The following is a 42,519-nucleotide window of genomic DNA, read 5'->3' as shown; positions in this document are numbered from 1 at the left end:
TGTCGGGGGGCCGTTATCCCCTCCCCCCCCCGGGGAGAGGGTTAGGGTGAGGGGGGAGCGTGGCGGCTCTTCAGCAAGAATCCACCACGTGCATCCCCCTCACCCCGACCCTCTCCCCGGGGGGGAGAGGGGGGATAGGGAGACCCTCTTGACTGCCCCTCAGTCCCGGACGCTGACGATCTGCTTCTTCTGGACCTGCACCAGATGGATCGACTGGCTCGCCTGCCCCTTGTCGGAGAAGCGCAGGTCGCCCATCACGGTCGGGACCGTCTGCGACTTCAGGGCTGCGGCGATCTTGTCGTAGGCGCGCGGATCGCCGCCGGCGGCGTCGATGCCGAAGGCCAGAACCTGAACCGCCTGGGCGCCGAGCGCGGCGATGAAGGACGGATCGTTCTTGTAGTCCTTGCTGTATTCCGTCAGCCACGGCTTCAGCGACGGGGCGCTGCCGTCCGCGGTGAAGGGAGAGGCCGAATAGACCTGTTCCAGCGAATTGCCGGACAGCTCGACCAGCTTCGGGTTCATGTTGCCGGCCGACGCGATGACCTTGCCGCGATAGCCGGTCTGCTTGATCTGCCGGTAGATCGTCGCACCCTGCGAGGTGTTGATCGCCGCGACATAGATCGCGTCGGCGTTCAGCGACTTCAGCTTGGTCAGCGCGGTGGTGAAGTCGGTGTCGGTGCGGTTATAGAACTCGTGCCCCTTCACCTCGATCCCGCAGGCGGTCAGCAGCTTGGTGTAGTTCTCCAGCTCCAGCCGGCCCCAGTCGTCGTTGACGTTCATGAAGGCGATGGATTTGGGCTTGATGCGGTCGCAGATCGCCTTCGAATAGAACTCCGACATCATCGCCGAGGTGGCGTTCAGGCGGAACAGGTACTTGTGCCCCTCCTCCGTCACCTTCGGGTGCTGGGAGCTGGTCATGACGGTGATGATCTTGTCGCGCGTCACTTCCTTCATCGACAGGGCGACGGCGCTGAACCAGCCGCCGATGATCATGTCGACGTTGTCCTGCTCCATCGCACGCTTGGCGGCGCTGACGCCGTCCTCGGGGGACCCCTTGTCGTCGTAGGTCAGCAGCTCGATCTTGCGGCCGCCGGCGACGCCGCCCTTGGCGTTGATGACCGCCGCCATCGCCTGCGCGCCTTCCAGGCCGAGCTGGCCTTCGAAGGCGCCGGTGCCGCTCATCGGGCCGATGAGGGCAATGCGGACCGGGGGCTGCTGCGCCTGAGCGCCGGTGGTGCCGGCGACGGGAATGGCGAGGGCCAGGGCCGCCGCGGCGGCAAGGAGAGTGCGCCTACCGAACATGGGGTTCCTCCGTGGGTTGGTCGTCTTTTGGTTGGCCGTCTTTTGCCCGGCCGGCTTTTGATTTCCCCTTGGTCCCGGCGGGTGGTGCGCGCCGGCAAAGGATCGTCAGGCGGTTTTCAGGTAGCGCTTCTGCAGTTCCTCGATCTGCGGGAAGCCGATGAAGTCGATGAAGCTGTTGTGGTCGGTCACCGGCCGCGGCAAATCGCGGGTGGAACGGCGTTCGGCCAGCGCCGCCAGATTCTCCTTCAGCGCCGAGGCGACGGTCATCAGCGGCACCAGCGCGTAGGTCGCCATGCCCGCAACCTCCTCGACCTCGTCGGCCGACAGCTTTTCCAGCCAGCCGAGAAGCTGCAGCGACAGCGGCACGCCGACGGCCTCGCGCATGGCGCGCAAGCCCTCGATGTCCTTGAAGCACTTGCTGATCGGCTGGATCATGTCGGCGCCGGCGGCGACATAGGCGCGGCCGCGCTCCATGGCGGCTGCCGGATCGACCACGTCGGTGCGGGCGATGATCAGCATGTTGGGATCGCGCCGGGCCTCCACCGCCGCCTGGATCTTGGCGACGCCCTCGTCCATCGGGATCACCTCGACCCCGCCGACGCAGATCGGGCAGCGCTTGGGCGCCACCTGATCCTCCATGATGACGGCGGAGACGCCCGACGCCTCGAACTCGCGGATCGTGCGCATCACGTTGATGGCGTTGCCGTATCCGGTGTCGATGTCGGCGATGACCGGGACATTGACCGCCGACACCACGTTGCGGACCACCGTCAGGTTTTCCGACATGGTGTAGAGTTCGGCGTCCGGCTGGCCGAGGAAGGAGGCCGAGACGCCGAAGCCGGAGGTCATCAGCGCGTCGAAACCGGCCGCCTCGATGAAGCGGGCGGACAGGGCGTCATAGGCGCCGGCCGACCAGACGGTCTTCTGGGCCAGGATGCGGTTGCGGAACTCAGGTCCCCGAGACATGCGCATGATCCTTTTGTTCGCGTTGCTGGGCCGCCTGCCGCTTCAGGAAGGGGACAAGGCCACCGGCCTCGATCATCTCGGCATCCGCCTGCGGCAGCGGCTCGAAGGGAATTTCGGTGCCTTGGGTGTGGTTGCGGACCACGCCCGCCGCCCAGTCGACCTCGATCTCGTCCCAGCGCCGGACGAAGCCGAGGATTCCGGGGCAGCTGACCTGCGGGAAGCCCATGCTGACCTCGCCGCGCCAATAGCCGGGGGAGAAGGACTCCGCGATCACCCCGGTGATGCCGAGGTGGCGCATCGCCTTCATCGGCGGGTAGTGCGGGTGGCCGTAGCCGAAATTGTCCGCGCCGACCAGCAGGTCGCCCGGCCGCACCGACTTGGCGAAATCCGGGTCGTAGGCCTGCATGGCAAGCTGCGCCAGCTCGGCCACGTCGGTGATCTTGATGTTCTTGACGCCGACGATCTGGTCGACGTCGAAATTCACCTCGTCGAAGATGAAGGCGACGCGGCCCTTCATCACCGGCATTTGAAGTGTGGCTTCGCTCATCGCCGGCCTCACAGGTAGGGGCGCGGATCGGCGATCCGGCCTTCGATGGCGGAGGCGGCGACCACCGCCGCGTTGCACAGGTAAATCTCCGAATCCGGGCTGCCCATGCGGCCGCGGACGTTCAGCGTGCCGGTCGACACCGCGCGCTGGCCCGCCGTCATCGTCGCGATGCGGCCGAAGCAGTAATCGCAGCTGGGCGAGGAGACGAAGGCCCCGGCCTCCACCAGCTTGGACACCAGCCCCTCGCGCGCCGCCGCCGCCATCAGTTCCTGGCTGGTCGGCACGATGTGGAGCGACACGCCGGTCTTCACCCGCCGGCCTTCCAGCACCTTGGCCGCTGCCCGCAGATCCTCCAGCCGGCCGGACGCGCAGGACCCGAGATAGCCGGCATTGATCTCCAGCCCGAGGAACTCGGTCAGGTTGCGGGTGTCCGCCGGGGTCGGCGGGGCGACGACGATCGGTTCCAGGTCCGACAGATCGATGTCGTGAACAGCGGAATAATGGGCATCCGGATCGCTCGACACCGGCTCCAGCTTCTTCCGCGCGCGGGGCAGGGCATAGTCGAGCCGCACCGGGTCGGGATTGACGATGGCGGTCAGCGCGCCGGTGAACATGGCGAGCCCGGTGATGGTCTGCAGCCCCTCCGTCGACATCGCCGCCACCGACGGCCCGCCAAGCTCCAGAACCTGGAAGCGGCAGGAACTCGGCCCCAGCCGGCGCACCAGATGGTGGAAGACATCGCGCGCCATCACGCCGGGCCGCAAAGACCCGCGCAGGTTCACCCGCACGGTGTCCGGCACGCGGATCGACACGGTGTCGCTGACGAAGGCCTCCATCACATTGCGGCGCAGGCCGATGGCGAGCGTGCCGAAGGTGCCGAGCTGGCTGACATGGCCGTCGAAATGGACCACGAAGGCGCCCGGCGTCGCATAGCCGACCTCGGCCGCCACCTGATGGCCGATGCCGTGCCGTTCGAACAGCGGCACATTGTTCTCCGCGCACCAGGTGCGCGTGTTGATGTGCAGCTCTTCCTCCTTGGCGGTGGCGGTCGGCACCATGTGGTCGATGAAGATGCCGAAGCGTTCCGGCTCGGCCACCCGCTCGATGCCGAAATCCTCCTTCATCGTCTTGAAATAGACGTCGGTGTAGCCGGGGAAGTCGTAGGCCAGCACGAAGTCCGGCTTCGCCTTGATGTCCTGTCCGGCGCGGACGGCGGGCAGCCCCGCCGCGCGTGCCAGGATCTTCTCGGTGATGGTGTAGCCCATGGCGTGGATGTCTCCGCTCCCGGTCCTCAGCGGCCGAGGCCGAGGGAGCCGGGATTCATCAGCCCCTGCGGATCGACGGCGCGCTTGACGCCCTCCAGCAGCGACCAGGTTTCGGGGGTCATGATCTCGCGGAACGGATAGTCGCGGGCGACCTGCCAGCTGACGCCGCCCAGGCTGCAGTACAGCTCCTGCGTCGCGCGGCGCAGTTCCGCAACCGCGTTGCGCGCCGCCGGGTTGGCCGGACGGTCGCGCCAGGGCTTGACCACCTCGTCGCCCAGGCTGGCGGCGTGCAGCGGCGTGATCTCGTCGGTCCAGTAGAAGGCCGGTTCCAGGAAGAAGTCGTTGCCGACCGTCATGGTCATCACCGAATAGATGATGCCGTGCTGCTCCATGAAGCCGCGCTTCTCCGCGAAGAAGGCGTCGTTGGCGGCGACCACCTTGTCGGCGTCGCCCAGCGGGAAGATGGCGTGGATCGGGACCCAGCGCTGGCCCTCGCGTCCCAGCATGCCGCGCACCGGCCCGAAGGGCTTGGAGCGCATGACCTTCGGCACGCTGTTCTCGATCTCCTTGCCGTGGCGGGTGCCGATGGCGCGCACCGTCTGCATCGCCTCGCGCAGCTGGGTTTCGCTGCGTCCCTCCACCACCAGATGGAGGGTGAAGTTGTGGTCCTTGAGGAAGGCGGTGCCGGCGGTGGCGACGCTCAGCGCTTCCTTGGCGCCTTGGAACAGCGACTTGCCGGCCTTCGCCACGTTGCCCAGAGTCTTCAGCCCGTCCGACAGCTTGTTGACGCTGGCCGAATGCTCGACCTTGGTGCGGTCGATGCCGAAGCCTTCCGAGACGCAGCGCGCCCGCGCCATCTCCACCTGCGCGGCGGCCATCGCCTGCATGGTGGTGAAGCCGAAGGACAGGAAATCGGTGTGCTCCGGCCGGCGGTGGAGCCGCAGAGTCGCCGCCACCTTGAAGCCCATGGCGCCGTTGTCGCCGAGGAACAGGCCGGTCAGGTCGGGGCCGCCCGACCGGGTGAAGGGCTTGGTGCCGACGCGCCCGCCCGACCCGGTGGTGACGACGCGCCCGTCGGCCAGCACCACGGTGACGCCCAGCACGCTCTCCGCCACGGTGCCGTGCAGGGCGGAGCCGAAGAAGGCGCTGTTCTGCGACAGGGCGCCGCCGATGGTGGCGTTGATGCCCGACAGCGGTCCCCAATAGCCGGTGCGCAGGCCGGTTCCCTCCAGCGCCTCGTTCAGCGCGGCCCAGGTGCAGCCGGTCTCCACCGTGACGTAAAGGCTGTCGGTGTTCAGGTCGAGGATGCGGTTCAGCCGGCGGCTGTCGATGACGACCGAGTTCGGGCCTTCGGGCAGATAGCCCTTGGTGTAGGACATGCCGCCGCCGCGCGGCACCACCGCCACACCGGCGTCATGGGCGGCGCGCACGGTGGCGGCGACCGCGTCGCGGTCGCGCGGCAGGGCGATGGCAAGCGGCGGGATGCCCGGCTGCCAGAACACGTCGTTGGCGTAGAAGTTGCGGCTCTTCTCGTCATCCAGCAGGCCGTCGGGCCCAAGCGCCGTGCGCAGGGTGTCGATCAGTGTGGCCGGGCCGTCGAGGGCGGCAATGCTCATGGGATGTCCCTTTCGGGTAGGGTCGGGCTGAATGTGATCAGGCCGCGAGCGGCTCGAACCGGAAATTCTCGGCCGTCCGGCGCACATAGCCGGTGTGGGGGGCGCCGAAATGGGCGGGGAAGACCAGGGCGCCGCGGTCGGCGGCATGGTCCAGCAGCCGGCGGCGGGTTGCCACCGCCTGCGCCTGATCCTCGCAGAAACGGCTGTTCCAGTCGGGGCGCGCAACCTGCATCGGCTGGTGCAGACAGTCGCCGGTGAAGTAGGCGGCGTGCCGGTCGGACTCCAGCCGGACGAACATCTGGCCGGCGGTGTGGCCGGGCGCCAGTTCCACCGACAGGCCGTCGAGAATGCTGTCGCCGTCCTCGATCAACTCCACCTGTCCGGCTTCCCAGACCGGCAGCACGCTGTCCTCCATCACTGGGCCGTTGCCCGGCATGCCGACCAGCCCGCCCTCTGGGCTGCGCCAGTGCTTGAACTCCTGCGCGCCGTAGATGTAGCGGGCATTGGGGAAGGTCGGGACCCAGCGCCCGTCGACCAGCTGGGTGTTCCAGCCGACATGGTCGATGTGCAGATGGGTGTTGATGACCAGAGTCACGTCCTCCGGCTGAACGCCCGCTGCCGCGAGGTTGCGCAGATAGGGCTTGTCCAGCATGTGGAAGCGCTCGAAGCCCGGCGTGTGGCGCTCCTTGTGGTTGCCGCAGCCGGTATCGACCAGGATCACATGACGGTCGGTGCGGATCAGCCAGCTGTGCATGCTCGACATCAGGCGCCGCGACGCCGGATCGAGGAAATTCGGTTCAGCCAGTTCGGGGTTCCGGGTCAGGATCGCCTCGTCATAGGCCGGAAACAGGAAGCCTGGGTCGAAACCCGGCGTCAGCATTTCCTCGATCCGCGTGACCGTGAACGCCCCCAGGGCGATGGTGTGCATTGTCCTCCCCTCGTGCAGGAAGCCGGCGGCCGGTCCGGAAAAGCGAGGGACGACGGCGGGCCGGAGCATGGGGCGCCTGCCATTCGCGACGGCGATGGGGCGCGCTTGTTCTGTTTGTTTGGCAAGGAAACCATTTGCACCTGATCGTGTCAACAGGCAAAAATGGTGTCACTGTTTGACACGGACGGCGGACTGCGTCAGGGATGGTGGAAAGGGGTTGCGCAAGTCGGCGCAGGCCTTCAATGCTAGCCAGCGCGCTGCTACCGCGACGGGATGAGGGCGGTTCAGCCACCCTCCGTCGGCTGTGCCGGGCAGCAGGGCTTCCGCCTGGACTCGAGATGCGGGACATCCATAAGGGACTTGGACGTATGGACACCGAACAGGACGACAACCAGGGCACGGAAAAGAATGGTCTCAGCGTCCGCGCGGTATCGCGGGCCTTGGCCGTGCTGCGCAGCTTCTATCAGGAAGGCCCGACCCTGACCCTGACGGAGGTCGCGAGCGCCGCGAAGCTCGACAAGGGGACGGCGCGGCGCATCCTTCTGACGCTGGTGCAGGACGGCTTCGTTGCCTTCGAACCGCAGAGCCAGAAATACAGCCTGGGTCTGGAGATCCTGAAGCTGGCGGGGGCGGTGCCGGAACGCCGCGACCTGCGCCAGATCGCCTCCACCATCCTGTCGCGGCTGGCGAAATCCACCGGCAGCACAGTGTTCCTGTCGGTCTATCATGACGGATCGGCGGTCTGCCTCGACCAGTTCCACAGCGACCGCTCGGTGGAGGTGCGCTGGTGGATCGTCGGCGGGCAACTGCCGATGAATTGCGGGGCGGCGCCGCGCGTGCTGCTGGCCTATCTGCCGGAGGCGGAGGTCGCCCGCGTGCTGGCGCGCGGAACCACGCGCCTCACCCCCCACACCACCACCGACCCGCGCCAGCTGGCGAAGGAGTTGGAGGAGGTGCGCGAGCGCGGCTGGTCGGTGGCGGTCGACGACGTGATCGAGGGACTGGCCGCCATCGCCATGCCGCTGTTCGATCCCGACGGCCGGCTGGTGGCCGCGGTCAGCCTGACCGGCCTGACCCCCCACATCATCCGCAACGGCCAGCCCAATTTCCTGGACGAGACGCGCGAGGCCGTGCGGGAGATCTCGGCCAACCTCTATTCCCTGTCGGCCCCGCCGCTGCACCGCGCCGCCCGCGCCCAGTCCGCCATCGGCGGATAAGCCAGAGCCCGCGACAGGCGGCTGAGGCGGGGCGGCCACGGTGTCGTTCTATGACACCGGGTGTGGATTCGCGGTTGTCAGCTCTCCGGTGAGGAAGGCGGCGTAGCAGCCGATGGTCTCCCGCACCGCCTCGTCACCTTGGCCGGGATACCAGACGGTGGCAGGGGTCGGCATGACCTCCGTGCCGGCCGGGGCGAGTGTCCGCGCCTCCGCCAGCCCCTCGACCAGCATGTCGGCCGGGCCGGCGCAGATCAGGGCCGGACGGGTCAGCCGCACCAGTGCGGCCCGCGTGTCGTAGCGGAAGGCGGCGCGGTAGGAGCGGTCGTAATGGCCGCCGCTCGCCAGCAGGCCCATGGTCCAGTCATGCAGCACCGCCGAGGCGGGGACGCCGATGGCGCGGGCGGCGGCGCGCTCCTGCCGGTACCACGGCCAGAACAGGAACATGTCGCGCCGCATGTTCCAGGCCTGGAGCAGATGCAGCCCCCAGCGGTCGGCGGCCAGCGGCGGGAAATAATGGTCGAGGATGTCGGCGCTGAAGTCGGCGGGGATCAGCACCGGCGCTTCCAGCACGGCACGGCCGACCCGGTCGGGATGGCGCACGGTCAGGTCCAGCGCCACCAAGGCACCGGTGTGGGTTCCCCACAGGTCGAAGCTTTCCAGACCAAGCGCGTCGGCCAGCGCCAGCATGTCGTCGGCCAGCACGCCGATGTCCACCGCGCGCTCCGGCTTGTCGGAGTCGCCATTGCCGAGATAGTCGGGGGCGATGACCTCGCGTTCCGGCGCCAGCCCATGCAGCAGCGGCAGCAGCGGCGCGGACGATCCCGGCGCCGACTGGAAGGCCAGCAGCGGCCGGCCACGCCCGGCGCGGCGCAGATGGACCCGGCCGGCGGGCGTGTCGGCGTAGTCGTGCCAGACCCGCAGCGGGTCGGTGAAGGGCCGCGTCGGCGGCGGCGGCCCGGCGGGCTTTCGGCCGGCGCCCATCGGCGCGAGATGAGCGGCGACCTCTTCCAGACCGTCGACCCGAACCGCCCCGCCGGCGGAGTCGGACTTGCTCCGCATGGCGTCCAGACAGATGGACCACAGCGCCTCATAGCGCGCCGGTGCTCCTGCGGCGCTGCGCAGCATCGCGTCCAGTTCGGCGGGGGTGGGCAGGGGGGAGCCGGCTTTGGCCGGATGGCTGGCGTCGCGCGGTTCCAGCACATGGGCGTCACGCAGATGCGCCCACAGCACCGCCAGATGGGTTCCATCGGCGCGGGGCGCCAGCGGGGCGGGACGCAGCCCGCGCTCGCTCCATCCCTCCGCCCCGGCGGCATTGACCAGAAGCAGCCCGTCCTGCCGCCACCCGGCCTCGGGCAACGCACGCGCCAGCGGCGCCGCAAGGTCGAAGGCGAGCAGCGGACAGGCGGGCAGCCCGAGCCGGCCGGCGGCCTCGGCGATCAGGCGGGCCAGCCCGGCGATGTCCTCCGCCCAGCAGGTGACGGACCCGCCTGTTCCCGGAAGATCGAGCGCGGTGATCGTCCAACCGGGCAGGGCGCTTGCCAGCCTGTCGGCGCACACCGACGCCGCTTCGATCAGGCCGGGCAGGACCAGCAGATCCGGCCCCGAGCCGCTGCGCCAGACGCGCATCTGTCCATCGGCAAGGGTCACGTAATGGGGTGTCGACATCGGTTTCCTCCCGATCGGCCGGCGTCTTGCGCCTGCTCTTTGGTGAAGTGCGGAATTGGGGATGAGTGCGCAAAGCGTCTGTTCCGCGCGTGGCGGGCACAATGTTCGCTGCGCTGATGGTGCCACTGTTTGACACTCAGTTCATAGAATGACATAGTTCCTGCGACACCGACAAGGGCGGTGCGACAAGGGCGGTGCCCGCGGACATGCGACGAACCGCGACCGCGACACCTGAACCCGCCATACATTCCAATAAGATCGTCAGGGAGGAAGGGCATGGCCTGGCCGGACGGAATCGGCGTTCCCAAACGGCGCGAACTGCTTTTCGGCACGCGCCTCGTACCATGCTACAGCGAGCGTCCAGCCACCATCGACGCCATGCTCCGCGCCGCCGTCGCCCGCCGGCCGGATGGCGAGGCGCTGGTGGATGGGGAGCGGCGCTACAGCTATGGGCAACTGGATGCGCTGGTGACGCGCGCCGCCGCGGCCCTGCTGGCGCAAGGCGCCCGGCCGGGCGACCGCATGGCGCTGGTGCTCAGCAACCGCGCGGAGTTCCTGATCGCCCTGCTGGCGGCGGCGCGCGCCGGCATCGTCGCGGTGCCGGTCAGCGCGCGGGAACAGCGGCCGGGCATCGCCGGCATCCTGAACGACTGCGGCGCCTCGATTCTGATCCATGACGCAGCGCTTGCCGACCGCATGCCCGACGCCGCAGAGGTGCCGTCGCTCGTCTCGCGCTTCTCGGCCGGCGGGGCGGCGGACGGCTGCCGCCTCTTCGAAGAGTTGCTGGAAACGGACGCCCCGCTTCCGGACTCCGCGGCCTCACAGCGGGAGGAGGACACCGCCGTCATCCTCTACACCTCCGGCACCACCGGCAAGCCGAAGGGTGCGCTGCTGGCCCATGTGAACATCATCCACTCCGCCATGCATTTCGAGGAATGCTGGGACTATCGCGAGGGCGAGCGGGCGGTGCTGGCGGTTCCGGCCTCGCATGTCACCGGGCTGGTCGCCGTCGTCATGGCGATGATCCGCGTCGCCGGCTGCACCGTGATGATGCCGGCCTTCGACGTCGCCGGTTTCCTGGATCTGGCGAGCCGGGAGCGCATGACCACCACCGTGCTGGTGCCGGCCATGTACAATCTCTGCCTGCTTCGCGCCGATTTCAGCCGGTACGACCTGTCATCCTGGCGGATCGGCGGTTTCGGCGGCGCGCCGATGCCGGAAGCGACGGTGGAGGCGATGGCGGAACGTCTGCCCGACCTGCATCTGCTGAACGCCTACGGCTCCACCGAATGCGCCACCATCATCAGCGTGGTCCCCATCGGCCACACCCGCGCCTGCCTGGACTCCGTCGGCATGTGCGTGCCCTGCGGCGACCTGCGCATCATCGACGAACAGGGCCGCGAATGTCCGCCGGGGGTGAGCGGCGAGGTCTGGATCCGTGGACCGATGACGATCCGCGGCTATTGGAACCGCGAGGATGCCACCCGCGACAGCTTCGTCGACGGCTATTGGCGCTCCGGCGACATCGGCGCGCTGGACGAGCAGGGCTATCTGCGGCTCTACGACCGCAAGAACGACGTCATCAACCGCGGCGGCCACAAGATCTACAGCGTTGAGGTCGAGAACCTGCTGGTCCGCCATGCCGACGTGGTCGAGGCGGCGGTGGTCGCCCATCCCGACCCGGTGCTGGGCGAGAAGATCCATGTCTTCGTGATTTCCAAGTCCGGCAGCCTGACCGCCGACGACGTGCGCGACTTCTGCCGCGCCAATCTCGCCGAATACAAGGTGCCCGATTACGTTACCCTGCTGGGCGACGCGCTGCCGCGCAACGCCAACGGCAAGGTGACCAAGCGGGTGCTGCGCGATCAGGTGACGACCGCTTAAGTCCGCCTCAGCCCCACCGCCGCCTCGACGAAGGCGATCAACTGCTCGGCATAGAGGTCGGGCGTGATGCCGCGGCGGCGGTGCTTGGCGCGTTTGACGTACCAGTCCTGCAGCATCGGCTTGATGAGCGCGGCGGCCATCGTCACGTCCGGCACCGCGAAGAGGCCGCGGGCGACGCCGTCGGCCAGCGCGTCGGCGATCATGCCCTCCGTCATCATCTCGCTGGTGACGGCAAGGTCGCGGCCCTCCTTGGGGAAGGCCTTCGCCTCCATATAGGCGAAGACGAACCAGGGATGCATGGTCTCGGTCAGGAACAGGTGGGTGCGCAGCAGCCAGCGCAGCCGGCCGGCGGGGTCGTTCGCCAGCCCGTCGGGCGGGCGGCCCAGCACCTCCTCCACCACGCCGACGACCTGGCCCAGGATCATCATCAGCAGCGTGTCCTTGCTGTCGAAATAGGCGTAGAGCGCGCCCATGCTCAGCCCCGACTGTTCGGTCAGGTCGCGCAGGCTGGTGGAGTGGAAGCCCTTGCGGTTCGCCAGGGTCAGGGTGGTTTCGACGATGCGCGCGAGGTTTGCGATGGCGACCGCCGGCTTCTTCACCCGGATGGTCGCGGCATGCCGCTCCAGGATGCGCGCGCACAGCGCCTCCATCGACAGATCGTGCCGTGCCTGGAAATCCCGCAAGCTGCTCATACCGGCTGTCCTATCGTTTGCGACGCTGATCGTTCTTGCACAAGATCGGCGGCAGGGATATAAAGCGAGCGCTCGCTCGATTTTTCAAGAGTGCTGAACGGGGCCGTGCCTCGCCGCCTCGCCAAACGATCCCGACCAAGGGAGGATGCATGAGCGTCACCATCGATTTGACCGGCAAGACTGCGCTGGTCACCGGCGCCTCCAGCGGTCTCGGCCGCCATTTCGCCGGTGTTCTGGCCAAGGCGGGCGCCCGCGTGGCGCTGGCCGCGCGGCGGACCGACGCGCTGGCCGAAACCCGCGCCGCCATCGAAGCCGCCGGGGGCAGCGCCGTCGTCGTTGCCATGGACGTGACCGACCCGGCCTCCGTCACCGCCGCGGTGGGGGAGGCATGGGGGGCGCTGGGCCGCATCGACATCCTCGTCAACAATGCCGGCGTCACCGCCACGCGCCCCTTCCTCGACATGAGCGAGGAGGAGTGGGACCGGGTGGTCGACACCAACCTGACCGGCTGCGCCCGCGTGGCGCGCGCGGTGGCGCAGCGCATGCGCGATGACAAGCAGGGCGGGGCCATCGTCAACATCGCTTCCATCCTCGGCATGCGGGTGGCGGGGCAGGTCTCGTCCTACATCGCCGCCAAGGGCGGGCTGGTGCATCTGACCAAGGCGATGGCGCTGGAACTGGCGCGCCACAACATCCGAGTCAATGCGCTCTGCCCCGGCTATGTCGAAACCGAACTGAACGCCGACTTCTTCGCCAGCGATGCCGGCAAGGCGCTGGTCAAGCGCATCCCGCAGCGCCGGCTCGGCCGGCTGGCCGATCTGGACGGGCCGCTGCTTCTGCTGGCGTCCGATGCCGGCGCCTACATGACCGGATCGGTGCTGGCCGTCGACGGCGGCCATCTGGTCTCCTCGCTTTAAAAGAAAAGGAGCGGTTCCATGGACTTCACCCTTCCACCGGAGCTGGAAGACTATCGCCGCCGCGTCCGCGCCTTCGTCGAGCAGGAGATCCTTCCCGTCGAGGCCGACCGCGCCAATTGGGACGAGCACGAGAACATCGCCGACGCTCCATTGGCGGCCCTGCGCGCCAAGGTGAAGGCGGCCGGGCTGTGGACCCTGCAACTGCCGAAGGAGGTCGGCGGCCACGGATTGCCGATGGTCGGCGTCGCCGCCTGCTACGAGGAGATGAACCGCTCCATCTTCGGGCCGGTCTGCTTCAACGCCGCCGCCCCCGACGACGGCAACATGCGGCTCCTGAGCATGGTCGGCACCGCGGCCCAGAAGGAGCGCTGGCTCGCCCCCATCGTCGAGGGGCGGGTGCGCAGCGCCTTCGCCATGACCGAACCGCATCCGGGTGGCGGCTCCGACCCGTCGATGATGAAGACGCGGGCGGAGCGCAAGGGCGACCGCTGGGTGGTGACGGGGCGCAAATGGTTCATCACCGGGGCCGACGCGGCGCAGCACTTCATCCTGATGGCGCGCACGTCCGACGACCCGCGCAAGGGGCTGACCGCCTTCCTGTTCGACAAGGACCAGCCCGGCTGGCGCATCGAGCGCCGCATCCCGATCATGGGACCGGAGGAACATGGCGGCCACTGCGAACTGATCTTCGACGGGCTGGAGATTCCGGACGAAAACGTGCTGATGAAGGTCGGCGACGGGCTGAAGGCCACGCAGATCCGGCTGGGTCCGGCGCGGCTGACCCATTGCATGCGCTGGACCGGCCTTGCCAAGCGCTGCCTGGAGATCGCCGGCGCCTACGTGAAGGAGCGCGAAAGCTTCGGGATTCCGCTGGCCGAGCATGAAGGCGTGCAGTGGATGCTGGGCGAGACTGCGATGCAGATCGAGATCGGCCGGCTGCTGACCATGAAGGCGGCGCATGCGCTGGACAGCGGCAGCTTCGCCCGCAAGGAGGTGTCGATGGCCAAGGTCCAGGTCGCCGACACGCTGTTCAAGGCGGCGGACACGGCGATCCAGCTTTGCGGCGCGCGCGGATATTCCAAGGACACGGTGCTGGAGTGGATCTACCGCTACGCCCGGCAGGCCAAGCTGGTCGACGGCGCGTCGGAGGTCCACAAGATGGTGCTGAGCCGCAGCTACCTCGCCGAGGGCGACGATTTCTGGGGCTGGCGGTGAGCGGCGCTCCAGAGTCCACCGGCGGATTGGAGCCCGCCCGGAAAGCGGCGCTGGAGTCCTGGCTGGCGGGTCAGGCGGAAGCGCGGGCGGTCTCCGTCATTGACGAGGGGCGGCTCAGCGGTGGCGCCATCTCGCTCAACCTCGCGGTCACGCTGGAGATCGACGGCGGGCCGTTGTCCGGCCGCCACCCTTGCGTGCTGCGCACCGGGTCTGCCTCCGGTGTTTCGGCCAGCCTGGGCAAGGCGGAGGAGGCTGCGGTCCTGCGCGCCGTCTTCGCCGCCGGCGCCATGGTGCCGGAACCGCTGTTCGTCGGCGCCGATCCGGCGATGCTGGGCGCGCCCTTCTACATCATGCGCCGCGCGGCCGGCATCGCCGCCGGCTTCCGCATGGTCAAGAGCGAGGAGCCGCGGCGCGATCTGGCCCGTGAACTTGGCCGGCAGCTCGGCCTGATCCACCGGGTGCGGCCGGGAACTGCGGGGCTGGAGTTCCTGGTGCTGCCCGAACCGACGGCTGGCCTGCAGGCGGCGGCCGATTTCCGCCGCTGGGCCGGGCGCTATGCCGCCAGCGATCCGGTTCTGGCCTATGGTCTGCGCTGGCTGGAACGGAACGCGCCGCCGGCCGGCGATCTGGTGCTGTGCCATCGCGACTACCGCACCGGCAACTACATGGTCGATGGGGACAGGCTGACCGCGATCATCGACTGGGAGTTCGCGGGCTGGTCCGATCCGATGGAGGATCTCGGCTGGTTCTGCGCCGCGTGCTGGCGCTTCGGCCGCAACGACCGCGAGGCCGGCGGCATCGCCGACCGTGCCGATTTCTATGCCGGCTACGAGGAGACCGCCGGGCGGCGGGTGGATGCGGACGCCGTCGCCTATTGGGAAGCCGCGGCCTGCATGCGCTGGGCGGTCATCGCCATCCAGCAGGCGCAGCGCCACATCTCCGGTACCGAACCGTCGCTGGAACTGGCGCTGACCGGCCGGATGTTGCCGGAGATCGAAATGGATCTGCTGCGCCACCTCGACCGTGTCGGCGGCTTCCCCATGAACGGAGGTGGAGCATGATCAACGACGATCCCGACGCCCGCGATCTGGTCGCCATCGCGCTCCGCAGCTTCCGCGATGCGATCCTGCCGGTGGTGCCGGCCGACCAGCGCTTCACCGCGCTGATGATCGCCAACGCGCTGGGGGTGGCCGAGCGGGAGCTGGCGGCCGGCAGCGTGGCCGAACCAGCCCTGGCCGCCGCCGTCGGCGGCCTGCTGGGCGAGAACGGCGACCTTCCGGATTTGCTGCCGAGGCTCTGCGCCGCCATCGACGCCGGACGCTTCGACGCGCCCGACCGGCAGACGGCCTTGCGGGCGGTGCTGAAGGACATCACGCGGGCAAGGCTGGCGCTGAGCAATCCCAAGCGTTTGGCCGCCGAAGGACGGGACGCCGGCCGATGAGCCTGTTTCAACCGCTGTCCGGCACGGTCGCGCGCCGCCGCCTCTACCTGCTTCGCCACGGCCATGTCGCCTACTATGACGCCGCCGGCCAGCCGCTGAACCCGAAACTGGCCGCCCTGACCGACCGGGGGCGGGCGGAGGCGCAGGCGGCCGGCGCCCTGCTGGCCGGGGTGCCGCTCGACCGCGTGCTGTGTTCCGGGCTTGCCCGCACGCGGCAGACGGCCGAACCGGTCGCCGCGCCGCATGGTCTGCCGGTGGAGGATCATCCCGATTTCCTGGAAATCCGCGCCGGCCGACTGTCGGGTGTGCCGAAGGAGCAGCGTGAGGCGGCTTACGTCTATGGCTTCGAGGCGGCGACCGAGGACGGGCGCTTCGCCGGCGGCGACGGCTTCGCCGCCGTGCGCGACCGGGTGGTGTCGGCCGTCGAGGCGCTGGTGCGGCAACCGGGCTGGACCCATCTGGCGCTGGTCGCCCATGACGGCGTCAACCGCATGCTGCTGTCCTGGGCCTGCGGCGCCGGCCTGTCGGCCCTGTCGGCGTTCGAGCAGGATTATGGCTGCATCAACATCATCGACGTCGACGTGACGGCCGGCCGGGTGGTCCGCCGCCTGATCCGCGCGGTGAACGTGACGCCCGGCAACCCGGCGAAGATCGGCCTGCACCGCAGCAGCCTGGAGGAGGCGTTCGGGCCGCTGCTGAATCTGGATTGATGGGCTATTTTCCGGCGCCGTCGATGCGCCGCCGCCAGACCGGTTCCGACAATCGCTCGATCAGGAAATCGGCAAGCACGCCGACTTTGGCCGGTCGTGTTCGGGCCGACGGCGTGATGAAGTAGAGGCCGCCCTTCGGCAGCGACCAGTCGGTCAGGATGGCGGTCAGCCGTCCCGTTGCCAGATGCTCGGCCGCCATGAATTCCGGCAGTTCGGCGATGGCCAGCCCCTCCAGCAGCATCGGCACCAGCGCGTCGGCGTTGGTGACTCGCAGCGGGCCGGATGGGGTGACGCTTTCCTCCTCGCCGGCGCTGTTGGTGAAGTGCCAGATGTCCTGCCGCCGGCGGTAGGGATAGCCCAGGCAATGGTGGCCATTCAGCTCGCGGGGATGCCGCGGCTCGCCATGGCGGGCGAGATAGCCGGGGGCGGCGAGCACCACCGGCGACACCCCGCACAGCCGCCGCGCCACCAGCGAGCTGTCCGGCAGCACCGCGATGCGCAGCGCGGCGTCGAAGCCGTCCCCCACCAGATCGACGGTGGCGTCGCTCAGGTGCAGGTCGATGGAGATCTCCGGATAGAGGCGGAAAAAGTCCGGCAGCAGCGGCGCCACCCAGCGCAGCCCGAACGACATCGGGACCGCGAAACGGATCAGGCCGCGCGGGCGGCTGGACATCTCGCGCACCGCATTCTCCGCCGCTTCCGCCTCGTCATAGAGGCGGGTCGCGCGCTCGGCCAGGGAGTGGCCGAAATCGGTCAGGGCCAGCCGGCGCGAGGTGCGGTTGAACAGCCGGGCTCCCAACCGTTCCTCCAGTCGGCTGACCGCGCGCGACACGGTGGCGACCGACACCCCCATCGCGCGGGCGGCACCGGCGAAGGAGCGCTCCTCCACCACCTTGGCGAACATCGCCAGCCCTTCGAAATCCGGCAGCTTCGACATCGCCAATCCCGCCCAATTCTGCAACGATGGTTTTCAACCGTTTCTATTTCGATATGGGTCTGCCGTCGATAGCTTTGTCTCCAGAAGATGACCCATTCCCAAGGAGACTTCAGATGTCACGCAAGCTTGACGGCAAGATCGCCCTCGTCACCGGCGCCAACAGCGGCATCGGCCTCGCCGCGGCCAAGCGCTTTGCCGCCGAAGGCGCCACCGTCTATCTCACCGGCCGCCGCAAGGGCGAACTGGAGGCCGCGGTCGCGGCGATCGTTGCGGCCGGCGGCAAAGCGACGGGGGTGCAGGCGGACTCCTCCAATCTCGCCGATCTCGACCGGCTCTATGCGCAAATCAAGAGCGAGGCGGGCCGGCTCGACGTGCTGTACGCCAATGCCGGCGGCGGCGGCATGCTGCCGCTGGGCGACATCACGGAGGAACAGTTTGACGACACCTTCAACCGCAATGTGAAGGGCGTGCTGTTCACCGTGCAGAAGGCGCTGCCGCTGCTCGGCCGCGGCGCGTCGGTGATCCTCGCCGGCTCCACCGCCGGCAGCATGGGCACGGCGGCCTTCAGCGTCTACAGCGCCAGCAAGGCGGCGGTGCGCAACTTCGCCCGCAGCTGGATCCTCGACCTGAAGGACCGCGGCATCCGCATCAACACGCTCAGCCCCGGTCCGGTCCGCACGCCGGGTCTGGTCGAACTGGCCGGTCCGGATGCGGCGCAGCAGCAGGGGCTGGTGGACTATCTGGCCGCCCAGGTGCCGCTGGGCCGTGTCGGCGACCCGGACGAAATCGCCAAGGCCGCCGTCTTCCTGGCGTCGGACGACAGCAGCTTCATCAACGGCGTCGAGCTGTTCGCCGACGGCGGCATGGCCCAGGTCTGACGGGCTTTTCCGGCCGGCAGCCTCTGCATCCGAGTATCGGTTGGCCCCCTTTGCGGCTGCGTTGTGAAACGCCGCTGCAAGGGGGGCCGCGTCATGTCCGCCGGTCATTCATATAGTTCTATATAGAACTAGTTGACCAACGCATCCATATGCGACAGGATGGCTGTGGGAGGATCTCGATGCCACAGCATAATTCCGCGTCAATGACCGACCGGCGCCTGCCGGCCTATCTGCAGCTGCGCGACGCGCTGGCCACCCGGGTGGCGCGCGGCGAATGGGGGCCCGATACTGCGCTGCCGTCGGAAAACCAGCTGACGGCCGAGACCGGGCTGTCGGTCGGCACGGTACGTAAGGCGATCCAGACTCTGGTCGACGAAGGGCTGCTCGAACGGCGCCAGGGGTCCGGCACCTATCTGCGCAAGCGCGCCTTCAACGCCTCGCTGTTCCGTTTCTTCGCGGTCCAGTCCGCCGATGGCGAAGCGACGATCCCGTCAAGCCGCATCATCGCGCGCACGGCCGCCACTGCCCCGGCCGCCGTCGCCAAAATTCTCGGCACGGCAGACTGCATCCGCCTCGACCGCCTGCGCGGCCAGTCCGACGCCCTGCTGCTGTCGGAGGAGATCTGGCTGCCGCGCGCCCGCTTCGACGGCATCGTGAAACTGGACGAGTCCCAGTTCGGGCCGCTGCTCTATCCACTCTATCACGAGCGCTTCAACGTCTTCATCGCCAGCGCCGTCGATGACGTGAGTTTCGCGGCGGCCTCCGCCAAGGTCGCGGCCCGGCTGGGCCTTGCCGAGGGGGCGCCCACGGCGGTTATCGAACGCACCGCCTACACCGTGGACGGCACCGCGGTCGAATGGCGCATCGCCCAGGGCCCCGCCGAGCGCTTCCGCTACCGCAGCCGCCTGAGCTGACCCGCGGCGCCGGACCCGGTTTCCGGCGCGCTCCTTCCTTGCGGCCTTCCCAAACCCTCCCCTTCGCGGCGGAGGCCGCCCCCCTATTGCCTGTACGGATCGACCGATGACCGCACTCCCCCCGATCAGGGGCATCGACACGCATGCCCATATTTTCCGCCCCGACCTGCCGATGGCCGCCGGCCGGCGCTACAGCCCGGACTATGCGGCGGAGTTGTCGGACTGGTTCGCGCTGCAGGATCGGGCCGGGTTCAGCCATGGCGTGCTGATCCAGCCCAGCTTCCTCGGCACCGACAACAGCCTGATCGAAGCCGCTCTGCGCGCCCATCCCGAACGGCTGCGCGCGGTCGCCGTTGTCGATCCCGGCGTGACGGAGGAGGAACTGGACCGGCTCGGCGCCCTCGGCTTCGTCGGTGCGCGCCTGAATCTCGTCGGGCGCGAACTGGAGGATTACGCGGCGGCACCCTGGCAGGAGTTCTTCCGCCGTTTGGCATCCCGCCGCTGGCAAATCGAGATCCAGCGCCGCTTCGACGACCTCGCGGAGGTGGTGCCGGCCATCGCCGATTCCGGCGTCACCGTGGTGATCGACCATTTCGGCCTGCCGCAGGGCGGCGTCGATCCGGCGAACCGCAGCCATGCCGAATTCCTCGATGTGCTGCGCCGGACGCCGGCCGTCTGGGTCAAGCTCTCCGCCCCCTACCGCGCCGGGCTGACGCCCGACCTCGCGGCACGCAGCCTCGACCTGCTGCGCGAGGCCTGCGGCGGCTCCGACCGCTTCGTCTGGGGCAGCGACTGGCCCCACACCCAGCATGAGGCCGAGACCGGCTATGCCGCGGAAGTGACCCGGCTGCATGCGCTGATCCCCGATCCGGCGGAGCAGGCGCAAATCCTGGTCCGGAATCCGGCAACGCTTTTTCAATTCGCCTGAAATACAGAAACTGGGAGGAAATCGATGACCCTCGTCATCGTGCTGGCCATCGCCCTGGCCGTCGTTCTGGGCTATGTCACCAAGATCAACATCGGCCTGTTCGCCATCGCCTTCGCCTATATCCTCGGCTGTTTCGGGCTTGGGCTGAAGCCGGGCGCCGTCATCGACATGTGGCCGTTGAAGATCTTCTTCGTCATCTTCTCGGTCTGCCTGTTCTACAGCTTCGCCCTGGTCAACGGCACGCTGGAAAAGCTGGCCGAGCATATGCTGTACCGCTGCCGCAACGTGCCGTGGGTGCTGCCCTACGCCATCCTGGTGACGGCGACGCTGATCGCGGCGATGGGCGCCGGCTATTACACCGTGCTGGCCTTCATGGCGCCGATCACGCTGCTGATGTGCCGGCGGACCGGGCTGGACATGGTGCTGGGGGCGATGGGCGCCAATTACGGCGCGCTGGCCGGCGCCAATTTCATGTCGAGCCAGAGCGGCATCATCTTCCGCGGCCTGATGACGGCGAACGGCACCAGCGACGCCGATGCCTTCCTCTACAGCGGGGTCATCTTCGCGGCGACGCTGATCATCCCGTTCTTCGTCATCACGGCGATGCTGTTCCTGTTCGGCAACCACCGCAGCCTGAACGCCTCGCTCGCCGACACCGGCCGGCCGGAGCCGCTCGACGGGCGCCAGCGCGTGACGCTGACCTTGACGCTGACGATGATGGCGCTGGTCCTGCTCGGCCCGGTGCTGCATCTGGCGATGCCCGGCAACGCCACGGTGGCCTATCTCAATTCGAAGATCGACATCGGCCTGATCGCCGGCGTCTTCTCCGTCATCGCGCTGCTGCTGAAGCTCGGCGACGAGCGCAAGGCCATCGCGTCGGTGCCGTGGTCGACGCTGATCATGATTTCCGGCATGGGGATGCTGATCTCCGTCGCCATCAAGGCCGGCACCATCGCGGTGTTGGCGGCTTGGCTCGGCAGCAGCATCCCGGCCCTGCTCCTGCCGGTGGTGTTCGGCATCGTCGCCGCCGTGATGTCGCTGTTCTCCAGCACGCTGGGCGTGGTGACGCCGACGCTGTTCCCGCTGGTGCCGGCACTGGCGACCAGCCTGTCGGTCAGCCCTGTGCTGCTGTTCACCGCAATCGTCGTCGGCTCGCAGGCGACTTCGATCTCGCCCTTCTCGTCGGGCGGCAGCCTGATCCTCGGCTCGGCGCTGGAGGAAAAGTCGCGCAACACGCTGTTCACCCGGCTGCTGTTCCGCGCCGCGCCCTTCGGTGTCGTCGCGGCGGTGCTGGCGAACATCGTGCTGACCTTCGCGCTTTGACCGGCAGTTCGGCGGTCAGAGTGAACGCATGAACTTCTTTGGCGGTCATTCCCGCGAAGGCGGGAATCCAGCCGGTTCAGCGGCTTATCCGCGGAGTTTCCTGGTTCCCCGCCTTCGCGGGGATGACGGCCGATGATCGTCTCAAGAACTCACGGACTTTCAGAAGTCGGCCTGCTCCGCCTCCAGATAGGCGAGGCTGATGTATTTGCCGATGTTGCTGTCCCAGCCCTTGGTCTCCGCCGCGCGGGAGGCGACGCGGGGATCGGCCAGCACGGCGGCCTTCGCCTGCTCGACCGACTGGCCGGCCTTCACGGCGGCGAGGCAGGGTTCGAAGATGCCTTCGAACAGGCTGCGCTGCCAGTCCGGCACGCCGGGGCCGGGGACGCCGTGGGCAGGCAGCCAGATGCGGGTGTCGCTGTCGGCCCGCAGCCTGTCCATCGTCTCGAAGGTGCCGAGGTACGAGCCGTCGTCCATGTTGGCGATGCGGCGGTCCATCATCACGTCGCCGACGCACATGACGCCGTCCTCCACCACCGAAACCGACAGGTCGGAGGGCGTGTGGGCGGTGCCGTAATGGTGCAGACGCAGCCGGACGTCACCCAGCGACAACTCGTCGCCATGGGCGGCGTCACGGTTGGGGGCGACGATCCGCGTCCCGGCCGACGCCTGCGCCGTCCATTTGACCATGGAGCTTTGCCAGAAGCTGCCCTGCACGCCCAGGATCGCTTCGCGCGTGTGGGGCAGGGCGTAGCGGGGCAGATCCTCGCCGAACGCCTCGGCGAAGGCATGGTTTCCCAGCCAGTGATCGCCGTGATAATGCGTGTTGACGATGCCGACGACCGGCTTCGGCGTCAGCGTCCGCAGCATGCGGATCGCCATCTCGCCGATCTGCAGCGAGGCGCCGCTGTCGACGACGATCACGCCGTCGCGGCCGATGACGAAGGTGATGTTCGCCATCATCCCCTGGTTCTGCGGCGTCGGGAAGCCGTCGGGCGCCTGGATGATCCAGACATGGGGACTGATCTGGACCGGTGGCCGGTCGGGCACCGGCGGTCCCTTGACGAAGGACTCCACCCCGGCGGCGAAGGCGCGGACCGCATCCAGTCCCGGCATGGCGGCCAGGAGTGCCGCACCGGCGGTCAGCAGGCGGCGGCGGGGCAGGCGAAGCATGCGGGATCTCCTGTGAACATCACTGTACAGCGACGGGAGGAATTCCGGCGATGGCGGCGTCGCGCACCCGTGCCGGCCGGTCGATGGCGAGGTCGGTCAGCACGGCGCCGATCCACATCGACCACAGCACAAGCCACGCCGTCGCCGTGAAGATGGAGGCGCCGGACACGCCGGCCCCGACCGCGCAGCCGCCGGCCAGCACGCTGCCAAAGCCCATCATGCAGCCGCCGATGATGTAGCGCCGCATGGAGGAACCGTCGTTGAACCCCTCCAGCTTCAGGTCGCGCCCGGCCAGCCCGGCGACGAAGGCGCCCAGCGCCACGCCGGGGATCAGCCCGGTGTCGAAGCTCCAGCGGGTGCCCGGCGGCGACAGCACCAGCATCAGGAAATCGGCCGAGGGCGCGGTGAAGCTCAGGGAATGGACGGTCACCGGATCGAAGGCGGCGGATGCGGCCCGCCAGGTGAACCACCAGGCGGCGGCGACCGTCGCACCGACGCCGGCCGCGCCCAGCCAGGACCAGCCCGACAGGGCGTTGCGCCGCGCGATCACCGCGCCCGCCGCGAACCAGCCCATGCCGAACAGCAGCGCCCCGCCATGCCCGATGCCGGCCAGCGCCAGCAGGTCGCGCTGCTGGCCGCTGATGACCCACCAGCCGTTGACCGCCTCGCGCAGCGGCGACAGGACGCCGCGCATCGCCGCCTGGGCGACCACCGCGAACACCAGCCCGGACAGCAGCGCCCGCAGGTTGCCGGTCGCCGACAGCACCAGCATGCGGCTGGCGCAGGCTCGGGTCAGCGTCATGCCGCAGCCGAACATCAGCCCGCCGATCACCGCGCCCGACAGGCTGCCGGGGTTGTTGAGCTGGCGGACGCTGCCGGTGTCGAACAGCCCCAGCAGGATCAGCCCCTGCGTCGCCATCAGCGCGGTGGAGAAGGCGAGCAGCCAGACCGCCAGCCGCCCGCCCAACCGGCCATGCGCCACCTCCAGCGTCGAGGCGCGCAGGCAGAAGCGGGACCGCTGCGCCACCACGCCGAACAGCGTGCCGATCAGCAGCCCGCCCAGCGCCATGAAGCTGTCCTCGCCCAGGCTTTCCATCAGGGCGTCGACGGTGAAACCCATGGCCGTTGCCTTCTCAGGGCTTGATGTAGGCGTAATGGTCGCGCGCCTGCAGTTCGGTGATGCGGACGACGCCGGACGGCGTGAACTCCGCCTCCATCACGAACTGGTCCTTGGTCAGGTTACGCCGCTTCATGGTGATCTCGCACACCTCGAAATGGACGCCGCGGCTCTTGAGATCGGAGATCAGCGGGCCATAGTCGATGTTGTTCTTCTGGTCCCTGCCACCCTCCATCAGCAGATCGACGCCTTCGGCATGGGTGACCACGCGGATCTCGGTCTTCGGCGCCACGTCCAGATGGTTGCGGATGTTGCGCAGCGCCTTGGTGCCCTGCTCGGCGGCATTGTCGATGTGGTAGACGACCTTGTCCTGGGCCAGCGCCGGGGCGGCGCCGGCCAGGGCGAACAGCATCAGCAGGGGGGCCAGGAAACGACGAACGCTCATGGTCTGAGCCTTTCCGAATTGGAGCTTGCCCCAGTTGGCGGGCGGAATATCGGGTCAGGCGTCGAGGCCGGGGTTGCCGTTCACGCCCTTCAGGGTTGGCAGATTCAGCTGCGGCGGCGCCACAATCTTGCGGGCGCGCAGGTTGCGGGCGACGAGGTCCCAGATCGGCTCGCCGCCGGCCGCCTTCGCCTCTTCCGCGACCGGCGCCCAGCCGGCGACCTTGTAGGTCTTCGACGCCTCCAGCGGCTTGCCGTTCAGCGTCATGTCCTGGATGCGCCGGCCGGCCGGGGCGGCGGGATCGCAGGCGTAGGACAGGCCGCCAACGCGCACCATGTCGCCACCCTGCTGGTAATAGGGATCGGGGTTGAACAGGTTGTCGCAGACATCCTCCAGCACCGTCTTGATCTGATCGCCGCTCATCTGGCTCAGCGTGACGTAGGGATAGGTGATGGCGGTCTGGTCCAGCAGGTTTTCCATGGTGATCGGCTGGCCGGGCAGCAGCGTGGTGCCCCAGCGGAAACCGGGGGAGAAGGCGATCTCCGCATCCTTTTCGGCCATCAGCGCGTCGAGGATCAGCTGGTCGAAGCTGCCGTTGAAGTTGCCGCGCCGGTACAGCGTGCCCTCCGTCACCGCCAGCGTCTCGCCCAGCTTGGCCTCGTAGGGCGCGCGCACGCGGGTGATCAGCGCCTCCATCTCCGGGTCGGCGGGCAGCAGGTTGGCGAAGACCGGCATCAGCCGGTAGCGGAAGTCGGCGACCCGTCCGCCGGTCACCTGGAAGTCGAGCACGCCCAGGAACTTGCCGTTCGACCCGGCGTTGGTGACCAGCGTCCGGCCGCCGGGGTTGGCGACGATGGTCGGCGCCGGCATGCCGTCATGGGTGTGGCCGCCGAGGATGGCGTCGATGCCGCGGACACGCGACGCCATCTTCAGATCGACGTCCATGCCGTTGTGCGACAGCACGACGACCACCGCGGCACCGGCGGCGCGGGCGGCATCGACCGTCGCCTGCATCTCCTGCTCGCGGATGCCGAAGGTCCAGTCGGCCACCATGTAGCGCGGGTTGGCGATCGGCGTGTAGGGAAAGGCCTGCCCGATCACCGCGACCTTGACGCCGTTGACGTCGCGCAGGCTGTAGGGCTTGAACACGTCGTCGCCGAAATCGGCGGTCTTGATGTTCTGGGCGACGATCTCGATGTGGCCGGCGAAGTCCTTCTCGGCGATCTCCTGCACGCGCGCCTGGCCGTAGGTGCATTCCCAATGCAGCGTCATGATGTCGACGCCCAGCAGCTTGGCGGCGTCCACCATGTCCTGGCCCTGCGTCCACAGCGCGGTGCCCGACCCTTGCCAGGTGTCGCCGCCGTCGAGCAGCAGGGCGCCCGGCCGGTTGGCCCGCACCCGCTTGACCAGCGTCGCCAGATGGGCGAAGCCGCCGACCTTGCCGTACAGCCCGGCCAGCCGTTCGAAGTCGAGGCAGGTGAAGGCATGTGCCTCGCGGCTGCCGGCTTTGAGGTTGAAATGCTCCAGCAGCCGGCTTCCCACCAGATGCGGCGCCCGGCCGGCCATCTCGCCGATGCCGAGGTTGACGCTCGGCTCGCGGAAATGGATCGGCTTCAGCTGGGCGTGGCAGTCGGTGATGTGCAGGAGCGAGACGTTGCCGAAGGCCGGCGCGTCATAGACCGCGTCCGCCGCCGCTTCGGCGCGGGCCAGACCGGCGCCGGGCAGCAGCAGGCCGGCGGCATTGGCGGCGGCCAGGACGGTGAGGAACTCGCGGCGGTTCATTGGGCGGGCCCCGATTTGGAATTCACGGGAGAGTTCGGGTCGAACAGCAGCGCCATCAGGTGCTTGATCTGCGTCTCCCCCAGGATGCCCATATGGCCGGCGCGTGGCATGTTGGAGCAGGCGTTGGCCGATTTGGCGTTGTAGATCTTGGCCCAGGCCGCCTTCATCGTCTCCTCGTCCCGGCCGCGCAGCGCGCCGTATTGCAGCAGGCTGGGGCCGATGGTGCCGTAGGAGATCTCGGTCGGGCTGAGCTGATGGCAGTTGTAGCAATTGCCGCCGTTCGGCTCGCCCGGCTTGTCGGTCCAGGTGTTGCCCCGGCCGCTCTGGGCGATCTTCTCGCCCTCCTTCCAGTCGCCCAGCCATTTGCCGTCGGACGGCCATTTCACCGTCGCCAGGTTGGCGGCCTCGATCTGCCGGCGCCGCTCGGCGGCGGCCGGGCTGGCGGCGGCCTCGGGATCGGAGCAGAAGGCCTGCGTCTCGTCCTGGGTCAGGCGATCGACCTTGGCGATGCCCTTGTCCTTGAAGCTGGCGGCCAGCATGCGGGTGAAGGCGGCATCGTCGGCCCCCGGTCCCCAGGACGGCGCGACCTTGGTCTCGGAAAGGGCGGGGCCGGCCAGCAGCAGGACGGCAAGGAAGGCGGCATGTTTCATGGCGTGTTTCATGGCGGCCTCCCTCAGCGCTTGATTCCGGGTGTCTTCATGGTTTCCCCGCTGGCGTGGGCGGCCATGTACATCGACAGCGCGATGGTCGCGTCGGAGGTGTAGACCGGTTCGGGGAAACGCTGCTGGCGGAAGCAGTCGTTCAGCCGCCACTGCATCGACCACATCTGGCCGGAGCTGACGCGGTAGGCCGGCCAGCTGCCCCAGCCGGCCGCCGCACCCTTCTGCCCCGGAATATAGGGGAGATCCTGCAGGCGGATGCGCGTGCCCTCCTGGCCGTGGCAGGTGGCGCAGGCGAAGTCGTAGGGGCCGCCCTGATAGTAGAACATCCGCTTGCCCAGGTCGTACATCGCCTGTTCCTTGGGATGCTTGGGCTTGACGGCGATTGCGTCGTCCTTGGACTGGCCGGAGACGTAGGCGGCGAGCGCGATCATTTCCTCTTTCGGCGGGGCGGTGAAGGAGGCCTCGACATAGGGCTTCGGGTCCTTGCCCTGCAGCGTTTCCATGCAGGTCAGCAGGCGCGATTCCAGGTCCTGGACACGGTCGGTGTCGGCGAAGTAGCGCGGAAGCTGGGCATAGGCGCCCTTGACCACGCCGGGGCCGAGGCCGAGGTCGCATTTTTCCAGCGAGGCCTTCTTCGGGCCGGCCGGCGTCTTCCACAGCTCCTCGCCGCTCAGCTCGAACAGTTCGGCGGGGTTGCCGTCCTGCAGGGCCTCGCGGTAGGCCTCGATGCCCTCCTGCGCCGCATCCTTCTGCTGGGCGTAGGCCGCCGTGGCGACCGCCGCCGACACCGCAAGGAACGCCGCAATCCCAACGCTTACGCGGTCCATCTTTCCCCCCCTCCCATCCTTGTTCTTGTCGGCCTTAGTCCCGTCCGCGCGTCAGGTGACGGTGGCCTCGTCGGTGCGGGTGTCGCCCTTGCTGTCGACCCATGTGACGGACACCTTGTCGCCCGCCTTGCCGCCCTTGACCTTGAAGGCGAGGTAGGGGTTCTTGGAAATCGACGGTCCCCATTGCGCCTGCATCACCGTCTTGCCGTCCAGCTTGGCGGTGACCTCGTTGATGAACCAGGCGGGGATGACCGTGCCGCTGGCGTCCTTGCGCTGGCCGGTCTCCATCTCATGGCTCATCAGCACCTTGATCTCGGTGACGCCATCCTTGGCGGAGGCGCGGATCTTCATCGGATTGCCCATGGTCTTCTCTCCCGTCCTGTCCGTTCAGCCGCCGCAGCCGCCGAGCGTCACCTTGATTTCCTTGGAGGCCGCGTAGAATTTGCCGTCGGCCTTGACCAGCACCATGACGTTGGAGGTCTGGCCCATCTTGATGCGGGCGGTGACCTCGGGGATGGTGTCCGGCCCCAGGTCGAAGGCGGCGGCCAGCATGTTGGGGTTCTTTTCCACCAGGATGGCGATCCGTTCGGTGTTGGGCAGCTTGCTGACCGCCTGGACCGGAACCACCGCCCCGTTCTCCGCGATGTCGGAGGCGATGATCTGCACGTCGCCGCTGTTGGCCGGTGCGCCGGCGCCCAGCGCCTTCAGCGCGTCGTCCATCGTCTTGGCGTCGAAGGCGGTCTTGTCCCAGTTGGCAAGCGCCACCCGCGGCACCACGAATCCGGCCGCCGCCAGCGCCCCCAGGAAGGTCAGTACCTGACGCCGTTCCATCGCTGCCTGTGTCATGAGAGATGCTCCTCCTCGGTCTCGTTACTTCTGCGGCGCGCCGGACAGGATCCAGGCGACCAGGGTCTTGGCGTCGTCGATGCTGAGGTCGTCCTGCGGCGGCATCGGCACGGCGCCCCAGGACCCCTCGCCGCCGGCCTTGACCTTGGACACCAGGGCGTCGGCGTTGTTCTTGCCGCGATAGCGGGCGGCGATCTCGCTGTAGCTCGGGCCGACGATCCGGGTATCGACCGCGTGGCAGGACAGGCAGCCGGACTTCTCCGCCAGCGCCAGGGCGGGGGAGGGGGCCTCCGCCGCCGCCGTGTCGGGACCGGTGCGCTGGCCGCGGACCGGCCCGAAGACGCGGTTCTGCTCGGCGATGTTGCCGTGGGCGCCGCGGGCATGCTCGGGCAGCTGCGAGGCCAGCTCGGCCTTCGGCTTGCAATTGGTCATGCAGACGGCGTTGGCGGTGTCGGGCTTGGCCGCTATGTCGGGAAAGTCGGGGCCGGGCCAGAGGGCGTGGGCGGTGGTCATGCCGTTGCGGTTCGGCATCCTCTGCTGCACGTCGCGGATCGTCGCGTCGGTCAGGGTGAAGTCGTCCGGGACGATCTCCGCGAGGTTCAGCAGATAGGCCAGCACGGCATAGACGTCGTCGTCGCTCAGCGACTTCGGCGCGTTCCACGGCATGGCGCGGCGGATGTAGTCGTAGAGGGTGGAGACGCTGGCGACCTTCATGAAGGTCGTGCGCGCCGGGAAATCGGTGCGCTTCAGCGCCGCGACATGGCCGGTCTTGATGTCCTCGGCGGTGGTGCCGCCGACCAGCGGGTTGAAGACGCTGTTGCTCTCACCGAAGGTGCCGTGGCAGCTGGCGCATTTCTCCTCCCAGATCTCCATGCCGCGCGACACGGTGCCGGAGCCCTTGGGCAGGCCGCTGAAGTCGGGGCCGACGTCGATGTCCCAGGCCTTGACCTCGGCCGGGGTGGCTGGACGGCCGACGGTGGAGGGACCGTCCGCCAGCACCGGCGCCGTCCATGCGAGCATCACGCCGAACGCGGACGCCAGGAGGGCCGCTTTACAGGATCTGGACATTGTTCACGTCCCCGCTTTCGGCGACCTGCCAGGTCTGGATCGCGTTGTTGTGGTAGATCGACCGCGTGCCGCGCACCGCGCGCAGCTGGCCGTAGGCGGGCTGGACGAAGCCGGTCTCGCCCATGGCGCGCGACTGCAGCAGCGCCGGCCGGCCGTCCCAGTTCCAGGGCAGGGTGAAGCGGGTCAGGCATTTGGACAGGACCGGTGTCTGCAAGGTCGCTTCGGTCCAGTTGATGCCGCCGTCGACCGACACATCCACCCGCTTGATGGCGCCCCGGCCCGACCATGCGAGCCCGCTGATGGTGAAAAATCCCTTGTCCAGCAACTGCTGGCCGCCCGACGGGCTGGTGATGACCGACTTGCATTCCTGGATGGAGGTGTATTGCCGGTGCTGGCCGTCGGGCATCAGGTCGATGTAGTGGACCGCCTCGTCCTTGGCGGCATAGGGGCGGTCGCCGACCTCGATCCGGCGCAGCCATTTCACCCACGAGACGCCCTGCACCCCCGGCACCACCAGCCGCAGCGGATAGCCGTTTTCCGGCCGCAGCATCTCGCCGTTCTGGCCGTAGGCGACCATCACCTCGCCGGACATCACCAGCTCGATCGGGATGGTGCGGGTCATCGACGACCCGTCGCCGCCCTCGGCGAGGATGAACTTGGCGGCCTTCAGGTCGGCGCCGCAATACTCCAGCAGCGTGCGCAGCGGCACGCCGGTGAACTCGCTGCAGGACAGCATGCCGTGGGTGTACTGCACGGTGGGGACCGCCACGTTGCCCCACTCCATGCCGGTGTTGGCGCCGCATTCGATGAAGTGCATGCGCGATACCGGCGGCAGCCGCATGATGTCGTCCATCGTGTAGACCCGGGGCGTCTTCACGAATTCCGGCCGGGAGCCGTTGATCATCAGCCGGTGCCGGGTCGGGTCGATGTCCTGCCAGCCCTGGTGGTGCCGCTCGAAATGCAGGCCGGAGGGCGTGATGATGCCGAACAGACCCTGCAGCGGCGCGAAGGACACGCTGGCGGCGGCCACTTGGGTCAGGCCGGGGCTTTGCCGGCGCACCAGTCCGCGCTCGTGCTTCGACGGCAGGCCGTAGGGGTTGGCCGCCACCGGCTGGCCCAGGCTGCTGCCCCAGGGGGTGGGTTTCAGGATGTCGGGATCGCCGGCCGTGTCGGCGGCGACGGCACCACGGCCGCCCAGCGTCGCCGCGGCGGTGGCGCCGGCCGCCGCCAGAAAGCTGGCGCGCAGGAAATCGCGCCGTCCCTTGCCGACCTGCCCGATCTCCTCGGGGGTCAGGAAGTTCTCGGGCGCCCGCCGCAACCGGCCGGACAGTGCATCCGCGCCGGGGACGAGCGGATCGGTTCGGGGAGTCGCCTCTCCCGTTGGCCGCAACTTGCTCATTTCCGTCCCATTTCCTTCCGGTTCGCTGCCGGTATCTTTGTCACGCAGATGGTACGTGCAGCGAACAGTCGCCGCCATCGGGTCGATTCCGGTGGCGACCAAGGGTAAACCCTTGCTTTCGGAGCGGAGACGCGGCCGGAGCCTTGATTCGCTTGATTGTTGCCTGATTAAACCCGGTCGCCGGGGGTCAGCGCCAATCGCGCGAGTTCGGCGACGGAGCGGGCACCCATCTTCTCCATCACCATCTGGCGATGGCCCTCGACCGTCTTGACGGAGATCGACAGCGCCGTCGCGATCTCCTTGTTCTGGCGGCCGTCGAGCACCAGGGCCAGCACCTCTCGCTCGCGGCGGCTCAGCTGGGCCATCCGCGCCTCGACCGCCTCGCGCCCGGCGCTGCGCACCAGCACCTCGCGGCATTTGCGGATGGCGGCGTTGATGGTGTCGAGCAGCGCCTGATCCTTCCAGGGCTTCTCGATGAAGTCCTCCGCTCCGCCCTTCAGCGCGGCGACGGCCAGCGGCACGTCGCCATGGCCGGTGACCATGATGACCGGACGCTTGCACCCCTGTTCCTTGAGGTGGCGCAGCAGCTCGATCCCGCTCATGCCCGGCATGCGGACGTCCAGCAGGACGCAGCCCGGCCGCAGCGGCGGGCGCAGGTGCGGCGAGGCGAGGAAGGCCTCGGCCGACGCGAAGCACTCGCAGGCAATGCCGACCGAGGCCAGCAGATACTGAACCGAACTGCGCATCGCCTCGTCATCGTCCACCACCAGAACCAGGGGGGCGTCGGTCATGTGTTTGTCTCCCGGACGGACGATGGGACGGACGATGATGATGCGGTTTCGCCGGCGGCCGGCGGCAGGGTGAAGCGGACGGCCAGCCCGCGCGGCACACCGGGCACCGCCCAGATGCGGCCGCCATGCCGTTCGACGATTGTGCGGCAGATCGACAGGCCGAGCCCCAGCCCGCCGGGCTTGGTGGTGAAGAAGGGCTCGAACATCCGCCGCCGCGCGTCCTCCGGCGCACCCGGACCGGAATCTCGCACCTCGATCAACACCATGCCGCCGGACAGCGCGGTCCGCAGCACGATCTCGCCGCCACCACCATTATTGCCGCTCCGCGTCGCCTCCACCGCATTCTGCAGCAGGTTCAGCAACACCTGTTGAAGCTCCACCTTGTCGGCCCTGACCTCGGGAAGCCCGTCGGCCGGCTCGGTGACGATGGACAGCGCCGGGTCCGGCGGCGCGCCGAACAGCGACAGGGTTTCCTCCACCACGGCGTTGACCGACAGGGCGGAGCGCTGGGCGTCGCGGCGGCTGACGAAGCCCCGGGTGCGCTGGATGATCGCCGCGGCCCGCTCCGCCTGCTCGGCGACCGACCGCGCCCCGGCGCGCAGCATCCCGAGGTCGGGCGTCGGGGCGTCGAGGATGCGGGTCATGCCCCCGGCGAAATTTCCGATGGCCGCCAGCGGCTGGTTCAACTCATGGGCGATGTTGCTCGCCATCTCCCCGACGATGCCGAGGCGGGAGAGCTGGTCGCGCTCCTCGCGCAGGCGCAGCGCGGTCGCTTCCGCGCGCTCCCGCTCGGCGATCTCGCGTTCCAGTTCGGCGGTGCGGCGGCGGACGAGAACCTCGACACGGGCGGAATGGACCACCCACCACAGCACCGCCGCGGCAGCGATCATCAGCCAGTGCCAGTTCTCGCTGAGAACCTCCTCCAGCGTCGGCGGGGTCTTCGGATAGGGTCCGATGTGCAGGGTGCGGAACAGCTCATGCACCGACGTGTAGTCGAGCGAGGCGGTCCAGGTCGGCCCCTGGGTTTCAGGCATGGTCAGCAGCGCCGCGGCGACGCGCCGGGCCAGATCGCGCGGCGTGTGCGCCAGCCGGGCGAAGGGCCAGTCGGGATACAGCCGCGACGACACCCGGCAGGGCAGCTCGCCGGGCGGCTTTTCGCCGACCACCGCGAACTCGTTCGGGGCGATGCGGCCCTGCGCCGTCATCTCCTCCAGCAGGCAGGCGCGCAGCACGCCGGCGTCGGCACTGCCGCGGCGTACCGCATCCACCACGCCTTCCATCGGAAAGCCGACCGTCGTCAGATCCGCCAGATCGGTGAAGGGGCGGACGCCGGCCTCCTCCATTTCGCGCCACGCGATCTGGAAGCCGCCGAAGGCGTCGGTCGACACCACCGCCAGCCGCTTGCCCTTCAGGTCGGCCAGCTTGCCGATCCCGGCCCGGTCGGCGCGGCGGATGATGGTCGACCCCACCGCGGCGATGGGAACATCCGGTGTCCCGGACTCCAGCGTCGCGATGCGCGTCACCGCGAAGCGCGCTTCCAGCGTGACATAGCTGCCGGGATTGGTGATGACGAAATCGACCTGACGGTCGGCGACGGCCAGCACCATGCCGGCGAGGTCGAGCGGCAGCATGACGAAGCGACGGTCGGGAATCGCGCGCTCCAGATAGGCCAGCGTCGGCTCCCAGTCGCGGGCCGCCCGCTCCGACCCGCGGTAGGCGAGCACGCCGACGCGCACGGTTTCCGCCTCCGGCTCCGCCCTGGCGGTGGTCGCGGACATCAGCACGACACATGAAACTATCAGCGACTTCCACATAATCGCCAGCATAGCCCGAAGGATTGCGGGCGGGCTACGGCATCGTGAACCACTTGCAGCGGCATCCCGGCCCTGTATATTAGTTACACCTAAATTAATGGTCTGGAAACCCTGTCGGACGCGCCGGCAGGTCCTCCGACCGCCCCTCCGACCGCCCCTCGCGCCTGCGGTGCCATGGTTGCGGGTGCGTAAATCCTACCGGAATGCTTGTAATGTCAGAGATTCTCACGGTTCTGTCCGGCTCCCTGGTCGGCTTCACGCTGGGCCTGATCGGGGGAGGGGGCTCGGTCCTCGCCGTGCCGCTGCTGCTTTATGTGGTGGGCGTGCCCAATCCCCATGTCGCCATCGGCACCGGTGCGCTGGCGGTTGCCGCGAACGCCTTTCTCAATCTGGCGCAGCATGCCCGGGCCGGTACGGTGAAGTGGCCGTGCGCGGCGACCTTCGCCGCCGCCGGCGTGATCGGTGCGCTGGCGGGCTCGACGGCCGGCAAGGCGGTCGACGGCGGGGGGCTGCTGTTCCTGTTCGCCCTGGTGATGGTGGTGGTCGGGGTGTCCATGCTGCGCGGCCGGGGCGGCGACGGCGATCCGGAGGTGCGCATCAACAAGACGATCGCGGCGCGCCTGATCGGCATCGGATTTCTCACCGGTGCGATTTCCGGCTTTTTCGGCATCGGCGGCGGCTTTCTGATCGTGCCCGGTCTGCTGCTCGGCAGCGGCATGGCGGTCATCAACGCCATCGGGTCGTCACTGTTCTCGGTGGGCGCCTTCGGTCTGGCGACGGCGGTCAATTACGCGATGTCCGGTCTGGTGGATTGGACGGTCGCCGGTCTGTTCATCGCCGGCGGCGTGGCCGGCGGTTTCCTCGGCATGAAGGCCGCGGTGAGGCTGTCCGCCCGCAAGGGAACGCTGACCCGGGTCTTCGCCGGGGTGCTGTTCGCCGTGGCCGCCTACATGCTGTACCGGAACGCGGGCGTGCTGGGCCTGCTTTGAGACATCGGCATCCGGGGGGGACGACCAGCCCCTTATATTGCTCCGCTTGAAGCCCCATTCTGTAAATGGTCATGCGGATTGGGGACGGCGTTCGCCGCGTGACGCTCCGACGCCAGGATCATCCAGGGGAGACGGGTCATGGCACATCTGGCAGACGCGGGCCGAAGCCCCCCTTCGGCGGCCGACGTCCCGTGGCACGCGCTGGACGCGTCCGCCGTCGCCGGGCAGCTCGACAGTCCGGCCGACGGGCTCAGCAGCATGGAGGCGGCGGCGCGGCTGAGGCGTTTCGGCCCCAACCGCCTGACCCCGCCGAAGCGGCGTCCGGCCTGGCTGCGCTTCCTGGCGCAGTTCCACAATCTGCTGATCTATGTGCTGCTGGCTTCGGGCACGGTGGCGCTGCTGCTGCGCCATTGGACGGATGCCGGCGTGATCTTCGGCGTCGTGCTGGTCAACGCGCTGATCGGCTACATCCAGGAGGACAAGGCCGAGCAGGCGCTGGAGGCGATCCGCAACCTGCTGTCGCCCCAGGCCGTGGTGCTGCGCGACGGCCATGCCGTGACCCTGGCGGCCGAGGCGCTGGTGCCGGGCGACCGCGTCTTCCTGGTCTCGGGCGACCGCGTGCCGGCCGATCTGCGGCTCGACCGCACCAAGGGCCTGCTGGTGCAGGAGGCGGCGCTGACCGGCGAATCCGTTCCCACCGTCAAGTCCGCCGCCGCCGTCGCCGCCGATGCGGCGCTGGGCGACCGCAGCGGCATGGCCTATGCCGGCACGATGGTGGTCCAGGGCCAGGGCACCGGCACCGTGGTGGCGACCGGTGACGCGACGGAGGTCGGACGCATCGGCCATCTGCTGGCCTCGGTGTCGTCGGTTGCGACGCCGCTGCTGGTGTCGATGGCGCGGTTCGGGCGCTGGCTGACCGGCGGCATCCTTTTGCTGGCGGCGGTCACCGTCGCCTACGGGCGGCTGGTCTGGGATGAGCCGTGGCAGGACATGATTTTGACCGCGGTCGGGCTGGCGGTTGCCGCGATTCCGGAAGGGCTGCCGGCGGTGATGACCATCACAATGGCGGTGGGCGTGACCCGCATGGCCCGCCGCAACGCCATCATCCGCCATCTGCCGGCGGTGGAGATGCTGGGCTCCGTCCGCACCATCTGCACCGACAAGACCGGCACCCTGACTCGCAACGAGCTGCTGGTGACCGACGTCGTGACCGCCGACGCGACCTATCGGGTCGGTGGCAGCGGCTATGCCCCGGAGGGGGAGATCGGCCGCGACGGCCGGGTGGCCGACCCGTCCGGGGAGCCGCTGCTGCTCGATCTGGCGCGCGCCGCGCTGCTGTGCAACGACGCCGCCCTGCACCGCGATCCGGGCGGCGAGTGGCAGCTGGCCGGCGACCCGACCGACGGCGCGCTGCTGGCGCTGGCGATGAAGGTTGGGCTGGACCCGGCGAGTGAAGCCCGGCGCACCCCGCGTCGCGACGCTCTGCCCTTCGAATCCGAACGGCAGTACATGGCGACCCTGCATCACGACCATGCCGGCCATGGCATCCTGGTGGTGAAGGGCGCGCCGGAACGGGTGCTGGCGCTTTGCGAACGCGAGAGGCACAGGGAGGGCACCGCACCGCTCGACCGGCGGCGCTGGACCGCCCTGACCGCCGAACTGGCCGGGCAGGGGCAGCGGGTGCTGGCGCTGGCGATGCGCCGCACCTCCATCGACCTGTCCGAACTGAACGCCGAGGATTTGCGGGAGGAGGGGCTGGAGCTGCTTGGCCTGTGCGGCCTGATCGATCCGCCGCGGGAGGAGGCGCTGGTGGCGGTCGCCGACTGCCGGCAGGCCGGGATCACGGTGAAGATGATCACCGGCGACCATGCCGCCACCGCCGCCGCCATCGGCCGGCGGTTCGGCCTTCCCGATGGCGTCATCAGCGGCCCGGAACTGGACCGGCTGGACGAGGCCGGATTCGCCGCCGCGGCGCAGGACAACAGCGTCTTCGCCCGCACCACGCCGGAACACAAGCTGCGGCTGATCGCGGCGCTCCAGGCGGCGGGCGACACCGTCGCCATGACCGGCGACGGCGTCAACGACGCCCCGGCGCTGAAGCGGGCCGACATCGGCGTCGCCATGGGCCGCAACGGTACCGAGGCGGCGAAGGAGGTGGCGGCGATGGTGCTGGCCGACGACAATTTCGCCTCCATCGTCCATGCGGTGGAGGAGGGGCGGACCGTCTACGACAATCTGCGCAAGACGATCCTGTTCATGCTGCCGACCAACGGCGCGCAGGCGGTGGTGATCCTGCTGGCGGTGCTGTCGGGCAGCATCCTGCCGATCACGCCGGTGCAGATCCTGTGGGTCAACATGGTGACCGCCGTGACGCTGGGTCTGGCGCTGGCCTTCGAGGCGCCGGAGTCCGGCGTCATGGCCCGTCCGCCGCGCCCGCGCGACGAGCCGATCCTGGTCGGCAGGCTGGTGTGGCGGATGGTGGTGGTGCTGATGCTGCTGGTGGCTGCCAGCTTCGGCTTCTTCCATTACCACCGGATGCAGGGCGACGGGGTGGAGATGGCGCGGACGATCGCCGTCAACGCCCTGGTGGTGGGGGAGATCTTCTTCCTGCTCAGCGCCCGCGGGCTGCGTGGCGATGCGGGGGGCCGGCTGGGGCTGCTGTCCGGGCTGGCCGGCAGCCGGCCGGTCTGGCTGTCCATCGCCCTGATGACCGTGCTGCAGCTGGCCTTCACCTATGCGCCGCCCCTGCAGGCCCTGTTCGGCACCGCCGCCGTCGGCGTCACCGCCTGGGTGGCGATGATCGCCGTCGGCGCCGGGCTTTTCGTGCTGATGGAGCTGGAGAAGCGGCTGCCGGCCGGGTGAACCCGCCTCACCGTTCCAGGACATACTGTCCCGGCGCCGGGCAGAGCGGCCCGAGGCCGCGCTTCGCCGACCCGATCGCGCGCGCCGCCACCGGCTCCGCGTCCGATTGCCGGTCCAGCCAGTCGGCCCAGGGGCGCCACCACGACCCGGTGGCGGCCGGCGTCGATTCCAGCCACAGGTCGGGGTCGACATAGCGGTCGTCGGGTCCGCGCTCGCTCATGCGGTACTGGCGGTCGGAACGGTCGGGGCCGGCGACGATGCCGGCATTGTGGCCGCCGTCGGTCAGCAGGAAGGTGATGGTCGTGTCGCTCTGCAGGTTGATCTTGTAGACCGACCGCCAGGGTGCCACATGGTCGCGCCGCGTCCCGACGGCGAAGATCGGCGCCCGGATGTCGGACAGGGCGACCGGGCGGCCCTCCACCTTGTAGCGCCCTTCCGACAGGTCGTTGCCCAGCAGCAGCTGGTGCATGTATTCCGAATGCATCCGGTAGGGCAGCCGCGTTCCATCGGCATTCCAGGCCATCAGGTCGGTCACCTCGGGCCGCCGGCCGCGCAGATATTGCTGGACCATTTGCGACCAGATCAGGTCGTTCGAGCGCAGCATCTGGAAGGCGCCGGACATCTGCGTGGTGTCGAGATATCCCGACTCCCACATGATGTCCTCCAGATAGGCGACCTGGCTTTCATTGATGAAAAGCATCAGTTCGCCGGCCTCGGTGAAGTCGGTCTGGGCCGCCAGCAGGGTGATCGACTTCAGCCGCCGGTCCCCGTCGCGGGCCATCGCCGCCGCCGCGATCGTCAGCAGCGTGCCGCCCAGGCAATAGCCGCAGGCATGCACGGGCGGCGGCGGGCCGTCTTCGGTGCCGCAGATCGCGCCGATGGCGTCGAGCGCCGCCATCACCCCCAGCCGGCGGTATTCGTCGAGGCCGCAGTCGCGCATCTCCGGCCCCGGATTGCGCCAGGAGATGGCGAACACCGTGAACCCGCGGCCGACCAGATACCGGATCAGAGAGTTTTCGGGCGACAGATCGAGGATATAGTATTTCATGATCCAGGCCGGCACGATCAGCACCGGTTCGGCATGGACCGATGCGGTCGATGGCGCGTACTGGATCAGTTCGATCAGTTCGTTCCGGAAGACGACGCTGCCCGGCGTCACCGCCACGTCCCGGCCGACCTGGAACGCATCGAAGCCCTTCGCCTGCTGTCCGGTCATCAGGCGCAGGGCGTCTTCCATCCAGTTCGCCATGCCGAAGGCGAAGTTCATTCCGCCGGTTGTGACGACCGTGCGCAGGGTTTCGGGATTGGTGAAGGGGTTGTTGGACGGCGCGGCGACGTCGAGAAGCTGACGGGCGACGAACGGCACGATGCGGGCGTTGGCCTGCGACAGGCCGGGAACGCCGGTGGTCGCGTTGTGCAGCCACTGCTGCGCCAGAAGGAAGGACTGGGCATAGAGCGAGTAGGGAAACTGCCGCCAGTCGGGATGGGCGAAGCGGCGGTCGCCCGGCAGCGGTTCGATGCAGGGCGGGGTGTCGCGCTCGATGGCCGCAGCCCCGGCATAGACCATCAGCCGCACCAGCTTGCGCACGGCCTTGTCGGCCAGGACGGCCTGCTTGCCCGGCGCATTGCCCAGATGCATCGCCCAGTCGGCAAAGGCCAGCGTTACCGCCGATGGCGAGATCGACAGGGTGAACCGCCCCTGCCACGCATGCACCAGCCGGTCGATGATCTCGCCGCTGAAGGGCAGATAGGGAAATCCATAGGCCGGGCTGCGCATCGATGGTCCGGGCATCGCCGTTCCGGGGATTGTCGTTCCGGGTTGGGAGGCCGGAAGTTCCGTCGGAACGGCCGCGGCGTCGGACGGGGTGGGGGCGGAGGGGCTGGGGGCGACAAATCGTCCGGCTTTCAACTGGGCCATCGGCATGGCTCTTCTCCTTGGCTTGGCAACCGTCTTGGCTACCGTCTTTGCAACGGTCTCACCCATCCCAGCAGCACAGGCAGAGCCCGGCCTTAACGTCGGTTAAGGCCGGCATCGGAAAGCCATGGCTGAATGGCGCCATACTCCCGATACGGTTGTACGGATGCCGTTCGGGGAGGCCGGCAATGGAGTGCGAACCGCCATTGACGAACTTCAAAACCGATAAAATGGGGAGACGGGCCATGGTCATCACCTTCGAAGACTGTGTCGGCATGAGCGGACTGACGAAGGAGGAGATCGACGCGATCGCCACGCACGAGCATCTGCCGGAGATCGTCGCCTCCGAACTGGGCAGCTATCTGGTCGCGACCGAAGCGGGGCAGGGCGAAATCCGCCGCATGATCGAGGACGACATCGCCGAGGCGAAGGCGCACGGCCAGCATGAACGGGCCGTGCTGCTGAAACTCGTCCTATGTCATTTCCTGCAGGAACATGTGGCGGCCCGCACCGTCAATCCCTGACGGACCGGGCCGCGCGAGATTCCGGGCGGGCACGGCCACTCCTGTCGGGCCGGCAGCGAGGAATTGCAGCGCCAACCCAACGGCCGGCTTTGTCCGGATCAAGGCCGGGTGACGTTTCGCCGGAGAAGACGGTCGACGCTGCGGTTCGCCCGGCTGATCGGGATCGCGAAGCCGATGCCGCTGTTGCCGACGGCCGATCCGATCAGACTGTCGTTGACCCCGACCAGCTCGCCCCGGAGAGTCACCAGGGCGCCGCCCGAATTGCCGGGATTGATCGAGGCGTCGGTCTGGATGAAGGAACCGTCGGGCTCGGTCGGATTGCGCGCGCCCAGCCCGCTGACGATCCCCAGCGTCGCGGTTTGGGCGAGACCGAACGGGTTCCCGATCGCCACCACGAAATCGCCCACGCGCAGATCGTCGGAATTTCCCAGAGGCACCGCCACGAGGTCGCGCGCCTCGACCTGGATCACCGCGATGTCGCCGGCCGCGTCGGTGCCGACGATGCGGCCGGGGAGGCTCCGCGCGTCCTTCAGCGTGACCGCGATCTCGTCAGCGCCATCGACGAGGTGGTGGGTGGTGAGGATGGTGCCCGTGGGCGCGTCGATGACGATTCCGGACCCTTGGACGAGGAACCGGCCCTCCTCCGGCCGCATGCGCTTCGGCAGGCCGAGCATGGCGCGGAATTCCGGGTCGCGGATCAGGGCCATTTCCTCGGCGGAGAACTGGCCGCTCGCCGCGATGCTGACCACCCCCGGCAGAACCCGCTCCAGCATGGGGGCGAGCGTGGGCATGGCGCTCTGCGGGATGGCATTCGGCGATTCGACGGCCCCGTTCAGGGCGCAGGCGCCGACGCTCGCCAGCACCGCCGATCCGATCGCCGTGCGTCGCACCAGATCGACGATCCGTTTTCCGGCCTGTCGAGACATGCGCTGCGCCCCCGCCTGATATCGCCGCACCTTCCGGCCGGCGCGGGACCCGCGCCGACAAGGCGAATCCGTCATTTGTCCTGTATGGTTTGGATGTAATAGACCAGCTCCAGGATCTTTCCGCGAACGACCTGTTCCGACCCCCAGGGCCAGAAGTCCTGCACCGATTCGGCCCTGAACGCCGACCCCCAGACCGGCATCTCCCGCGGGCCATGCGCCCCGATCCCCTCGCGCCCGTCGATCATCCCGTAGAGATATTCGAGCGGGAAGACGCCCTTGTTGCGCTCGCGGATGGTGGTCAGGTTCGCCGGCTTTCTGGTGAGGTAATCGGCATAGGGACCGTCGCCATGACCGGAGCGGCCATGGCATACCGCGCAGTTGGCGAAGTAGGAGGATTGGCCGATCGGTTCGTCGGCCTTTTCCATGGTCTTTTCGGAGCGCGATTGCGCCAAGGCCGGCGAGCACAGCGCAGCAATGCCCGCGGCCGCGACGATCCGGGCGAAGAGCTGCCCGCCGGACAGGGTAGGGTGCATGGTGCCCTCCATCATTGGTGTCCGGACACAATGGCAGGTGGCGGCGCGTGGGACCTTAACCGGGATTAATGCCGGGCCGATGAGAAGGTCCGATCCTGGCCTTGGGACCGTCTGGAACGCCACGGTCCCGTCAGCCGGAGGGATGGACCATGTACCGCAAGATCCTTGTTCCGCTGTCCAACGCGGCCGGCAGCATGGATGCCGCGCTCGACGCCGCCACCTTCATCGGCCGCATCTTCGGTTCCCGTGTCGAGGTGCTTTACGCGCGCCCCAGCCCGGAAAACCTGATCCTGGCGCTTGGAAGGGGCTTTGCCGGCACGGTGCTGGAGAACGCGCTGCGGGAGGTCCAGGCGAAGATCGCGCGGGATTGCGAGGCGGCACATGAGCGGATGCAAGGGCATCTCCGCCAAGCCGGCCACTCCCGGGATGAAGCCGCGGCGGCCGGCCGGGATCCGGAGATGGTCTGGCGCGAGGTCGAAGGACCGGCCGATAAGACGATCGCGATGGAAGGCCGCTTCGCGGACCTCATCCTGTTCGCCAAGCCAAAGCATGATGGCGTGACCGACAGCGTCTGGCGGTCGATGTTCGACGCCGCCCTGTTCGGAACGGCCCGCCCGGTGATCCTGACTCCCTTCTCGGCCGTGCGGCCCATCGGGTCGAGAATCATGATCGCGTGGAACGGGAGCCCCCAGGCAACCAGGGCCATGGTGGCGGCGCTTCCCCTGCTGCGCCATGCGCAGGAGGTTCTCATCGGAACGTTCGGGTTGGGGAACGACATTCAGGCCGATACGGAGCGGTTGCAGGACTATCTGCTGATGCAGGGGGTCGAGGCCAAGGCCGAACATCTGCCGGCGAGCCTGCGGGAGACCGGCAGCGTCCTGCTCGCCATGGCGGCCCAATTCGGTGCCGACCTGCTCGTCATGGGCGGGCACGGCCGCACCCGCTTGCGGCAGTGGACGTTGGGAAGCACCACGTCGCATGTGGTGGGGCTCGCCACCATACCGGTGCTGATGGTGCATTGAGGCTTGGTCGCGCCCGTCCGATGGATGATGGCCGTCGGATCGGGTGTCATTGAATCTGGGTGGAGGCGTTGCGCCAGACGCCCTCGCGCCAGCGGTCCGGCTGCAGTGTCGGAGACGGGAGGACTGCGGAGGAGGGCGCCGGCGTCTCGGTCATCTCCGCCAGATCGGCCAACCGCGGCCAATCCATGACGCGCAGGCGCCCCTTGGTGAACGACAGCAGTCCGGCGGCCCGCATCTCCTTCAAGGTCCGGCAGACATGAACCGAGGTCAGGCCGGTCGCGTCGGCGATCACCGTCTGGCTGATCGGGAGCGCGAACTCATCCACACTGTCGTCATCCACACAGGCGCCGGACTCCCGGCGCTGGCGTTGGCACAGCGCGACGAGGAGGCGGGCGACCCGCTCGGTCGCGGTGCAGGTGCCGAGCCCGCCCAGCAGACGCCAGTCCGAAATCGTCTCCGCCGCCAGAAGCGACCACATCCGCAAC

The 42,519-nt window shown here is 68.6% G+C and carries 40 protein-coding genes; 15 read left to right on the top strand and 25 right to left on the bottom strand.

What is annotated here, in order from left to right:
* Positions 1–159: 159 nt before the first annotated feature.
* The 6 genes from TSH20_RS25505 to TSH20_RS25480 form a co-directional block, all read right to left on the bottom strand.
* On the bottom strand, positions 160–1,302 hold the full coding sequence (locus tag TSH20_RS25505) for an ABC transporter substrate-binding protein (RefSeq protein WP_109156633.1): 1,143 nt from the start codon (positions 1,300–1,302) through the stop codon (positions 160–162).
* Between the two features lie 105 nt (positions 1,303–1,407).
* Positions 1,408–2,268 (bottom strand): isocitrate lyase/PEP mutase family protein, encoded by an 861-nt coding sequence (locus tag TSH20_RS25500; protein ID WP_247871419.1) that lies wholly within the window; start codon positions 2,266–2,268, stop codon positions 1,408–1,410.
* On the bottom strand, positions 2,252–2,815 hold the full coding sequence (locus tag TSH20_RS25495; RefSeq protein WP_247871418.1) for a 3-isopropylmalate dehydratase: 564 nt from the start codon (positions 2,813–2,815) through the stop codon (positions 2,252–2,254). The genes TSH20_RS25500 and TSH20_RS25495 overlap by 17 nt, the downstream gene beginning before the upstream one ends.
* Before the next feature lie 8 nt (positions 2,816–2,823).
* Positions 2,824–4,080 (bottom strand): aconitase family protein, encoded by a 1,257-nt coding sequence (locus TSH20_RS25490; protein WP_109156630.1) that lies wholly within the window; start codon positions 4,078–4,080, stop codon positions 2,824–2,826.
* Positions 4,081–4,106: 26 nt separating this feature from the next.
* Positions 4,107–5,696: an FAD-binding oxidoreductase gene (locus TSH20_RS25485; RefSeq protein ID WP_109156629.1), complete on the bottom strand. Its 1,590-nt coding sequence runs from the start codon at positions 5,694–5,696 to the stop codon at positions 4,107–4,109.
* 37 nt (positions 5,697–5,733) lie between these two features.
* On the bottom strand, positions 5,734–6,624 hold the full coding sequence (locus TSH20_RS25480; protein ID WP_109156628.1) for an MBL fold metallo-hydrolase: 891 nt from the start codon (positions 6,622–6,624) through the stop codon (positions 5,734–5,736).
* Between the two features lie 368 nt (positions 6,625–6,992).
* Between TSH20_RS25480 and TSH20_RS25475 the strand changes: the two genes are divergently transcribed.
* Positions 6,993–7,841, top strand: a complete 849-nt coding sequence (locus tag TSH20_RS25475; RefSeq protein ID WP_109156627.1) for an IclR family transcriptional regulator — start codon at positions 6,993–6,995, stop codon at positions 7,839–7,841.
* Positions 7,842–7,889: 48 nt separating this feature from the next.
* Here TSH20_RS25475 and TSH20_RS25470 read toward each other — a convergent pair whose 3' ends face one another.
* On the bottom strand, positions 7,890–9,506 hold the full coding sequence (locus TSH20_RS25470) for an alpha/beta hydrolase (RefSeq protein ID WP_109156626.1): 1,617 nt from the start codon (positions 9,504–9,506) through the stop codon (positions 7,890–7,892).
* 276 nt (positions 9,507–9,782) lie between these two features.
* Between TSH20_RS25470 and TSH20_RS25465 the strand changes: the two genes are divergently transcribed.
* On the top strand, positions 9,783–11,390 hold the full coding sequence (locus tag TSH20_RS25465; RefSeq protein WP_109156625.1) for a class I adenylate-forming enzyme family protein: 1,608 nt from the start codon (positions 9,783–9,785) through the stop codon (positions 11,388–11,390).
* On the opposite strand, the gene TSH20_RS25460 is transcribed toward TSH20_RS25465, so the two are convergent.
* Positions 11,387–12,082 carry a TetR/AcrR family transcriptional regulator gene (locus TSH20_RS25460; protein ID WP_109156624.1) on the bottom strand — a complete coding sequence of 232 codons (696 nt, stop codon included), beginning with the start codon at positions 12,080–12,082 and terminating at the stop codon, positions 11,387–11,389. The genes TSH20_RS25465 and TSH20_RS25460 overlap by 4 nt on opposite strands.
* 149 nt (positions 12,083–12,231) lie before the next feature.
* Between TSH20_RS25460 and TSH20_RS25455 the strand changes: the two genes are divergently transcribed.
* From TSH20_RS25455 to TSH20_RS25435, 5 genes are read left to right on the top strand one after another with little or no spacing between them, the layout of a single operon-like run.
* Entirely contained in the window at positions 12,232–12,999 is a 768-nt protein-coding gene (locus TSH20_RS25455; RefSeq protein WP_109156623.1) for a glucose 1-dehydrogenase, read from the top strand.
* Between the two features lie 18 nt (positions 13,000–13,017).
* Positions 13,018–14,214, top strand: a complete 1,197-nt coding sequence (locus TSH20_RS25450; protein ID WP_109156622.1) for an acyl-CoA dehydrogenase family protein — start codon at positions 13,018–13,020, stop codon at positions 14,212–14,214.
* Entirely contained in the window at positions 14,211–15,275 is a 1,065-nt protein-coding gene (locus TSH20_RS25445) for a phosphotransferase family protein (RefSeq protein WP_247871417.1), read from the top strand. Before TSH20_RS25450 ends, TSH20_RS25445 begins: the two co-directional genes overlap by 4 nt.
* Positions 15,272–15,655 (top strand): DUF6285 domain-containing protein, encoded by a 384-nt coding sequence (locus TSH20_RS25440; protein ID WP_109156620.1) that lies wholly within the window; start codon positions 15,272–15,274, stop codon positions 15,653–15,655. Before TSH20_RS25445 ends, TSH20_RS25440 begins: the two co-directional genes overlap by 4 nt.
* Positions 15,652–16,365 carry a histidine phosphatase family protein gene (locus TSH20_RS25435; RefSeq protein WP_109156619.1) on the top strand — a complete coding sequence of 238 codons (714 nt, stop codon included), beginning with the start codon at positions 15,652–15,654 and terminating at the stop codon, positions 16,363–16,365. The genes TSH20_RS25440 and TSH20_RS25435 overlap by 4 nt, the downstream gene beginning before the upstream one ends.
* A gap of 4 nt (positions 16,366–16,369) precedes the next feature.
* On the opposite strand, the gene TSH20_RS25430 is transcribed toward TSH20_RS25435, so the two are convergent.
* Entirely contained in the window at positions 16,370–17,302 is a 933-nt protein-coding gene (locus TSH20_RS25430; protein ID WP_109156618.1) for a LysR family transcriptional regulator, read from the bottom strand.
* A 113-nt stretch (positions 17,303–17,415) separates the two neighbouring features.
* Between TSH20_RS25430 and TSH20_RS25425 the strand changes: the two genes are divergently transcribed.
* The 4 genes from TSH20_RS25425 (at position 17,416) to TSH20_RS25410 (ending at position 21,345) form a co-directional block, all read left to right on the top strand.
* Complete coding sequence (locus tag TSH20_RS25425; protein WP_109156617.1) at positions 17,416–18,180, top strand: SDR family oxidoreductase; 765 nt, start codon at positions 17,416–17,418, stop codon at positions 18,178–18,180.
* 179 nt (positions 18,181–18,359) lie between these two features.
* On the top strand, positions 18,360–19,094 hold the full coding sequence (locus tag TSH20_RS25420) for a GntR family transcriptional regulator (protein ID WP_109156616.1): 735 nt from the start codon (positions 18,360–18,362) through the stop codon (positions 19,092–19,094).
* 106 nt (positions 19,095–19,200) lie between these two features.
* Positions 19,201–20,022, top strand: coding sequence for an amidohydrolase family protein (locus tag TSH20_RS25415; protein WP_109156615.1), 822 nt, complete (start codon positions 19,201–19,203; stop codon positions 20,020–20,022).
* Between the two features lie 24 nt (positions 20,023–20,046).
* Positions 20,047–21,345: an SLC13 family permease gene (locus tag TSH20_RS25410; protein ID WP_109156614.1), complete on the top strand. Its 1,299-nt coding sequence runs from the start codon at positions 20,047–20,049 to the stop codon at positions 21,343–21,345.
* Positions 21,346–21,504: 159 nt separating this feature from the next.
* Here the strand turns inward: TSH20_RS25410 and TSH20_RS25405 are convergent, their stop codons facing one another.
* From TSH20_RS25405 to TSH20_RS25350, 12 genes are all read right to left on the bottom strand, one after another.
* A complete protein-coding gene (locus TSH20_RS25405; protein ID WP_109156613.1) occupies positions 21,505–22,515 on the bottom strand; it encodes an MBL fold metallo-hydrolase in 1,011 nt (336 codons plus the stop codon).
* A gap of 19 nt (positions 22,516–22,534) precedes the next feature.
* Positions 22,535–23,635, bottom strand: a complete 1,101-nt coding sequence (locus TSH20_RS25400; RefSeq protein ID WP_109156612.1) for a YeeE/YedE family protein — start codon at positions 23,633–23,635, stop codon at positions 22,535–22,537.
* 13 nt (positions 23,636–23,648) lie between these two features.
* Entirely contained in the window at positions 23,649–24,077 is a 429-nt protein-coding gene (locus TSH20_RS25395) for a DsrE family protein (protein ID WP_109156611.1), read from the bottom strand.
* A gap of 54 nt (positions 24,078–24,131) precedes the next feature.
* Positions 24,132–25,856, bottom strand: a complete 1,725-nt coding sequence (gene soxB / locus TSH20_RS25390) for a thiosulfohydrolase SoxB (protein ID WP_109156610.1) — start codon at positions 25,854–25,856, stop codon at positions 24,132–24,134.
* Positions 25,853–26,518 carry a sulfur oxidation c-type cytochrome SoxX gene (soxX, locus tag TSH20_RS25385; RefSeq protein WP_109156609.1) on the bottom strand — a complete coding sequence of 222 codons (666 nt, stop codon included), beginning with the start codon at positions 26,516–26,518 and terminating at the stop codon, positions 25,853–25,855. The genes soxB and soxX overlap by 4 nt, the downstream gene beginning before the upstream one ends.
* Positions 26,519–26,529: 11 nt before the next feature.
* Positions 26,530–27,345 carry a sulfur oxidation c-type cytochrome SoxA gene (gene soxA, locus TSH20_RS25380; protein WP_109156608.1) on the bottom strand — a complete coding sequence of 272 codons (816 nt, stop codon included), beginning with the start codon at positions 27,343–27,345 and terminating at the stop codon, positions 26,530–26,532.
* 51 nt (positions 27,346–27,396) lie between these two features.
* Entirely contained in the window at positions 27,397–27,708 is a 312-nt protein-coding gene (soxZ, locus tag TSH20_RS25375) for a thiosulfate oxidation carrier complex protein SoxZ (protein WP_085083217.1), read from the bottom strand.
* Positions 27,709–27,732: 24 nt separating this feature from the next.
* Complete coding sequence (soxY, locus tag TSH20_RS25370; protein WP_109156607.1) at positions 27,733–28,191, bottom strand: thiosulfate oxidation carrier protein SoxY; 459 nt, start codon at positions 28,189–28,191, stop codon at positions 27,733–27,735.
* Between the two features lie 24 nt (positions 28,192–28,215).
* The gene (locus tag TSH20_RS25365; protein WP_199232024.1) at positions 28,216–29,211 is read right to left on the bottom strand and encodes a c-type cytochrome; all 996 of its coding nucleotides are present in this window, start codon (positions 29,209–29,211) and stop codon (positions 28,216–28,218) included.
* Positions 29,212–29,242: 31 nt separating this feature from the next.
* Complete coding sequence (gene soxC, locus TSH20_RS25360) at positions 29,243–30,658, bottom strand: sulfite dehydrogenase (RefSeq protein WP_109156605.1); 1,416 nt, start codon at positions 30,656–30,658, stop codon at positions 29,243–29,245.
* A gap of 167 nt (positions 30,659–30,825) precedes the next feature.
* Positions 30,826–31,449: a response regulator gene (locus TSH20_RS25355; RefSeq protein ID WP_109156604.1), complete on the bottom strand. Its 624-nt coding sequence runs from the start codon at positions 31,447–31,449 to the stop codon at positions 30,826–30,828.
* Positions 31,446–33,227, bottom strand: a complete 1,782-nt coding sequence (locus TSH20_RS25350) for a PhnD/SsuA/transferrin family substrate-binding protein (protein WP_247871416.1) — start codon at positions 33,225–33,227, stop codon at positions 31,446–31,448. The genes TSH20_RS25355 and TSH20_RS25350 overlap by 4 nt, the downstream gene beginning before the upstream one ends.
* A 248-nt stretch (positions 33,228–33,475) precedes the next feature.
* Between TSH20_RS25350 and TSH20_RS25345 the strand changes: the two genes are divergently transcribed.
* Positions 33,476–34,252 carry a sulfite exporter TauE/SafE family protein gene (locus TSH20_RS25345; protein WP_109156603.1) on the top strand — a complete coding sequence of 259 codons (777 nt, stop codon included), beginning with the start codon at positions 33,476–33,478 and terminating at the stop codon, positions 34,250–34,252.
* A 138-nt stretch (positions 34,253–34,390) separates the two neighbouring features.
* Positions 34,391–37,114 carry an HAD-IC family P-type ATPase gene (locus TSH20_RS25340; protein ID WP_109156602.1) on the top strand — a complete coding sequence of 908 codons (2,724 nt, stop codon included), beginning with the start codon at positions 34,391–34,393 and terminating at the stop codon, positions 37,112–37,114.
* Between the two features lie 7 nt (positions 37,115–37,121).
* On the opposite strand, the gene TSH20_RS25335 is transcribed toward TSH20_RS25340, so the two are convergent.
* On the bottom strand, positions 37,122–38,906 hold the full coding sequence (locus TSH20_RS25335) for an alpha/beta fold hydrolase (RefSeq protein WP_109156601.1): 1,785 nt from the start codon (positions 38,904–38,906) through the stop codon (positions 37,122–37,124).
* A gap of 368 nt (positions 38,907–39,274) precedes the next feature.
* On the opposite strand from TSH20_RS25335, the gene TSH20_RS25330 reads away from it, so the two are divergent.
* On the top strand, positions 39,275–39,553 hold the full coding sequence (locus tag TSH20_RS25330) for a hypothetical protein (RefSeq protein WP_109156600.1): 279 nt from the start codon (positions 39,275–39,277) through the stop codon (positions 39,551–39,553).
* A 98-nt stretch (positions 39,554–39,651) separates the two neighbouring features.
* On the opposite strand, the gene TSH20_RS25325 is transcribed toward TSH20_RS25330, so the two are convergent.
* Together TSH20_RS25325 and TSH20_RS35080 are read right to left on the bottom strand one after the other, a co-directional pair.
* Positions 39,652–40,479, bottom strand: coding sequence for a trypsin-like peptidase domain-containing protein (locus TSH20_RS25325; protein ID WP_158282062.1), 828 nt, complete (start codon positions 40,477–40,479; stop codon positions 39,652–39,654).
* Positions 40,480–40,550: 71 nt separating this feature from the next.
* The gene (locus TSH20_RS35080) at positions 40,551–41,012 is read right to left on the bottom strand and encodes a cytochrome c (RefSeq protein WP_158282061.1); all 462 of its coding nucleotides are present in this window, start codon (positions 41,010–41,012) and stop codon (positions 40,551–40,553) included.
* Between the two features lie 149 nt (positions 41,013–41,161).
* On the opposite strand from TSH20_RS35080, the gene TSH20_RS25320 reads away from it, so the two are divergent.
* Positions 41,162–42,034, top strand: coding sequence for a universal stress protein (locus tag TSH20_RS25320; protein ID WP_109156598.1), 873 nt, complete (start codon positions 41,162–41,164; stop codon positions 42,032–42,034).
* A 46-nt stretch (positions 42,035–42,080) separates the two neighbouring features.
* Here the strand turns inward: TSH20_RS25320 and TSH20_RS25315 are convergent.
* A partial coding sequence (locus TSH20_RS25315) for a helix-turn-helix domain-containing protein (protein WP_146207494.1) occupies positions 42,081–42,519 on the bottom strand: 439 nt, incomplete at its 5' end.

It is taken from the genome of Azospirillum sp. TSH20 (genome assembly GCF_003115935.1).
Taxonomy (GTDB): Bacteria; Pseudomonadota; Alphaproteobacteria; order Azospirillales; family Azospirillaceae; genus Azospirillum.
The sequence above is the reverse complement of the archived record's forward strand: the minus strand, read 5'-3'. Positions and strand labels throughout refer to the sequence as shown.

Bases quoted from the DNA above. Each gene is read 5' to 3' on its own strand.
- TSH20_RS25505 (WP_109156633.1), bottom strand. From the start codon at position 1,302: ATGTTCGGTAGGCGCACTCTCCTTGCCGCCGCGGCGGCCCTGGCCCTC.
- TSH20_RS25500 (WP_247871419.1), bottom strand. From the start codon at position 2,268: ATGTCTCGGGGACCTGAGTTCCGCAACCGCATCCTGGCCCAGAAGACC.
- TSH20_RS25495 (WP_247871418.1), bottom strand. From the start codon at position 2,815: ATGAGCGAAGCCACACTTCAAATGCCGGTGATGAAGGGCCGCGTCGCC.
- TSH20_RS25490 (WP_109156630.1), bottom strand. From the start codon at position 4,080: ATGGGCTACACCATCACCGAGAAGATCCTGGCACGCGCGGCGGGGCTG.
- TSH20_RS25485 (WP_109156629.1), bottom strand. From the start codon at position 5,696: ATGAGCATTGCCGCCCTCGACGGCCCGGCCACACTGATCGACACCCTG.
- TSH20_RS25480 (WP_109156628.1), bottom strand. From the start codon at position 6,624: ATGCACACCATCGCCCTGGGGGCGTTCACGGTCACGCGGATCGAGGAA.
- TSH20_RS25475 (WP_109156627.1), top strand. From the start codon at position 6,993: ATGGACACCGAACAGGACGACAACCAGGGCACGGAAAAGAATGGTCTC.
- TSH20_RS25470 (WP_109156626.1), bottom strand. From the start codon at position 9,506: ATGTCGACACCCCATTACGTGACCCTTGCCGATGGACAGATGCGCGTC.
- TSH20_RS25465 (WP_109156625.1), top strand. From the start codon at position 9,783: ATGGCCTGGCCGGACGGAATCGGCGTTCCCAAACGGCGCGAACTGCTT.
- TSH20_RS25460 (WP_109156624.1), bottom strand. From the start codon at position 12,082: ATGAGCAGCTTGCGGGATTTCCAGGCACGGCACGATCTGTCGATGGAG.
- TSH20_RS25455 (WP_109156623.1), top strand. From the start codon at position 12,232: ATGAGCGTCACCATCGATTTGACCGGCAAGACTGCGCTGGTCACCGGC.
- TSH20_RS25450 (WP_109156622.1), top strand. From the start codon at position 13,018: ATGGACTTCACCCTTCCACCGGAGCTGGAAGACTATCGCCGCCGCGTC.
- TSH20_RS25440 (WP_109156620.1), top strand. From the start codon at position 15,272: ATGATCAACGACGATCCCGACGCCCGCGATCTGGTCGCCATCGCGCTC.
- TSH20_RS25435 (WP_109156619.1), top strand. From the start codon at position 15,652: ATGAGCCTGTTTCAACCGCTGTCCGGCACGGTCGCGCGCCGCCGCCTC.
- TSH20_RS25430 (WP_109156618.1), bottom strand. From the start codon at position 17,302: ATGTCGAAGCTGCCGGATTTCGAAGGGCTGGCGATGTTCGCCAAGGTG.
- TSH20_RS25425 (WP_109156617.1), top strand. From the start codon at position 17,416: ATGTCACGCAAGCTTGACGGCAAGATCGCCCTCGTCACCGGCGCCAAC.
- TSH20_RS25420 (WP_109156616.1), top strand. From the start codon at position 18,360: ATGCCACAGCATAATTCCGCGTCAATGACCGACCGGCGCCTGCCGGCC.
- TSH20_RS25415 (WP_109156615.1), top strand. From the start codon at position 19,201: ATGACCGCACTCCCCCCGATCAGGGGCATCGACACGCATGCCCATATT.
- TSH20_RS25410 (WP_109156614.1), top strand. From the start codon at position 20,047: ATGACCCTCGTCATCGTGCTGGCCATCGCCCTGGCCGTCGTTCTGGGC.
- TSH20_RS25405 (WP_109156613.1), bottom strand. From the start codon at position 22,515: ATGCTTCGCCTGCCCCGCCGCCGCCTGCTGACCGCCGGTGCGGCACTC.
- TSH20_RS25400 (WP_109156612.1), bottom strand. From the start codon at position 23,635: ATGGGTTTCACCGTCGACGCCCTGATGGAAAGCCTGGGCGAGGACAGC.
- TSH20_RS25395 (WP_109156611.1), bottom strand. From the start codon at position 24,077: ATGAGCGTTCGTCGTTTCCTGGCCCCCCTGCTGATGCTGTTCGCCCTG.
- soxB (WP_109156610.1), bottom strand. From the start codon at position 25,856: ATGAACCGCCGCGAGTTCCTCACCGTCCTGGCCGCCGCCAATGCCGCC.
- soxX (WP_109156609.1), bottom strand. From the start codon at position 26,518: ATGAAACACGCCATGAAACATGCCGCCTTCCTTGCCGTCCTGCTGCTG.
- soxA (WP_109156608.1), bottom strand. From the start codon at position 27,345: ATGGACCGCGTAAGCGTTGGGATTGCGGCGTTCCTTGCGGTGTCGGCG.
- soxZ (WP_085083217.1), bottom strand. From the start codon at position 27,708: ATGGGCAATCCGATGAAGATCCGCGCCTCCGCCAAGGATGGCGTCACC.
- soxY (WP_109156607.1), bottom strand. From the start codon at position 28,191: ATGACACAGGCAGCGATGGAACGGCGTCAGGTACTGACCTTCCTGGGG.
- TSH20_RS25365 (WP_199232024.1), bottom strand. From the start codon at position 29,211: ATGCTCGCATGGACGGCGCCGGTGCTGGCGGACGGTCCCTCCACCGTC.
- soxC (WP_109156605.1), bottom strand. From the start codon at position 30,658: ATGAGCAAGTTGCGGCCAACGGGAGAGGCGACTCCCCGAACCGATCCG.
- TSH20_RS25355 (WP_109156604.1), bottom strand. From the start codon at position 31,449: ATGACCGACGCCCCCCTGGTTCTGGTGGTGGACGATGACGAGGCGATG.
- TSH20_RS25350 (WP_247871416.1), bottom strand. From the start codon at position 33,227: ATGTCCGCGACCACCGCCAGGGCGGAGCCGGAGGCGGAAACCGTGCGC.
- TSH20_RS25345 (WP_109156603.1), top strand. From the start codon at position 33,476: ATGTCAGAGATTCTCACGGTTCTGTCCGGCTCCCTGGTCGGCTTCACG.
- TSH20_RS25340 (WP_109156602.1), top strand. From the start codon at position 34,391: ATGGCACATCTGGCAGACGCGGGCCGAAGCCCCCCTTCGGCGGCCGAC.
- TSH20_RS25335 (WP_109156601.1), bottom strand. From the start codon at position 38,906: ATGCCCGGACCATCGATGCGCAGCCCGGCCTATGGATTTCCCTATCTG.
- TSH20_RS25330 (WP_109156600.1), top strand. From the start codon at position 39,275: ATGGTCATCACCTTCGAAGACTGTGTCGGCATGAGCGGACTGACGAAG.
- TSH20_RS25325 (WP_158282062.1), bottom strand. From the start codon at position 40,479: ATGTCTCGACAGGCCGGAAAACGGATCGTCGATCTGGTGCGACGCACG.
- TSH20_RS35080 (WP_158282061.1), bottom strand. From the start codon at position 41,012: ATGCACCCTACCCTGTCCGGCGGGCAGCTCTTCGCCCGGATCGTCGCG.
- TSH20_RS25320 (WP_109156598.1), top strand. From the start codon at position 41,162: ATGTACCGCAAGATCCTTGTTCCGCTGTCCAACGCGGCCGGCAGCATG.